At 73.0% G+C, this 54,638-nt stretch carries 57 protein-coding genes, 4 tRNA genes and 1 rRNA gene (1 of these 62 running past the window's edge); 34 read left to right on the plus strand and 28 right to left on the minus strand.

Translation table 11 applies throughout. The annotated features are described in order from the left end of the window. Positions 1–2 precede the first annotated feature (2 nt). Together VEL82_02340 and VEL82_02345 are read right to left on the minus strand one after the other, a co-directional pair. Positions 3–106, minus strand: a tRNA-Met gene (locus tag VEL82_02340). Between the two features lie 34 nt (positions 107–140). After that, complete coding sequence (locus tag VEL82_02345) at positions 141–857, minus strand: 30S ribosomal protein S3ae (GenBank protein HXW66708.1); 717 nt, start codon at positions 855–857, stop codon at positions 141–143. A gap of 121 nt (positions 858–978) precedes the next feature. On the opposite strand from VEL82_02345, the gene VEL82_02350 reads away from it, so the two are divergent. The 3 genes from VEL82_02350 (at position 979) to VEL82_02360 (ending at position 4,800) form a co-directional block, all read left to right on the plus strand. Then, positions 979–2,514: a sigma 54-interacting transcriptional regulator gene (locus VEL82_02350; GenBank protein ID HXW66709.1), complete on the plus strand. Its 1,536-nt coding sequence runs from the start codon at positions 979–981 to the stop codon at positions 2,512–2,514. A 133-nt stretch (positions 2,515–2,647) separates the two neighbouring features. Then, entirely contained in the window at positions 2,648–4,303 is a 1,656-nt protein-coding gene (locus VEL82_02355; protein ID HXW66710.1) for a hypothetical protein, read from the plus strand. Between the two features lie 56 nt (positions 4,304–4,359). Continuing rightward, positions 4,360–4,800 (plus strand): hypothetical protein, encoded by a 441-nt coding sequence (locus tag VEL82_02360; protein HXW66711.1) that lies wholly within the window; start codon positions 4,360–4,362, stop codon positions 4,798–4,800. A gap of 36 nt (positions 4,801–4,836) precedes the next feature. Here the strand turns inward: VEL82_02360 and VEL82_02365 are convergent, their stop codons facing one another. Genes VEL82_02365 through VEL82_02390 form a run of 6 tightly spaced genes read right to left on the minus strand, consistent with a single transcriptional unit; the run spans position 4,837 to position 12,268 of the window. Next, the gene (locus VEL82_02365) at positions 4,837–5,760 is read right to left on the minus strand and encodes a site-specific DNA-methyltransferase (GenBank protein HXW66712.1); all 924 of its coding nucleotides are present in this window, start codon (positions 5,758–5,760) and stop codon (positions 4,837–4,839) included. Between the two features lie 31 nt (positions 5,761–5,791). Next, a complete protein-coding gene (locus VEL82_02370; protein ID HXW66713.1) occupies positions 5,792–7,555 on the minus strand; it encodes a type II/IV secretion system ATPase subunit in 1,764 nt (587 codons plus the stop codon). Between the two features lie 12 nt (positions 7,556–7,567). Then, positions 7,568–8,551, minus strand: a complete 984-nt coding sequence (locus VEL82_02375; GenBank protein HXW66714.1) for a type II secretion system F family protein — start codon at positions 8,549–8,551, stop codon at positions 7,568–7,570. Further along, complete coding sequence (locus VEL82_02380) at positions 8,552–9,508, minus strand: type II secretion system F family protein (GenBank protein HXW66715.1); 957 nt, start codon at positions 9,506–9,508, stop codon at positions 8,552–8,554. Beyond that, positions 9,508–11,166 (minus strand): type II/IV secretion system ATPase subunit, encoded by a 1,659-nt coding sequence (locus VEL82_02385; GenBank protein ID HXW66716.1) that lies wholly within the window; start codon positions 11,164–11,166, stop codon positions 9,508–9,510. Before VEL82_02385 ends, VEL82_02380 begins: the two co-directional genes overlap by 1 nt. 4 nt (positions 11,167–11,170) lie before the next feature. Next, a complete protein-coding gene (locus VEL82_02390; GenBank protein ID HXW66717.1) occupies positions 11,171–12,268 on the minus strand; it encodes a hypothetical protein in 1,098 nt (365 codons plus the stop codon). A gap of 141 nt (positions 12,269–12,409) precedes the next feature. Here VEL82_02390 and VEL82_02395 point away from each other — a divergent pair, with 141 nt between their 5' ends. Both VEL82_02395 and VEL82_02400 read left to right on the plus strand, forming a co-directional pair. Continuing rightward, positions 12,410–12,898, plus strand: coding sequence for an ACT domain-containing protein (locus tag VEL82_02395; GenBank protein HXW66718.1), 489 nt, complete (start codon positions 12,410–12,412; stop codon positions 12,896–12,898). A 55-nt stretch (positions 12,899–12,953) separates the two neighbouring features. Beyond that, a tRNA-Gly gene (locus VEL82_02400) sits at positions 12,954–13,025 on the plus strand. A gap of 13 nt (positions 13,026–13,038) precedes the next feature. Here the strand turns inward: VEL82_02400 and VEL82_02405 are convergent. Next, positions 13,039–13,407 (minus strand): VOC family protein, encoded by a 369-nt coding sequence (locus VEL82_02405; protein ID HXW66719.1) that lies wholly within the window; start codon positions 13,405–13,407, stop codon positions 13,039–13,041. Between the two features lie 151 nt (positions 13,408–13,558). Beyond that, positions 13,559–13,665, minus strand: a tRNA-Tyr gene (locus VEL82_02410). Positions 13,666–13,728: 63 nt separating this feature from the next. Between VEL82_02410 and VEL82_02415 the strand changes: the two genes are divergently transcribed. Beyond that, positions 13,729–14,301, plus strand: a complete 573-nt coding sequence (locus tag VEL82_02415) for a histidine phosphatase family protein (GenBank protein ID HXW66720.1) — start codon at positions 13,729–13,731, stop codon at positions 14,299–14,301. Here the strand turns inward: VEL82_02415 and VEL82_02420 are convergent. Beyond that, a complete protein-coding gene (locus VEL82_02420; GenBank protein HXW66721.1) occupies positions 14,270–14,899 on the minus strand; it encodes an adenylate kinase in 630 nt (209 codons plus the stop codon). The genes VEL82_02415 and VEL82_02420 overlap by 32 nt on opposite strands. A gap of 32 nt (positions 14,900–14,931) precedes the next feature. Beyond that, complete coding sequence (pyrH, locus tag VEL82_02425) at positions 14,932–15,657, minus strand: UMP kinase (protein ID HXW66722.1); 726 nt, start codon at positions 15,655–15,657, stop codon at positions 14,932–14,934. 83 nt (positions 15,658–15,740) lie between these two features. Between pyrH and rpiA the strand changes: the two genes are divergently transcribed. The 3 genes from rpiA to VEL82_02440 all read left to right on the plus strand — a co-directional run bounded on the left by rpiA (position 15,741) and on the right by VEL82_02440 (position 18,165). Next, on the plus strand, positions 15,741–16,448 hold the full coding sequence (rpiA, locus tag VEL82_02430) for a ribose-5-phosphate isomerase RpiA (GenBank protein ID HXW66723.1): 708 nt from the start codon (positions 15,741–15,743) through the stop codon (positions 16,446–16,448). A 77-nt stretch (positions 16,449–16,525) separates the two neighbouring features. Further along, positions 16,526–17,308: an enoyl-CoA hydratase/isomerase family protein gene (locus tag VEL82_02435; GenBank protein HXW66724.1), complete on the plus strand. Its 783-nt coding sequence runs from the start codon at positions 16,526–16,528 to the stop codon at positions 17,306–17,308. Positions 17,309–17,328: 20 nt separating this feature from the next. After that, entirely contained in the window at positions 17,329–18,165 is an 837-nt protein-coding gene (locus VEL82_02440; protein ID HXW66725.1) for a Phenylacetic acid catabolic protein, read from the plus strand. On the opposite strand, the gene mvaD is transcribed toward VEL82_02440, so the two are convergent. Further along, positions 18,107–19,183 (minus strand): diphosphomevalonate decarboxylase, encoded by a 1,077-nt coding sequence (gene mvaD / locus VEL82_02445; protein ID HXW66726.1) that lies wholly within the window; start codon positions 19,181–19,183, stop codon positions 18,107–18,109. The two genes, VEL82_02440 and mvaD, sit on opposite strands and share 59 nt — an antisense overlap. A 91-nt stretch (positions 19,184–19,274) precedes the next feature. Between mvaD and VEL82_02450 the strand changes: the two genes are divergently transcribed. Further along, a complete protein-coding gene (locus tag VEL82_02450) occupies positions 19,275–19,718 on the plus strand; it encodes a PaaI family thioesterase (protein ID HXW66727.1) in 444 nt (147 codons plus the stop codon). On the opposite strand, the gene VEL82_02455 is transcribed toward VEL82_02450, so the two are convergent. After that, positions 19,715–22,144 carry a M1 family metallopeptidase gene (locus VEL82_02455; protein HXW66728.1) on the minus strand — a complete coding sequence of 810 codons (2,430 nt, stop codon included), beginning with the start codon at positions 22,142–22,144 and terminating at the stop codon, positions 19,715–19,717. The genes VEL82_02450 and VEL82_02455 overlap by 4 nt on opposite strands. Before the next feature lie 123 nt (positions 22,145–22,267). On the opposite strand from VEL82_02455, the gene rrf reads away from it, so the two are divergent. Further along, positions 22,268–22,389 (plus strand): 5S ribosomal RNA (gene rrf / locus VEL82_02460). Here rrf and VEL82_02465 read toward each other — a convergent pair. From VEL82_02465 to VEL82_02475, 3 genes are read right to left on the minus strand one after another with little or no spacing between them, the layout of a single operon-like run. Further along, the gene (locus tag VEL82_02465; protein ID HXW66729.1) at positions 22,384–22,956 is read right to left on the minus strand and encodes a DUF1697 domain-containing protein; all 573 of its coding nucleotides are present in this window, start codon (positions 22,954–22,956) and stop codon (positions 22,384–22,386) included. The two genes, rrf and VEL82_02465, sit on opposite strands and share 6 nt — an antisense overlap. A gap of 45 nt (positions 22,957–23,001) precedes the next feature. Further along, positions 23,002–24,177, minus strand: a complete 1,176-nt coding sequence (locus VEL82_02470; protein ID HXW66730.1) for a glycosyltransferase family 2 protein — start codon at positions 24,175–24,177, stop codon at positions 23,002–23,004. After that, complete coding sequence (locus VEL82_02475; protein ID HXW66731.1) at positions 24,174–25,025, minus strand: hypothetical protein; 852 nt, start codon at positions 25,023–25,025, stop codon at positions 24,174–24,176. The genes VEL82_02470 and VEL82_02475 overlap by 4 nt, the downstream gene beginning before the upstream one ends. 192 nt (positions 25,026–25,217) lie before the next feature. Here VEL82_02475 and VEL82_02480 point away from each other — a divergent pair, with 192 nt between their 5' ends. The 7 genes from VEL82_02480 to mtnP are packed head-to-tail and all read left to right on the plus strand — an operon-like array spanning position 25,218 to position 30,392. Next, positions 25,218–26,135, plus strand: a complete 918-nt coding sequence (locus tag VEL82_02480) for a deoxyribonuclease IV (protein ID HXW66732.1) — start codon at positions 25,218–25,220, stop codon at positions 26,133–26,135. Positions 26,136–26,160: 25 nt separating this feature from the next. Beyond that, complete coding sequence (locus VEL82_02485; GenBank protein HXW66733.1) at positions 26,161–27,015, plus strand: transketolase; 855 nt, start codon at positions 26,161–26,163, stop codon at positions 27,013–27,015. After that, entirely contained in the window at positions 27,012–27,965 is a 954-nt protein-coding gene (locus VEL82_02490; GenBank protein HXW66734.1) for a transketolase C-terminal domain-containing protein, read from the plus strand. The genes VEL82_02485 and VEL82_02490 overlap by 4 nt, the downstream gene beginning before the upstream one ends. Positions 27,966–27,992: 27 nt before the next feature. Beyond that, positions 27,993–28,640, plus strand: coding sequence for a fructose-6-phosphate aldolase (gene fsa / locus VEL82_02495; protein HXW66735.1), 648 nt, complete (start codon positions 27,993–27,995; stop codon positions 28,638–28,640). Positions 28,641–28,688: 48 nt separating this feature from the next. After that, positions 28,689–28,973, plus strand: a complete 285-nt coding sequence (locus VEL82_02500; protein HXW66736.1) for a DUF357 domain-containing protein — start codon at positions 28,689–28,691, stop codon at positions 28,971–28,973. Next, positions 28,945–29,601 (plus strand): hypothetical protein, encoded by a 657-nt coding sequence (locus VEL82_02505; GenBank protein HXW66737.1) that lies wholly within the window; start codon positions 28,945–28,947, stop codon positions 29,599–29,601. The genes VEL82_02500 and VEL82_02505 overlap by 29 nt, the downstream gene beginning before the upstream one ends. Beyond that, positions 29,598–30,392: an S-methyl-5'-thioadenosine phosphorylase gene (gene mtnP, locus VEL82_02510; GenBank protein ID HXW66738.1), complete on the plus strand. Its 795-nt coding sequence runs from the start codon at positions 29,598–29,600 to the stop codon at positions 30,390–30,392. The genes VEL82_02505 and mtnP overlap by 4 nt, the downstream gene beginning before the upstream one ends. Here mtnP and VEL82_02515 read toward each other — a convergent pair. Further along, positions 30,389–30,607, minus strand: a complete 219-nt coding sequence (locus tag VEL82_02515) for a DNA-directed RNA polymerase subunit K (protein ID HXW66739.1) — start codon at positions 30,605–30,607, stop codon at positions 30,389–30,391. The two genes, mtnP and VEL82_02515, sit on opposite strands and share 4 nt — an antisense overlap. Positions 30,608–30,757: 150 nt before the next feature. On the opposite strand from VEL82_02515, the gene VEL82_02520 reads away from it, so the two are divergent. Continuing rightward, positions 30,758–31,816, plus strand: coding sequence for an NAD-binding protein (locus tag VEL82_02520; GenBank protein ID HXW66740.1), 1,059 nt, complete (start codon positions 30,758–30,760; stop codon positions 31,814–31,816). Between the two features lie 31 nt (positions 31,817–31,847). Here VEL82_02520 and VEL82_02525 read toward each other — a convergent pair whose 3' ends face one another. Beyond that, positions 31,848–32,255, minus strand: a complete 408-nt coding sequence (locus tag VEL82_02525; GenBank protein HXW66741.1) for a nuclear transport factor 2 family protein — start codon at positions 32,253–32,255, stop codon at positions 31,848–31,850. A 67-nt stretch (positions 32,256–32,322) separates the two neighbouring features. Then, positions 32,323–33,042: a class I SAM-dependent methyltransferase gene (locus VEL82_02530; GenBank protein ID HXW66742.1), complete on the minus strand. Its 720-nt coding sequence runs from the start codon at positions 33,040–33,042 to the stop codon at positions 32,323–32,325. A 126-nt stretch (positions 33,043–33,168) separates the two neighbouring features. Between VEL82_02530 and VEL82_02535 the strand changes: the two genes are divergently transcribed. Together VEL82_02535 and VEL82_02540 are read left to right on the plus strand one after the other, a co-directional pair. Then, positions 33,169–33,882, plus strand: a complete 714-nt coding sequence (locus VEL82_02535; GenBank protein ID HXW66743.1) for an ABC transporter ATP-binding protein — start codon at positions 33,169–33,171, stop codon at positions 33,880–33,882. 6 nt (positions 33,883–33,888) lie between these two features. Beyond that, the gene (locus VEL82_02540; protein ID HXW66744.1) at positions 33,889–36,855 is read left to right on the plus strand and encodes an FtsX-like permease family protein; all 2,967 of its coding nucleotides are present in this window, start codon (positions 33,889–33,891) and stop codon (positions 36,853–36,855) included. Between the two features lie 13 nt (positions 36,856–36,868). Here VEL82_02540 and VEL82_02545 read toward each other — a convergent pair whose 3' ends face one another. Both VEL82_02545 and VEL82_02550 read right to left on the minus strand, forming a co-directional pair. After that, positions 36,869–37,741 (minus strand): alpha/beta hydrolase, encoded by an 873-nt coding sequence (locus VEL82_02545; protein HXW66745.1) that lies wholly within the window; start codon positions 37,739–37,741, stop codon positions 36,869–36,871. A 112-nt stretch (positions 37,742–37,853) separates the two neighbouring features. Next, positions 37,854–37,927 (minus strand) — tRNA-Gly (locus VEL82_02550). Positions 37,928–38,068: 141 nt separating this feature from the next. On the opposite strand from VEL82_02550, the gene VEL82_02555 reads away from it, so the two are divergent. The 9 genes from VEL82_02555 to VEL82_02595 all read left to right on the plus strand — a co-directional run bounded on the left by VEL82_02555 (position 38,069) and on the right by VEL82_02595 (position 45,447). Next, positions 38,069–38,845 carry a tRNA (adenine-N1)-methyltransferase gene (locus VEL82_02555; GenBank protein HXW66746.1) on the plus strand — a complete coding sequence of 259 codons (777 nt, stop codon included), beginning with the start codon at positions 38,069–38,071 and terminating at the stop codon, positions 38,843–38,845. After that, positions 38,842–39,627 carry a hypothetical protein gene (locus VEL82_02560; GenBank protein ID HXW66747.1) on the plus strand — a complete coding sequence of 262 codons (786 nt, stop codon included), beginning with the start codon at positions 38,842–38,844 and terminating at the stop codon, positions 39,625–39,627. The genes VEL82_02555 and VEL82_02560 overlap by 4 nt, the downstream gene beginning before the upstream one ends. A gap of 56 nt (positions 39,628–39,683) precedes the next feature. Beyond that, on the plus strand, positions 39,684–40,106 hold the full coding sequence (locus VEL82_02565; GenBank protein ID HXW66748.1) for a DUF3198 domain-containing protein: 423 nt from the start codon (positions 39,684–39,686) through the stop codon (positions 40,104–40,106). 56 nt (positions 40,107–40,162) lie between these two features. Next, positions 40,163–41,062, plus strand: a complete 900-nt coding sequence (locus VEL82_02570; protein ID HXW66749.1) for a hypothetical protein — start codon at positions 40,163–40,165, stop codon at positions 41,060–41,062. A 51-nt stretch (positions 41,063–41,113) separates the two neighbouring features. Continuing rightward, entirely contained in the window at positions 41,114–42,025 is a 912-nt protein-coding gene (locus tag VEL82_02575; GenBank protein ID HXW66750.1) for a DUF4129 domain-containing protein, read from the plus strand. Then, complete coding sequence (locus tag VEL82_02580) at positions 42,022–42,423, plus strand: hypothetical protein (GenBank protein ID HXW66751.1); 402 nt, start codon at positions 42,022–42,024, stop codon at positions 42,421–42,423. The genes VEL82_02575 and VEL82_02580 overlap by 4 nt, the downstream gene beginning before the upstream one ends. Then, positions 42,420–43,718, plus strand: a complete 1,299-nt coding sequence (locus tag VEL82_02585; protein ID HXW66752.1) for a DUF58 domain-containing protein — start codon at positions 42,420–42,422, stop codon at positions 43,716–43,718. The genes VEL82_02580 and VEL82_02585 overlap by 4 nt, the downstream gene beginning before the upstream one ends. Further along, positions 43,715–44,242 carry a hypothetical protein gene (locus tag VEL82_02590; GenBank protein ID HXW66753.1) on the plus strand — a complete coding sequence of 176 codons (528 nt, stop codon included), beginning with the start codon at positions 43,715–43,717 and terminating at the stop codon, positions 44,240–44,242. Before VEL82_02585 ends, VEL82_02590 begins: the two co-directional genes overlap by 4 nt. Before the next feature lie 254 nt (positions 44,243–44,496). After that, a complete protein-coding gene (locus VEL82_02595) occupies positions 44,497–45,447 on the plus strand; it encodes a MoxR family ATPase (GenBank protein ID HXW66754.1) in 951 nt (316 codons plus the stop codon). Positions 45,448–45,492: 45 nt separating this feature from the next. On the opposite strand, the gene VEL82_02600 is transcribed toward VEL82_02595, so the two are convergent. Next, positions 45,493–46,158 (minus strand): DUF981 family protein, encoded by a 666-nt coding sequence (locus VEL82_02600; GenBank protein HXW66755.1) that lies wholly within the window; start codon positions 46,156–46,158, stop codon positions 45,493–45,495. 213 nt (positions 46,159–46,371) lie between these two features. Here VEL82_02600 and VEL82_02605 point away from each other — a divergent pair, with 213 nt between their 5' ends. Together VEL82_02605 and VEL82_02610 are read left to right on the plus strand one after the other, a co-directional pair. After that, entirely contained in the window at positions 46,372–47,322 is a 951-nt protein-coding gene (locus tag VEL82_02605) for an NAD(P)-dependent oxidoreductase (GenBank protein HXW66756.1), read from the plus strand. Continuing rightward, entirely contained in the window at positions 47,319–48,455 is a 1,137-nt protein-coding gene (locus VEL82_02610) for an alanine--glyoxylate aminotransferase family protein (GenBank protein HXW66757.1), read from the plus strand. Before VEL82_02605 ends, VEL82_02610 begins: the two co-directional genes overlap by 4 nt. A gap of 7 nt (positions 48,456–48,462) precedes the next feature. On the opposite strand, the gene VEL82_02615 is transcribed toward VEL82_02610, so the two are convergent. Continuing rightward, positions 48,463–48,921, minus strand: a complete 459-nt coding sequence (locus VEL82_02615; GenBank protein HXW66758.1) for an archease — start codon at positions 48,919–48,921, stop codon at positions 48,463–48,465. Between the two features lie 45 nt (positions 48,922–48,966). Between VEL82_02615 and VEL82_02620 the strand changes: the two genes are divergently transcribed. After that, a complete protein-coding gene (locus tag VEL82_02620) occupies positions 48,967–49,758 on the plus strand; it encodes a glycosyltransferase (protein ID HXW66759.1) in 792 nt (263 codons plus the stop codon). A gap of 5 nt (positions 49,759–49,763) precedes the next feature. Here VEL82_02620 and VEL82_02625 read toward each other — a convergent pair whose 3' ends face one another. Next, positions 49,764–49,916: a 50S ribosomal protein L40e gene (locus VEL82_02625; protein HXW66760.1), complete on the minus strand. Its 153-nt coding sequence runs from the start codon at positions 49,914–49,916 to the stop codon at positions 49,764–49,766. Between the two features lie 51 nt (positions 49,917–49,967). Between VEL82_02625 and VEL82_02630 the strand changes: the two genes are divergently transcribed. Continuing rightward, a complete protein-coding gene (locus tag VEL82_02630) occupies positions 49,968–50,603 on the plus strand; it encodes a TIGR00296 family protein (GenBank protein ID HXW66761.1) in 636 nt (211 codons plus the stop codon). On the opposite strand, the gene ileS is transcribed toward VEL82_02630, so the two are convergent. The 3 genes in view from ileS to VEL82_02645 are tightly spaced (at most 52 nt apart) and all read right to left on the minus strand, a layout consistent with a single transcriptional unit that may run on beyond the window. Further along, entirely contained in the window at positions 50,604–53,564 is a 2,961-nt protein-coding gene (ileS, locus tag VEL82_02635) for an isoleucine--tRNA ligase (GenBank protein HXW66762.1), read from the minus strand. It lies immediately after the preceding gene. A gap of 52 nt (positions 53,565–53,616) precedes the next feature. Continuing rightward, positions 53,617–54,420 (minus strand): hypothetical protein, encoded by an 804-nt coding sequence (locus tag VEL82_02640; protein ID HXW66763.1) that lies wholly within the window; start codon positions 54,418–54,420, stop codon positions 53,617–53,619. Between the two features lie 6 nt (positions 54,421–54,426). Continuing rightward, positions 54,427–54,638, minus strand: the final stretch of a protein-coding gene (locus VEL82_02645; protein ID HXW66764.1) for a CoA-binding protein. 223 nt of this gene lie beyond the right edge of the window; the window shows 212 of its 435 coding nt (coding positions 224–435); the start codon falls outside the window, past its right edge — the gene reads right to left on this strand; its stop codon occupies positions 54,427–54,429.

Below are 54,638 nucleotides of genomic sequence, written 5' to 3' on the forward strand. Positions count from 1 at the left end.
AGTGTCGGAGGGGGGATTTGAACCCCCGACCCCAGGATCTCTCCCGGGCGGCGCGTCGCGCCTCCCGCTATGAGTCCCGTGCTCTACCGGGCTGAGCCACTCCGACAGGGAACGGACGCGCCATATCGCGCCCTTCCGCGCTAGGCGGTGCCCGCGTCCACGCCCGCCGAGGGCACGGAGAGCTCCGGGGGCGCGGGCGCCTCGGCGGGGCTCGCCGGCTCCGCCGACGGGACGTCGTCCGAGATCGTGCCGAGCACCTCCGAGCGCCGGATCTCGATCTTCTTGAGCGGATAGAGGGTCTTGAGACCGTGCGCGAGCACCTTCGACAGCTCGCCCTGCAGCATCTCGCGCACGAACTCTGGGCTCGTGCGGCGCGCGGCCTCCTCGGTGAGGATCGTGACGATCTGATGACGCAGCTCGGCGCGCAGGCGCGTCTGGAGGCGCTGCTCGCCCACGGCGACCGGCTTCAACACGAAGCCGACGCCGTCCTTCGTCGTGACGCGGAAGGAGGTGTCGATCTTCGAGCGCTTGCGCCGCGCGAGCCGGCGCACGAAGTCCGAGGTGAGCTCGTGTCCGATGAACCGCGCCTCGGCGACGCCGTCGCCGCCCAGTCGCTCGATCCGGAAGCGGAGCTTCACGTGGGCCTTCGCGGCGTCCGCCGCTCCGGAGAGTTCCGGCAGGGTGGTCTCGAGCGTCCGGCCGACCACCTGCTCGGGCTCGGTCGCGACGGTCTCGCCGAGCTCGACGTGCTGGAAGATCCCGGGCGCGCGGACCTTGAACCAGTGTTTCGAGCGCCACTTGTCCTTGACCGTGCGCGCCAGCGCCGGCTTCTTGGCCGGCGTCTCCTTTTCCGCCATCGACCGCGCGGCCGCCGAGCGGGGTTCGCTACTTAACCGTGTCGCGCCGCGCCGAGGAGAAATTCCGCCCGCCGGGGGGCCGCGCGGCAAACTACATAACCCGAACCCAGTTGCGCGCGCCGTGGCGACCCCGGGCCTCTCTCCTCCGTCGCCGGGGACGCACGCGAGCGCCCAGCAGCTGCAGCATGCCCGCGCCAGCGTCGAGAGCCCGGGCGAGCGGTTCCGGCGCGAGATCCTGCGTCGCCTCGATGAATTTCGCCAGCAGGGGCTCGACCGGAGCGAGGCGATCCGCGAGCTGTTCCCCCGCACCGTGCTGCCCGCGGGCACCTACGACGACCTGATCACCGCGCTCGTCTCGGGCGCCCACGTCCTGTTCTTCGGTCCCTCGGGCGCGGGGAAGACGAGCCTCGCCCGGGACCTGTGGGGGATCTTCCCGAAGGAGGTGTGGGCGATCGACGGCTGCCCGGTCCTCGACCACCCGCTCAGCGTGGTCGATGCCGCGGTCGCCGCGCGCTACCCCCCGTGCCCGATCTGCGAGCGACGGTTCGCACCGGGAGGCGATCCCGCCCAGTTCCGCCCGGCGGCCGTCGACCCGGCCAAGGTCCCGGCCACGTACGTGACGCTGCGCGAGGGCTTCGGCTACGCCCGGCTCCAGGGCTCGAGCGAGGTGTTCCCGGACCACCTGACGGGCAACATCAACCTGCGCAAGCTCGAGGAGGTCGGGGACCCGATGAGCCCGCTCGTGCTCGAGCCGGGCAAGCTGCTCCAGGCCAACCGTGGCTTCCTGCTCGTCGACGAGATCGGCAAGCTGCCGCTCGGGACGCAGAACGTGCTCCTGCAGGCCTTGCAGGAGGGCACCGTGACGCCCGCGAAGTCGCGCGAGAGCTTCCCGGGGCTGTTCGTCGCGGTCTGCACGTCGAACCTCTCGGACCTCGACAACATCAACGACCCGCTCTCCGACCGCCTGACCAGCCTGCACGTCGGCTACAACGACCGCCACACGGACAACGTCCGGATCGTGGCGCTCGCCCGGGCCGACGAGCCGACCGGCTACCTGCCCGAGATCCTCGTCGACGCGGGGGTCCGGGTGATCGAGGCCTGGCGCCTGCGCATGAGCGAGGACAACCCGGACATCGGCGAGGTGGGATCGAACCGTACCCTGATCGACGTCGCGCAGCGGACCGCGGCGACCGCGCTGCTCGCGGGCCGGCCGCTCGCGACGAACGCCGACCTCAGGTCCGGCCTCGTGCACGCGATGCGCGGGCGCATCCGGGCGCGGAGCGGCGACTCGTTCCGCCAGAACGAGCGACGGGTCGGCGAGTTCATCGACCAGTATCTCGCCCCCGCGCTCAAGCGCAGCGCCGGCGTCTACTGGTGTCGCTTCTACCGCGGGGTCCTCCACGAGAACGGCGCGGACGCCCAGGCGCTGATCGGCGAGGGCCGTCGCCTCAAGGACGACGCCGAGATGCGCGGCCAGCTCGCCGCCGACGGGCCCCTGTTCCCGAAGTTCCGCCCGTTCGTCCGGTACGTCGCCGACCGCGAGCGTCCGCCGGCCTCCCTCGTGCCGAGCGACGTCGCCGTGCACGCCTTCCGTCTGCTCGAGGAGCACTCGCTCTTCACCTGCACGGACGAGGACGACGACGACGCCCCCCTCTAGCGACGCGATCGAGCTGCCCGACTGCTCCGCGTTCACCGACGACGTCCGCTCCGAGGACCTGCTCGACGCGATCGACCGCTCGCGCCTCATCCGGGCGCTCGCCGAGGAAGGCGTCGCCGGCGCCCAGCGGCTCGTGCGCGAGAATGCCGAGAGCGACCAGGAGCTCAAGTCCCGCCTCGCCCGCCTGCGCGAGCGCTTGGCGCAGCAGGCGCGGCGGCGCGTCGCGCGCCTCGTCGGCGACTACGACCGCCGCCTCGACGAGCTCGACGTGCGCTCGCAGCGCAGCGACGACGAGGTCGCCCGACGGATCGCGGAGCTCGAGGGTCGACTGAAGGCGGCGCGGTCGATCGATTGGTCCCGGCTGCCCGCGGACCTCTTCGACGAGGTCCAGACAGCCCTCCTTCTCCCGTCGGCGTCGTGGAACCAGCCCCCGCCGCGGCCCGGGATCTGGGCGAGGATCCGGGCCGCGTTCGCCCGCCTCGCCGCCTGGTTCGCCCGCCTGTTCGGCCGGGGTCGGACGGTCGCGCCGGCCCGCACCGAGCGACGGGTTCCGATCGCGATCGCGACCTCGGAGGGCCGCGCGCTCGGCGCCTCCGAGCTCGGGGAGGCGCTCGCGCACCTCTCCGGGCCCCAGAAGGAGGAGCTGAGCGGCGCGGTCAGCCGACACCTGGCGCAGGAGGAACGCGAACTGGCGCGCGCGGCCGAGGCGAAGCGCCGGGAGGCCGAGCGCCAGCGCCGGCAGCTCGAGGAAGAGCGACGCGAGGCGGCCCGCCGGGCGGAGGCCGAGACGGAGGCGCGGATCCGGGCGGCCGAGGAGGGGCGGGTCGAGCGGGAGCTCAAGGAGCGGGGGTTCGTCGCCGAGCGCGGAGGCGAGCTCGCGGTCACCTACGGCCTCGTGGAGCGCTTCGCGCGGCTCCTCCTCGAGGAGGAGAGCCACCGGCTCCCGGGCGACGTGCGGCTGAGCCTGCGCGGCGGCGCGTCGACCGGGGTCTACGAGAAGGCGCGGCTGTTGCGCGCCGAGGAGGTCGCCCACATCGACCTGCCGAGCTCGCTGCTCGCCGCCCGGCTCGCGGGCCAGCGCCACATCGACGAGTCCACGAGCTACGTCTTCCGGGAGGTGACGAGCGAGCGGGTCCACGTCGTCCTCGCCTTCGACCGCTCGGGCAGCATGGAGGAAGGCGGCAAGCTCGAGGCCGCGAAGAAGGCGCTGCTCGCGCTCTACGTGGCGATCCGGCGGCGCTACCCGGACGCGACCGTGGACGTGTTCGCGTTCGACAACGAGGTCCGGGTGCTCGACCTGGTCGAGCTGTGGGAGTGCGGGGCGGGGGCGTTCACCAACACGGCCGAGGCGCTGCGGGCGGCCCACCTGCTCCTGCAGGCCTCGCGCGCGAGCCGGCGCGAGCTGTACCTGATCACCGACGGGCTGCCCGAAGCGTACACCGACGAGAGCGGCCGGGTCCGCTCGGGGCAGCTCGACGTCGCGATGGAGCACGCCCTCCAGCGCGCCCGGGAGCTATCGACCGTCGCCGCGCTGCGCTCGACGATGATCCTGTTGAAGAGCGAGCACCCGGAGTACGAAACGGCCGCCCGCGCGATCGCGCGGACGATGGGCGGCGAGCTGCTCGTCACGGACCCTGCCCGCCTCGGGGTCGAGCTCCTCGTGCGCTGGGCGCACGGGGTCGAGGTCGAGCGCCGGGTCGCCGCGCCCGCCCCGCCGGCCCCCCCGGCCGCGGCTCCCCCGGCGGGCACCAGGCGCCGTCGCCGCGCCGACCGGCGCATGGGCGGCTGACCCCCTCTGCGCGTGGCGCTCAAAGTTTATCTCCCGACCGGACCGATGCTGCGCCGGTGGACCCCATGTCGGACGGCCGGGACGAGGCCCAGTTCCGCCAGCACCTCGCCGAGATGCGACGCGCGGCGGGCGGGCTCGGACGAGACTTCGCGAGCGAGTTCAGCGAGCTGGACCGGAAGATCGAGCGCTTCGGACATGCGACCTCGCGGGATGCCCGTGACCTCGCGGCCGACATCCAGGAGGACTTCGCGAACCTCGGCCGCCGCATGGATGCCGAGATGCGGGCGCTGCCCCAGCACATCGCGAACGCCGGGATCGCGATCGGCGCCGGCGCCTCGCGCGCGGGCGCCGCGACGCGCGACGCGTTCGTGAGCGCCGGGAAGGCGGCCAAGACCGGGACGAAGAACGCCCTCGCGGCGGCCGCGGGCGTACGCCGCACGCCGATGCGCGAGTGGTCGCCGCCGTCGAGCGACGACAGCGCCCCGCGCGACGGGTAGGCGCGCCGGCTCGATCCGGGGGCGCGGATCGCCCCGCTAGGTGCGCCGGGGCGCGCTCGCCCGCGCGGTCCCCGGCGCCGAATCGCGCCGGGCCGTCCGCTCGGCGCGGACCCGACGCAGCGCCTCCTGCAGGTAGTCGCGATCGACGTCGAACCCGACGAAGCCGACGCCCAGCCGCGCCGCGGCGACCGCCGAGGCGCCGATGCCGACGAACGGGTCGACCGCCCGACGGACCCGGCCGATGCCGTGGAGCTGGAGGCACCAGGCGGGCAGCTCGACCGGGAACGTCGCGGGATGGGGTCGGTCCCGCGCGCGCTCGCGGATCGTGGGGTACGGCAGGAACCAGGTGTTCCCCCGGCAGCGCAGGTCCCCGCGCGACGCGCGCCATCGCTCCACGTTCGACTTGTCCGCGAACGGAACGCCGATCGCGAGCCGATCGATCGGGACGTCGCCGCGGCGGGTGAACTGGAAGATGTACTCGTGGGCCCCGTGCAGGTAGCGGGCGGAGAGGAGCGGCTTGTAGTGTCCCAGGGCGAGGTCGCGCCGAACGCCGCTATCCCGACCCGCGCTCGCCCGGTCGATCGCGATCGACTTCACCCAGTGGATCACGTTCTGCAGGCGAAAGCGCTCGGCGACCGCCCGGGCGACGTCCCACGGCAGCCACGGATCGCTCGGGCGCCCCCCAACGTTCAGGAAGAAGGAGCCCGCGTCCGATAGGACCCGGTCCACCGCGGCCGAGACCGCGCGCAGCCAGTCGATGTACTCCGCCCGGGGCCGGTCGTCGGCGTAGCGACCGTACGGGGCGCCGACGTTGTAGGGGGGGCTCGTGACCACGACGTCCGCGCCGCCGGCCGGGATCCGCCGGGCGAGGCCGCGCACGGCGTCCTCGTTCCACAGCTCGATCGCGCGGCCCCGATCGAGCGCGACGCGCGCGAACGGGACGGAGGACGGGCGCGCCATCGCCGGCGACGAGGCCGGCCCGGCTAAACGCTTATCGCGCGGGCACCGGCGGAGCGGTGGGGGCCGGGGTGCGCCCCTTCGCGAGCTCGGCGCGGGCTTCGGCGAGCGCCTTGTCCGGCTCCTTGTAGTAGAAGGCGACGACGCGCCCGACGTCCCGGTGCGTGAACGGCTTCAGGCGGGTCGCCTGGCTGTCGCGGAAGACGAGGTACTCGAGCAGCTCGACGCGGTTGCGCACCTCGCGCTCCATCTCCTTCATCGAGAGGTTCTTCATCAGCGCGACCCGCTCGTAGACGTAGGAGTGGCCGCTGTAGAGGAACGTGTCGTCCGCCGGGTTCCAGGAGTAGACCGAGTTCGTGATCAGCTCGTTCGTCTCGGGATCGAGCCCGACGATCTCGGTGAGCGACTGCACGCGGCGGGTCATCTTCGTCCCGACCTTGACCTGGCGCTGCAGCAGGACCAGGCTCAGCGCGCTCACGAGCGAGCGGGGCAGCGAGATCGGCGGGTTCTCCATGCGGTGGACCATCGCGCTCACGCTCTCGGCGTGGAAGGTCGTGTAGCAGGTCTTCCCCGTCGCCATCGCCTGGAAGACGATGAACGCCTCGGCCCCGCGGACCTCCCCGACCATGAGGTACTGGGGGCGCTGGCGCAGCGCCGCGGCGAGGAGGTCGAACATGTCGATCTCGCCCGGGGCCTTGCCGCTCGTGATGTTCTTCGCGCCGAAGCCGGCGCGCGTGAGCGACGGCACCCAGTTCTCGTGCGGCAGGTTGAGCTCGCGGGTGTCCTCGATGCTGACGATCTTCATCTGGGGCGGGATGAACAGCAGCGTCGCGTTGAGCGTGGTGGTCTTGCCGCTCGCGGTCCCGCCGCAGACCATCATCGACTGGCCGTTCTCGATAGCGATCCAGAGGTAGGCCATCATCTCCGGGCTCATCGTCTTGAACTTCAGCAGGTCGACCGGCGTGAACGGGTTGTCGCGGAACCGCCGGATCGTGAACGAGCTGCCGCGCTTGGTCACGTGCGTGCCCAGCGTCGCCTGCAGCCGGGAGCCGTCGGGGACGGTCGCGTCCAGGATCGGGCTCGCGACGCTGATGTGCTTGCCCGAGCGCTGGGCGAGCCAGACGACGTAGTCGTCGAGCTCCTTGGCCTCCTTGAACCGGAGGTTCGAGCGGATCGAGCCGTACTTGCGGTGGTAGATGTAGAGCGGGATCCCGACCCCGTCGCAGGAGATGTCCTCGACCTCGGTGTCGGTCATCGGGACGTCGACGATCCCGTAGCCGATGAAGTCCCGTTCCAGGTAGTACAGGATCCGGCCCTTCGTCGTCGGGCCCGGCCCGAGCTCCCACTGCTGGAGCTTGTTGTCGACCATCTTGCGCAGCTCCCGGCGCTTGGTCTCGGGGTCGATCTCGGGCAGGGGCTCGAACTCGTCGATCAGGACCGTGCGCAGGCGCTCGGTGAGGTCCCGCTCGATCGGCGAGAGCGGCGGCTCGATGACCTCGTAGAGGTACTCGCTGCGGACGTTGTGGTAGGTGATGCGCACGTAGGAGAAGCCCGGGCGGATCGGCGCGAGGTCGAGCTCCTTCAGCGCGGGATCGTTGAGCGGGGGGACCGGCGTGACCTCGCCCACGCTGCCCTGGCCGCTGACGCCGAGCCGGGCGAGCTTGACGGGCCGTGGCTCGCTCGAGCCCTTGCGCAACGACGCCCCCAGGCGCAGCCAGCTCGACGAGCTAGCGCGCTTGCGGCCGGTCCCGCCGTCCGTCGCCTCGGTCGCGGTGTCGTCCTCGACCTCGCCCGCCATCGTTGACCTCGTTCAGCCCACGTTGAGGATCGGCACGACGAAGCGCATCAGGGCCCAGCCGACCGCGAGCATCACGGTGGCGTGCTGCATGCCCTCGGAGATGCGGCCGTTGTAGAGAACGCCCGCCATGATCCCGTCGCCGACCGCGTGCACGATCACCGCGACCATGAACGCGAGGAACAGCACGGGCACGAGCGTGAAGCTGAGGCTGATCGCGCCGGCGCCCGAGAGGCTCGAGGTCGAGACCGCCTGGCCCGCCGTGATCATCTGCGGCAGGAAGACCGCCGCCATGATGTAGATCGTGACGAGGAAGACGAAGAACGCGATGTAGATCACCGTCACGTAGGTGAGCATCGAGATCTGGCGCGCCTGGGCCGCGAGCTGGCTCTCGCGGGTGTCGTGGGCGACCATCGTCAGCACGTCCGCGACGTTCCCGCCGGCCTCGTTGGCCCGCGTGACGATCGAGACGACCCGCTGGACGAGCGGGGTCGGCACGCGCTCCTCGAAGAGCCGCAGCGCGGTCGCGACCGGCACGCCCCACTCGAGCTGGCTGGCCATCTTCTTGATCTCGTCGGTGAGCAGGCCGTAGCGCCCGCCGCTCGCCACGACGATCGCGTCCGGCAGCGTCATCCCGAAGCGGCCGGCTTCCGCGACGTCGCGCAGGAAGTCGGGCAGGCGCTCCTCGATCTTGGAGATGCGGCGCATCTTGGCGCTCATCGCGAAGCCGTAGGGCGCGAGCAGGGCGAGCAGGCCGAGGACGAGGAAATCGATCGCCGGGTTGGCCCCGGCCCCCTCGCCGGGCCGGAAGATGATCGTGAGCGTCCCGACGTAGTTGAGCGCCGCCAGCACCCACATCACGATCGCGACGCCGGTGCCCGCGTAGAGGAGCAGCATCTCGCGGCTGAGCGCGGTCTCCTCCGCGGCCGACGCCTCGACCCCGGTGAGCGCCTTCATCCGCCGCACGCTCGCGGTGCCCGTCGCCGCCTGCGTCGCCATCTACACCATCTCCTGCGCCAGCGTGTACATGAAGAAGATGAACCCGAACTGCGAGAGCGGGATCATCGCGCCCACGATCCCCCACAGGACGTCGATCATGAACGTCCCGCCGCCGCCGATCACCGCGAAGATCGCGATGATGATGACGAGGAAGAGCGGGAAGGCGACCACGACCGTCACGAACGTCTCGGCGAGCAGGCCCATCGTCTCGACGCGCTGCAGCTGCGCGAGCTTGTTCTCGCGCTCGTACTGCTCGGCCTTCAACAGGAAGTACGGCTTGAGCTGGCCGCCGCTGGTCGCCGTCGTGACGACGCCCTGCAGGAAGTCCTGGAAGCGCTTGGAGGGACTGCGCTGCGCGCCGTTGCGGATCGCGGTCAGGATGTCGACGCCGAGCAGCTCGGTGTCGCGCGTGATCCAGGCCGCCTCCTCGGCGACCTCGCCGTAGATCTTCTGCCGGCCGAGCTCCTTGAAGATCTGGTCGACGTTCACGTCGGCCGACGCCATCGCGCTGACGAAGCTCATCGCGGGGCTGATCTTCTGGTCGATCTTGCGCCCCCGGGCCTTCGCCGTCGAGCCCGGCGTGCTCGGCATCGCGAAGAACGTGCCGATCGGGGCGAGGAGCGGCAGCGCGATGCCGATGAGCAGCGCGAAGATCAGCTGGCCCGAGAGGTAGAAGAGGAAGCCGACGGCGACGCCGACCACGATCGCGACCGCGGCGACCACGACCGTCGTCGCGTAGACGGTCGCCATGTACTCGTCGGCGCGGATGCGCATGTGCGCCTTGACCAGGTTCTCCTCGAGCGTCGGGTCCGGCGGGTGGGCGAGCACCCGGTTGCGGAAGGTGCGCCAGGCCCAGCGCTGGAACGGCGAGAGCGTCGAGTGCGCCGGCTGCTCGCCCCGCTTGAGGCGCACCGTCCGCGCGGCGGCCTCCGGCGCGTCGGCGTCCCGGGCGGCCACTAGCTCGCCTCCTCCGCGGCCGGCGGCGCCCCGGCCGAGACCCGCTGGAGGACCTCGTTCGGGTCGCGGTAGTACTGCGCGATCGTCCTCCAGAGCTGACGGTAGTCGGTGATCTGGTTCTGGACGAGGTAGCGGATCACCGCGGTCCGCCGCTGGAACTCGGCATCCATCTCGTCCGGCGTGTAGTTCTTGAGTTCCATGATCTTGTCAAAGAGGAACGAGTGGCCCTTGAACACGAAGCCGTCGGTGGACGGGTCCCACTCGTAGACGGTGTTGGTGATCAGCTCGTTCGTCTCGGGCTCGAAGCCGACGATCTCGAGCACCTGCTTGAGCCGACGGACGACGCCCTTGTCGGTACGCGTCTGGATCTGGATGATGACGTTGTTGAGCGCGCTCAGCAGGATGCGGGGCGTGTTGATCGGCGGGTTCTCGAGGCGGTTGACCATCGACTTCACGCTGTCGGCGTGCATCGTCGAGTAGGTCGTGTGGCCCGTGGCCATCGCCTGGAACATCGTGTAGGTCTCCTTGCCGCGGACCTCGCCGACGATGATGTAGTTCGGGCGCTGGCGCAGGGCCGCGCGCACGAGGTCGAACATGTCGACCTCCCCCGCGGCCTTGCCGTCCGGGCCCCGGTCGCCCGTCCCGCTGCGGGTCGCGCCGGGGATCCAGTTCTCGTGCGGCAGGTTGACCTCGCGGGTGTCCTCGATGCTGACGATCTTCGCCGTCGGCGGGATGAACAGCGCGACCGCGTTGAGGGTGCTCGTCTTGCCGGCGGCCGGGCCGCCGCAGATGATCACCGACTCCCCCTGCTCAGCCGCGAGCCAGAAGTAGGCGACCATCTCCTCGTTCGCGCTGCCCATGAGGACGAGGTCGACCGGGGTGAACGGCCGTTCCTTGAACCGCCGGATCGTGAAGCTCGCGCCGCGCGTGGTGACCTCGCGCGCGTACGTCGCCTGGACGCGGTGGCCCTCGGGCGTCGTGCCGTCGAGGATCGGCGCGCTCACGCTGACCGCCTTCGAGCAGCGCTGCCCGAGCATGACGATGAACGAGTTCGTGGACTCCTCGTCGGGGAAGACGACGTTCGTCTTCACCGACTCGTACTTCGAGTGGAAGATGAACAGCGGCACGTCCACGCCGTCGCAGGAGATGTCCTCGACCTCGGGGTCGCGGATCAGCGCGTCGACCGGCCCGTAGCCGACGAAGTCGCGCAGGACGTAGTAGATGATGCGCTCGGTCGAGATCGGGCTCAGCGAGATGCCGCGGCTGGCGAAGTACGCCTCCGCCTCCCCGCGCAGGTAGGCGCGCTTGTCGGCGCCCGAGAGGTTGTTGACCTCGCTCCCGAGGATCATCGCCAGCGTCGCCTTCACGTGCTCGACCAGCTCCTTTTCGCGGGGCGTCAGCTGCGGCTCGATGACCTCGTAGAGGTACTCCTTCGAGCGGTCGTTGTAGCTCACGCGGGAGTAGGAGTACGGCGGGTTCACCGCGCTGATCTCGAGCTCCTTCATCGACGGCTCGGCCAGCGGCGGCATCGCCGTGATGAACGTCCCCGGCACGTCGGTCGGGGTCTCGAGCGGCCGCGCGCCGCCCGCGAGCGGCGGGGCCTCCGCACCGGTCCCGCCGGCGCGGGGGATCTTGACCCGGACGGAATCGCTCGCCACGGCGCTAGGCACCTCCGACCCCGATCCCCATCTGGACGCCGGCCTGATAGAAGACCGCGTAGTTGACGTTGGTCACGGTCAGGATCAGGACCGTCGTCCCCCCGTTGGCGAGGTTGCAACCGGTCCCCTGGGTCGTGTAGTTGCCGACCGCCGTCCCGGGGTAGGCGGGGGCCCACGGCTTGCCCGAGACGGTCCAGGAGTACTGGGCGTGGTCGCCGAGCGGCAGCCCGCTCTGGTTCCAGACCAGGTTGTTGAGCATCGAGCCCCAGGCGCACGGGTTCTGGGTCCCGATCTCGAAGGTGTAGGTGAAGCGCGCGTAGGTGAAGGTGGTCCGGCTGTAGCCGTTGGAGACGATCTGGTTGGAGTAGCGCAGGTGGCTGTAGATCTCCTGCGAGCCCGTTCCGATGACGCTCGTCGAGTTGCCGTAGAGCTGCAGCAGGCTGTCCCAGACGGTGATGTTGCCGGCGATGTTGGTGACGTTCAGGGGCGGCGGGACCGCCATCACCTCGTGGCCCCCGCCCTGGCTCTGGATCACCGCGTCGTCCTCGAAGAAGAACGTCTGCGGCGAGTAGTAGCGGTTCGGCAGCGCGAACTCGAGCACGCCGGTCGGGATCTCGGCGTAGTACGGGCCCGATCCGCCCGGGCCGCTCGAGAGCGTGATGTTGGAGAAGACGCAGTAGTTGGGCGTCTCGGGCTGCCCGACCGGGATCGTGGCGTTCGCGCTCGTCGCGGTGGCGAACCCCTTCGGGCAGATCTGCGGCAGGAACGTCAGCGTGCCCTGCGTCGGCTGGGCGAGGAGCGGCACGGAGTCGGAGCTGATCTGGACGGGCAGCCCGTAGGTCTGCGGCGCCCCGAGGACGTACTGGGAGTCGATCGAGGACTTGAGCAGCCCGAAGCTCGCCGCGGCGTTCGCCGTGAACTGCGCCTCGTTGTCGCTCATCCAGAGCGGCACGTACTGGGTGAGGAAGATGCCGAAGAGCGCGAAGAAGACCAGGAGGGCGAGCAGGGTGCCGATCACCGCGACGACGCCGCGGCGGCTCTCCCGCAGCCGGCGGGCCCGACGGAATCTCCGCCGAGCGGTCGCGCTGCTCGCTCCCCCCATTCGACGAACCGGCCGGTGCCCGAAGGCCCGGGCATCGGGAATTTAGCCCGGTCCGACTATAAATATATGCCCGAACGCGAGCGCGCGCACGAGCGCGTAGGCCGTCGAACCTTTACGCGCGCGTCCCTTCTCGGGACCCGGATGGCGCTCCGCGAGATCTCGCTGACCCTGACCAACCGGCCGGGGGCGCTCGCGGGGGTCGCCCGGATGCTCGCCGCGGAACGGATCAACCTCGCCGCCGTGAGCGTCGACTCGACCGCGGGGCGCGGGCGGGTCCGCCTGATCGTCAGCGCGCCGGAGCGCGCGCTCGAGCTGCTCCAGCGGGCCGGCTTCGAGCCGGAGGTCCGAGAGATGATCGCGGTCCGGCTCGAGGACCGCGCCGGCAGCTTCCTCAAGGTCCTCGAGGTGCTCGCCCGGGCCCGCGTGAACCTGGTGAGCGCGGCGATCCTGGTCGCCCGCGAGGGGAACCAGCCGCTCGTCGCGCTCGGGACGAGCAATCCGGCCCGGGCCCGCACCATACTGGCGCGGGCGGGCTTCGCGAGCGAGATCGCGGAGGGCGTCGTGTCGAACTCCGATCTCCTCGCCGGCGCGGCGAGCGTGCCGGACGAATCGGTCGGCCTTCTGCTGTAGGGCCCGGGCCCGCCCCGACAAACCGTAAGAGCGCCGCGTCCTCCGAGGGGGTCGCGCGGTTGTGGTCTAGTGGTTAGGACGGTAGCTTCCCAAGCTACCTACTCGGGTTCGAATCCCGACAACCGCATCGGGCCGCCGGTCTACCCCGGGCCGAACCAGAACAGGTTCCCATCGGGATCGACGAACTTCGCCTGCCAGCCCCAGGGCAGCTTCTTCGGCGGCATCGGGAAGCGGACGCCCTGGCGCTTCATGCGGGCGCACACCTTGCGGAACGGCTCGTTCGTGAGCAGCAGGATCCCCGTGTTGCCGACCTCGGATCGCGGCGGCTTCTTCCCCGGCCCGGCGACCTCGCACAGGTGCAGCTGGAAGCGGCCGGAACGGTCGCCGACCGTGGTCCAATGCTCGGGCGCGTCTTCGATGACCTTCCAGCCGAGGACCCTGGCATACCACTTCGCGGATCGGCGCCGGTCCTTCACCGCCACCGCCACGGACACGCCCCGGGTCGACATCGCCGTCCCCTCCCGCGCGGGGAGACCCCCCGGCGATTTAGGTGTGCCGGGCACCCATCCGGGGAGGGGGGCGCCCGCGCCGGGGCGGGGGCGGCCCAGTGCGCCGCGGCAGGGACTCCCGGTCGATCGTGGCGGTCGGCCGGTCCCAAGGTCCCGGCTGCCTGACTCGAACAGGCGACCTGAGGATCTCCGCGGGGGCCGCCGGAGGTCCGGCAGTCTCGCCTACAGTCCCCCGCTCTACCACTGAGCTAAGCCGGGACGGCCCGAGGAGCGGTCGTCCCGCTATAAACTTGCTGCGCTGCGAGGACGCGGGGCGCGCCGATGCGGACGCTCGAGCACCGGCGGCACAGCCGCCGGGACCCGGCCGGCATCCACCTCAACGCCGCGGGGATCGCGCTCGCCCGGCGGGTCGCTCGCGATCTGCCGGCCTTTTCCCGCGTGCTGACCTCCCCGAAGCCGCGGGCCGTCGAGACCGCGGAGGCGATGGGCCTGTCCGTCGACGGTCGGCTGCCGGCGCTCGGCGAGATGCCGGACGACGTGGGGCCCGCGGTCGAGGAGATGGGACCGACGGGCTTCGCCTCGTACGTCGAGTTCGTGGAGAGGAGCGAGGCGATGCGCGCGTACGCCGAAGGCCAGGCCGATGCGTGGCGGCGCGAGCTCGAGCGGGTGCCCGAGGGCGGCGCCATGCTCCTGATCTCGCACGGCGGCATCATCGAGTTCGGGGCGGCCGCCGCGGTGCCGGGGCTCGCGCGCGGCTGGGGCCCCCCGCTCGGCTACCTCGAAGGGATCCGCCTCGACTGGGACGGAGCGCGCTGGACGGGGGGCGAGATCGTCCGCGTCGGGCCCGCTCGGGCGCCCGCGGCTAGGGGAGGAGCGCGCGCAGGCGCGCCGTGACGTCCTCGGGGCGGCCGCGGGCATCGAGCGTGCGGAGGAGCCCGCGCTCGCGGTAGTAGAGGAGGAGCGGCGCCGTCTGTTCCGCGTACACCTTCAGTCGCGTCTGCACCGCCGCCGGCAGGTCGTCGGGGCGCTGGACGAGCTCGGCGCCCTCCCGATCGCACCGGCCCGGCACGCGGGGAGGCTGGGAGACGACGTTGTAGACCGACTGGCACGTCGGGCAGACCCGGCGTCCGCTCAGGCGCTCGACCAGCTCCGGGAACGGCAGGTCGAAGGCGATCACCGCGTCCAGGCGCGCGAAATCGGCGAGCTCCGTCGCCTGAGCAACGTTGCGGGGGAACCCGTCGAGGAGGAAGCCGGCGCGGGCGTCGGGCTGGGCGAGCCGTTCCCGCAGTACCCCGAGGACGATCGCGTCCGGGACCAGCGCGCCCGCGTCCATGTGACGCTGCGCATCGCGCCCGACCGGAGTTTGAGCGGCGACCGCGGCGCGCAGCATGTCACCGGTGGACAGGTGCGGGAGTCCGAGCTCCCGCCCGAGGATCGCGGCCTGCGTGCCCTTGCCGGCGCCGGGCGGTCCGAGGAAGACGACCTGCGCCATCGGCGGACCCGAGGGGCGCTCGGGTAAAGGGATTACGACGCGCGGCCCGCGTCCTCGACGCGCGAGCCGACGAAGGCGCGACCGCGCAGCGCGGCCTCGAGGTTGCCCAGATCGCGGCCGTCGACGATCCACAGCGGGATGTTCGCCCGCGCGAGCGTGTCGGCGCCGAGGCGGTCGAAGAGGAAGTTCTGCCCGGCCGCGCCCGACGTCGCGGCGTGCACGCGCTCGCGGAACTCGGGCCAGGAGAGCCGGTCGATCCGGGTCGCCGTCCGATCCTGGCGCGGGTCCCGCTCGTAGAGGCCGTCGACGTCGGTGGCGTTGACCAGGCGGGAGGCCCTCAGGCGGGCGGCCACGAGGGCCGCGACGCCGTCGGTCGTGTGGCCGGGCTCCGTGCCGCCCAGGATCACGGGCGACGCCCGGGCGAGCTCGTGGACGGCCTGGGCGATCGACGCGGGCGGGTGCGCAGGCGTCGGGGGTCCGATGCACGCGGCGAGGAGCCGCGCGTGCAGGCGCGTGACCTCGATCCCGATCTCGTCGAGCTCGACCTCGGTGAGCCCGAGCTCCCGGCCGAGGCCGATGTACACGCGCGCGGTCCGCCCCCCGCCGGTCGTCGCGACGATGGGGAACTCGGCGCCCAGCCGCCGCAAGAGGCCGGCGAGCGCGGTCTGGTACTCCCGGTCGCCGTGGCCGGTGAAGAGAACGGACCCGCCGATCGAGACGACGACCGGTCGCGCGGCGACCGGGGAGCGGGACGGCATCGGCGAGGGGAGGGGGACCGCGGCTTAGGCGTGTCGGCCGATCGGCCCGTGGGGTTGAATAACCGGGCCCGCTGCGGAGGAGCGTGCCCGACGACGCGGAGGCCGCGAAGATCGCCGCCGCGCGGCGGGGTATCGATCTCGTCCGGCCCGGGATGCGCCTCGCCCTCGGGACCGGATCCACGGCCGCCCACGCCGTTCGGGCGCTCGCCGCGCGGTTCCCTCCCGCGCGGATCGACTGCGTCGCGAGCTCGCGGGCGACGGAGGAACTCGCCCGGTCGCTCGGGCTCGGCGTGCGGCCCCTTGGTGACGACGACCGCTTCGACCTGATGATCGACGGCGCGGACGAGGTCAGCCCGGCGGGCGACCTGACGAAGGGCGGGGGCGGCGCGCTCCTGCGCGAGAAGCTGCTCGCGGGCCTGTCGAAGGAGCTCGTCATCCTCGTCGACCCGTCGAAGCTCGTCGTCCACCTGGGCGATCGGGTCCCGATCCCCGTGGAGGTCGTGCCGTTCGCCCGGGGGGCGGTCGCCCAACGCCTCGCGTCGGACGGCTACCGGGTGTCCGCCCGGCGGGGTCGGGACGGCCGGCCCTTCCTTACCGACAACGGCAACGAGATCCTCGACGTCGCACCCGCGCGCCCGATCGACGATCCGGCCGCGACCGCGCGGGCGCTCCGGGCGCCGGTGGGGGTCGTCGAGACCGGGCTGTTCGTCGGCTTCGCGCCGCGCGTGCTCGTCGGCCACCCCGACGGGCGGGTCGAGGAACGACGCGCCGGCGGACCGGCGCGCGCCTAGCGGCGCCCGGCGTCGGCGTTATCCGCCGGAGCGAATGGCGTGGAACGGCGCCGCTCCGCGGGGGCGGGCCGGGGACCATGAAGGGCAAGTTCGTCCAGACCCGGATCGACGATCACGTCGGCTACATCGAGATCGGCAAGCCGAAGGCCAACACCTACGACCTCGAGATGATGCGCGAGCTCGACGCCGCGATCGACGAGTTCCGCTTCGACGAGAGCGCCCGGGTGATCGTGCTCGCGAGCACCCTCCCCGGCTTCTTCAGCGCGGGGGCGGACATCCAGATGCTCAAGCAGAGCACGCCGGATTACAAGGCGATGTTCTGCCTGTTCTGCCAGGAGACCCTGAACAAGCTCGCGGCGACCCCGAAGCTCGTGATCGCCGCCCTCAACGGCCACACGGTCGGCGGCGGGCTCGAGATCGCGCTCGCCTGCGACCTGCGGATGATGGCGAAGGACGGGGGCCAGATCGGACTTCCCGAGGTGACGCTGGGGGTGCTGCCCGGGACCGGCGGTACGCAGCGCCTGCCGCGTCTCATCGGAACGGCCCGGGCGCTCGATTTGATGGTGACGGGCAGGCGCATCTCGCCGGACGAGGCGCTCGCGATCGGCCTCGTGAACTACGTCTATCCGAAGGAGTCGTTCGCCGGCGACGTGCAGGCCTACGCGCGCACGCTCGCCCACGGCCCGTCCCGCGCGGTCAGCCTGATCAAGCGCTCGGTCGCCGAAGGCATCGAGATGCCGCTCGGCGCGGGGCTCGCCCTCGAGCGCGAGCTGCAGAACCGGCTGTTCGTCACCGAGGACGCGAAGGAGGGCCTGAGCGCGTTCACGGAGAAGCGGAGCCCCACCTTTAAGGGACGCTGAACCCTCTAGCGCTCGCGATCATGTCCGGCCCGAACCCCGCCCCCCCGCCCGCCGCCCGCGCCGGCGCCGGAAGCCTGAAGGACGGGGGCACGGTCGTGCCGGTCCGCGAGATCCTCTGGGGCGGTTCCACGGGCGTGCGCAAGTTCGAGAGCGCCGAAGAGCTCGACCACGACATGGCCAAGCTCATCGTCAAGCTGATGGTCGTTCAGGCGGACACCGAGTTCGCCTCGATCCAGCAGCACCGTCCGTGGCTCGACGCCGCGCCGACCCTGGAGGACCGCTGGATCGAGGCGCGGATCGTCGCGGACGAGGCGCGCCACGGGCTCCAGGCGTGTCGGATCCTCCGGGACTTCGGCGAGGCCGGGCAGCGGTACATCGACGAGCTGCTCGCCAAGCGCGAGGGCGAGCACAAGCTCGACGCGTTCAACATGAAGTTCGACGCCTGGTCGGACGTCGGCGCCTTCACCTGCTTCGTCGACCGGGTCGGCGTCTATCAGCTGCGCGCGTTCCAGGAGTGCTCGTACGGGCCGCTCGCCCGCGCGATGCCGCTGATGCTCAGCGAGGAGCAGCTGCACCTCAACTTCGGGGCCAGCGTGCTCCGCCGGATGGTCCAGGACGGCCCGCGCTACGCCGGCTCGAAGGAGGAGGCGCAGGCCGCCGTGGCGAAGTGGTACCCGCGCGCGCTCGACATGTTCGGCCACTCGAACTCCGAGACGAGCCGCCGCGCCATCGAGTGGGGGCTCAAGCGCTGGACGAACGAGGAGGCCCGGGCGCGCTACATCCAGGAGGTCAGCGCGCTCACCCGCTCGATCGGGCTCGAGCTCCCCGCGCCCGACTTCGACCGCCGCGTGCTCTGAGCGCTCGGTCATCGCCGACCCGTCGGGCCCCCGGACCGGCTCGCAGCTCCAGCGTCCGCTCGACGCCCGGGACCTCGCCGAAGGAGCGGCGCAGCCGGTCCACGTGGCGACGGAGCGTGAAGACGTGGACGTGGGCGCCGGCGTCGTGCGTGTAGGCGCCGATCGGGCGGCCGGCGGCCCGGTTCTCGTCCTGGACGCGCGCGAGGACCGCGCGCGAGGTCGCCGTGAGGTAGTCGAGGCTCGGGCGCGTCGTCTCGCAGACCCAGCGGAAGCTGTCGCACTCCTGCATCACGAGCGGGAAGAGCCGCTCCGCGTCGCGCGCCCCGATCGCCGAGCGGATCCGAGCGATCCGGCCCGGCAGCTCGCGCTGGCGCTCGCCGAAGTAGGGGCTCGTCGCGACCGTCGCCTGCATCGCGTCCTGCGAGCGGACCGCCTTGGTCGGAGCCCCGCGGACCAGCACGACGACGTCGCGCAGCTCCGGCCAGTGCGTCGGTCCGAAGAGCGAGCGAGCGTAGCAGTCCTGTCCATCGGCCCGGGCACCGGCCCGCCACTCGACGAACCCGCCGAAGATCGAGCGGGACGCGCTCCCCGAGCCGAAGCGGGCGAGCCGCCCGAGGGACCGGTCGCTGAGCGTTAGGCCCGCCGCGCGCGTCGCGGCGCCCGCGAGCGCGGCGAACCCGCTCGCGCTCGAAGCGAGGCCGCTCGCCGTCGGGAAGTTGTTCTCGGAGCTGACGACGGCATGCGCGCTCGTGCCGGCGAGGGAGCGGACCCGGTCGAGGAACTTCACCACCGCCTCGCGGGGTCCGCCCCCGGCCGGGCGGCCGTTGATCTCCACCTCGTCCGCCTCGAGGCTCGGCTCGAAGGCGACGCGCGTGCGGGAGCGCAACCGGTCGAGGCTCACCGAGATCGACGAGTTGTACGGGAGCGCGAGCGCTCGGTCCCGCACGCCCCAGTACTTCACCAGCGCGATGTTCGGCGGCGCCTCGAACGTCGCCGCGCCCGGACGCGCGCGCGCCATCGGCCGTCGCACGGCCGCGCGCAGTACTTATCCGCGCCGACCCGCTGGGCGCGCCGTGCGGCGTCCGGCGAGGGCCCCCGAGCCGCGGCCGGTGCCCCCCGCGCCGGATCTGCTGCGCGCGGCCCGCCACGGCTTCCATGCGGTCGTCGGCTTCCGCATCGACCCGCGCCATAGCCGACGCGGCGTCGTCACCGTCACGGGCCGCGTCGAGCCCCGGCACCTCAACATCAACGGCGTCGTCCACGGCGGCGTCTACGCGACGATCCTCGACACGGCGATGGGCGCCGCCGTCGTCTCCCTGCTCGGCCCGGGCGAGACCACGGCGACCACGAGCCTCTACGTCGAGTTCCTTCGGGCGGCCCGGGAGGGCGAGACCCTGAGCGCCCGCGGCGAGGTGCTGCGGCGGGGCCGGCACATCGCGTTCGCCGAGGGCAACCTCGTCGGGGACGACGGCCAGCGCTTCAGTCAGGCCCGCGGTACCTGGTACATCTGGTCGCCCGAAGCCCCCCGCCCCCCGGCGGGGCCCGCCCGCTAGCGGCCGAGCGCGCGGAACACCGGGACCGCCCGCTCCAGGATCTCCAGGCGCTCGAGGCCGATCCCGAGGCCGCGGGCACCCTCGGGGAACGGATGGGCCGCGAAGAACCCCCGGACCTCCTCGGCGCGGCCGAGCCCGAGCATCGGGACGGTGAACTCGAGCGCCGGCGACAACAGGCCCGAGCCCCGCAGGAGCTCGTCGACGCGCCCGAGGTGCTCCGCGAGCCACGGCCACAGGACCGGGCGGCCGACCGGGTTCGCGGCGGCGTTGCGCAGCACGAGGTGGAGGAGGCCCCGGTTCACGGCGCCCGAGGCGAGCCGGTCGAGCGACGCGCGCACGAGGTCCGGCTCGCTCGACCAGACGAGCGCCTGCTCGATCGATGCGCGCTCGTCCTCGGAGGTGTCCCGCTCGAGCGCGCGTCGCAGCTCCTGGTAGCCCGGAGCCCCCTCGACGCGCGCGCGGGCCGCGGCGACGGCCGGCTTGAGGTCCGGGTCGAGGCGGTCCCACTCGACGAAGCGCTCGGAGAGCTCGCGCGCGAAGCCGAGGTCGATCCGCATGCGGCCGAAGGAGATGCGCTCGCGCAGGATCCCGGCGCTGTCGGCCTCCCCCGGTCGCCGGTGGGGGCCGAGCCGGGCGAACTGGCTCGAAAAGAACCACCGCGCGAGGTCCTGGACCGGCGCCGAGTCCGGGAAGAACAGCGACAGCGGGCCCAGCGTGCCGGCGAGCACGTCGACGACGAGCCGATCCGGCGACTCGCCCAGCGTGCGGACCGCGCGCTCATAGCTCGCCCAGTCGACGTCCCCCGAGAGCACGAAGGCGCCCAGGTCCTCGAGGAAGGTCCACCGGTCGGCCGGCGGCCGGCCGGGGAGCGCGGCGAGCAGGCGCTCGAACAGCACGGGGTCATAGAGCACTCGGTAGAACCCGACGGCCCCCGGGTTGAGGTGGACCACCGAGTCCGCGGGCACCGGGATCTGGCGCGTGGGCGTGTCGAAGCGGACCCGATCGCGCTTGCCGTCGACCTCGACCACGAGCGGGATCGGCCAGGGCGGCGCCTCGACCGGGCCGTGGTAGCCAAAGCGGCGCTGGGCGATCGCGAGGCCGTGCGCCGACCGATGGGCGGTGATCAGCGGGAGCCCCGGCCGGTCGAGCCACGGGTCCATGAGCGGCCCGATCGGCTCGCCGCTCTCCTCCGAGAGCGCGGCCCACAGGTCGCTCGTGCGCGCGTTGGCGTAGCGGAACCGCTCGAGGTAGCGCGCGACGCCGCGCCGGAAGACGTCCTCGCCGAGGTACGACTCGAGCATCGCGATCAGCGTCGCGCCCTTGCCGTAGCTGATCTCGTCGAAGATCTGGGCGATCTCCTCCGGCCGCTCGACGACCGCGCGCACCGGGTGCGTCGCGTTGAGCGAGTCCGCGTCGAGCGCCGCCCCGGTGCCCGCGACGCGCAGGAAGAAGTCCGAGCCGGTGTCGAGGCCCGGCTCGAGCCGCTCGGAGATCTTGGTCTCGAGGAACGAGGCGAGGCTCTCGCTCAGCCAGATGTCGGTCCAGCTGGACATCGTCACGAGGTTGCCGAACCACATGTGCGCGACCTCGTGGGCGATCGTCTCGAGCACGTCCCGGCGGGCGAACGAGCGGGTCGACGCGTCGAGGAGGAGCCGCGTGTCCCGGAACGTGATCGCGCCCCAGTTCTCCATCGCGCCGAAGCTCGTCTCCGAGATGCAGACGAGGTCGAGCTTGGGCAGCGGGTAGGGGATGCCGTAGTACGACTCGTAGGCGGCGAGGACGCGGGGGGTGGTCGACAGCCCGTAGCGGCCCATCTCCGCCTGGCCGGGGGGGGCGAAGACCCGGAAGCGGACCCGCCCGCTCGTGTCCTCGAGCAGGTCAAACCGGCCGATCCCGAGGTAGAAGAGGTACGTCGCCATCGACGGCGTCGGGTAGAAGGTCCACTCGCGCCGGCCCTCGACCGTGCGGGTCGAGCGTTCCATCGTGTTCGAGACGACGAGCAGCTCGGGTTCGGTGCGCACCTTCAGCAGGATCCGGCTCTTGCGGTCCGGCCGGTCGAGGCAGGGGAAGATCCGTCGCGCGCCGATCGGCTCGCACTGGGTCGTCAGCACGTACCGATCGCCCTGGCGCGAGCGGTAGAGGCCGAGGAGGCCGGTCTCGAGGACCCGGCCCCGGAAGCTCACCCGGACCGGGCCGGCCCCGAGCGCCGGGAGCTCGAGCCGGTGGGCGCCCGCGTCGCGCCGGAAGTCCACCGACGCCCCCCCGCTCCGCACCTCCGTGATCTCGATCCCGTCGGCGTCGAGGGCGAACGGGGCCGCGCCGTCCGGCAGATCGAACTCGACCGCCCCGTTCCAGGCGAGTCCCGCGAAGTCGACGTCGAGGTCGAGGCGGTACTCGGGAACGAAGGGGGGTTCCCCCGAATCCAACTTGTTCCACCTACCCCGAGAGAGCTAGGACGACCGGTCGGTCGAGATGAACCTTTGGACCGCGCGCGTCGCGGCGCCGCCTCCGTGCCAAGGTTAAATATCGCGCATCGGTCGCACCCTTCGGCTGACGGCCAAAGCGGCGGGGAAACACCCGGTCCCATTCCGAACCCGGCAGTTAAGCCCGCTGGCGTTCCGCGCGGTACTGAAGTGCGCGAGCCTACGGGAAACGCGGAAAGCTGTCAGCCTCCCTCTCCGGTCGAGGAAGACGCGTCCGGAGCTCCTGCCATCGCCTCGAGCCGGCGCAGCGTGTTCCAGTTGCGCGCCGTCCCCCGGACGCCGAGGCCCGTCTCGATGCGCTCGAGCGTGAGGTGCGAGCGCCCGATCCCCGCGGGGTACGTCACGTAGGCGTGAGCCCCGATCGCCCCCAGCGCCTCCGGACCGGCGAGGCTCGCGGCGAACCGGGCCGCGACCGCCGCGGGAGGCGCCGACTTGAGGAAGACGACCAAGAGGTGGGACGGATCGCGCGCGGCGAACTCCGCAAACGGGTTCCGGGCGCGGATCCCGGGGAGCTCTTCCGCGCCGCGCACCACGACCGGCGCATCGAGGCCGAGGCCCGCACGGCACGCCGCCTCGAGCCGGGACTCGAGCTCGCGGGGCGCGAGGGCGTCCGCGCGGAAGACGAGGTTGCCGGTGCGAAGGAGCGAGCGGACGTCGGCGAAGCCGCAGCGCGTGGCGACCGCGCGCAGCTGCGCCATGTCGAGAAGACGGCCGCCGACGTTGACCGCCCGCCAGAGCGCGACGAAGGTGGGCATCGGTCCTCGCGCGCTCCCCCGCCGCGGCCCCGATCCGCCGGCGCGCTAGGCGCCCCGGCTCGCCCGGGGGCGCTCGGCCGCCGCCGCGACCCCGGGGGCCTCGACGCTCGCCGGGCGGTCCTTCGCGACGAAGTCGCCGAGCGACGGTCGCGTGGCGAGCGCGTACCACGGTGCGAGGATGTCGATGAGCGCGCCGACGAGGGCGTGCGCCAGGAAGCGGCCGCGCGAGATCGAGCGGGGCAGGTACTCGCGGTGGAGCCGGTACCCCTCGAGGTAGCCGGTCGCCATCGAGACCCACACGAACCCCGTGAAGATCCCCGTGACGATGAGCAGCGGGCCGTAGCGGAACTGTAGGCTCAACGCGAGGACCAGGGTCGACGGCAGCGCGCTGAACCAGGTGAGGGCGGAGTAGAGCAGCGTGAGCCGACGGCGGGCCGGCAGCTCGCGCGAGCGATGGAGCGCGAAGAGGATCCCGTGGACCCAGCGGCGGCGCTGGCGGAGTTGGTCGGCCAGCGAGAACGCCCCCTTCTCGTAGGCGAAGCCCTTGAGCACCCCGAAGACGGCGCCGAAGCGGGCGCGCGCCCGGATCTCGAACGTGAGGTCCTCGGCGGGCGCGTAGCCGACCGCGTCCCATCCGACCTCGTCCTCGACGTCCGAGCGGATGAGGATGTGCGAGCCGTGGAAGCCGGCGGTCGGGTTGGCGGGCAGGGTCATCGAGTCGAGGACGCGAAAGTCATCGTAGGTGCGCGTCAGCTCCTGGATGTGGCTCGGGGTCCCGGCCCAGTCGATCGGGTAGAGGATCACGCCGACGCCGACCTTTAGCCGGTCCTGCTGGACGAAGTCGGAGATCCCGAGGAGGGTATCCTGGCCGACGCACGTCTCCTCGTCCTGGTGGTACACCCAGGTGGCCGGGCCCGAGAGGCCCAGCGCCTGGCGGCGCTCGACGGCGAACTGGAGCGCGCGGGCCTTGCCCGACGTGCCGAGCGGCGTCGCGTAGCTACGGGGCACGACCAGGATCCGCACGCCGTCGCGGCGCAGCGCCTCATAGACGGCCGGGGACGTCGCGTAGCCCTCGGGCTCGACGACCAGCCACACCTCGATCCGGTAGGCGAGCCGGGCCGTGTGGCGCGCCCAGTAGAGGACGGAGCGGGCGCTCTCCTCGAGCGCGCCGACGTTCTTCCCGATCGCGGTGATCTGGAAGAGGACCGTGGTCGACCTCACGGCTCCCCCGTCGCCACGTTGAGGTGGTTGCGGCGCAGGACCCGCTGGGTCGCGAGGAACGACACGACGAAGAACGGCACGGGGACGAGCCAGACGCCCGGGAGCGCCGCCAGCCAGATCGGCGGGGTCGGTTCGCGTGCGATGATCGACAGCGCCACGAGAACGCCGCTGATGCCGGCCGCGATGGCGACCGTCCAGGCCACGATCGCCCGGCGGCGCGCCTTCAGGTCGTCGATCGTCCGATTGTAGCGCTCGGCGGTGAAATTACCGTACTGCGCGGCGGTCGGAGCGCGGACGCTCGCGGGCCCGCGGCGCGCGTCGGTCGCGCTCGCGGCAAGACCCGGCGAGTCCGCCGGGTCCGGCGTCGGGCCACGGTGGAGGAAATCGATCTCGCGCGCGGCCTTTCCGAGCTCCGCCTCGAGCCGTTCGGCGGCCTGGTGGAGGTCGTGCCAGCGCTCGTCCATCTCCCGCAAGCCCTCGCCGATCTCGCTCACCGAGGCGCTTGCGTAGTCGATCCGCTGGGCGAGGTACGGGCTCACGTCCCCCGCCGGAGTCGTCCCGGCCGCCGAGCCGGGCGCGGGCGTTCGGCCGCCGTCCTGCGCCGTCGGAACCGGTGCGGTGGGCGAGGCCTTCCCCGTGGCGCCGGGGCCCCGTCGGGGTCGAAGCTCCTCGTCCATCTCGGCGATCTGCGCGAGGACCTCGCTCGGGTCCGCCCAGGCGATCGCGTCGGGGGCGCTCGCAGGCGGTGCCTCGTCGATGGGGGGCTCCGCGCGACGTGGGGGAGCGCGCGTGCGAGACGCCTTCTCCGTCGTCACCATCACGTCCCGCGCCGGTTCGATGCCGTTCATCGGAAGCGGAGGTCCCGGAACCTCCTCGTCGGCCCGATGCCCGTGCACTTGAGCATTCTCGCGGTTTGGGGAACTTAATACTTTGCGCGGTTCCGCCGCGGGGCCGTCGTCGCGGCGGCCCCGGCGAGACGATCGACCGCGGCCGCCGAGCCGGGGCGATAGCCTAATCGTCCGCGCCCGGTCGCACCGCCGATGTACCTCGGGGCCCACATCGGCATCGCCGAGGGGCTTCCCGAGGCCGTGCGCGAGCTCCGACGGATCGGGGGCGAGTCGCTCCAAATCTTCTCCAAGAGCCCTCAGATGTGGAGCGGGCCGCCGCTCTCGCCCGACGCGGCGACGGCATTCCGGGGGGCGGTCGTCGCCGAGGGAATCCGCGCCACCGCGGTCCACCACGGCTACCTCATCAACCTCGCGAGCCCGAAATCCGCGACGCTCAAGCGATCGCGCCGCGCGTTCTGGGACGAGATCGGCCGGGCGGAGATGCTCGGGGTGAACGGCCTGATCTTCCACCCCGGCGCCCATCTCGGCTCGGGGATCGACGCGGGCCTCGCGACGATCGCCGAGAGCCTCGCCGACGCCGTCGCGCGGCTCCCCGACGTGCGCGTTCACCTGCTCCTCGAGAACGCGGCGGGCCAGGGGACCGCGCTCTGCTCGACGCTCGAAGAGCTGGCGCGCGTCCTCGCCGCCGTGGACGCACCGGGCCGGCTCGGGGTGACGCTGGACACCTGCCACCTCTTCGCCGCGGGCAACGACTTCCGGGACGAGGCCGGCTACGGTCGCCTGCGCGATCGGATCGACGCGACGATCGGCCGGACGGCGGTGCGGGCATTCCACCTCAACGACGCGAAGTCGCCGTTGGGCTCGCATCTCGACCGCCACGAGAACATCGGCCGCGGGGAGATCGGGGTCGAGGGGTTCCGTCAGCTCGTCAACGACCCGGCGTGGGCCGAGGTCCCGGGATATCTCGAGACCCCGCTCGACGGCGACGACTACGCACGCTACGCCGCCGACCTCGCGACCCTGCGCTCCCTCCTCGCCGGCGCCGCGCGACCCGCGACGGCGCGCCCCCGGGGGCGGCGTCGCTCGACGAGTTCCTCAACCGTCAAATAGCTCGCCCCTCCTCGCGCGGCCGCGCATGGGGGAGGACGTTCCGGCGACCCTTCTGGAGACCCTCCAATCGACCGCGCTCGAGATCCGCCGCGACATCATCCGGATGACGTACGCCGCGGGGAGCGGTCACCCCGGCGGAAGCCTCTCGGTCACGGACCTGCTGACGGCGCTCGTCTTCCACGAGCTGCGGATCGACCCCGCCCATCCGGACGACCCGGACCGCGACCGCCTGGTGCTCTCGAAGGGGCACGCCGCCCCGGCGCTCTATGCGGCCCTCAGCCTTCGCGGCTACCTGCCGCGGGAAGAGCTCCTGACCCTGCGCCGGCTCGGGAGCCGGCTCCAGGGTCACGTCGACCGGACGAAGCTGCCGGCGATCGAGGTCGCGACCGGTTGCCTCGGGCAGGGGGTCGGGATGGCGGTCGGGATGGCGCTCGGCGCGCGGCTCGACAACCGACCGAGCCGGGTCTACGCCGTCCTGGGGGACGGCGAGTGCCAGGCCGGTCCGACCTGGGAGGCGCTGATGGCCGGCGGCCACTACCGTCTCGGGAACCTCTGCGTGATCCTCGACCGCAACGGCTACGAGACCGACGGGTCGACCGAGGCGATCCTCGGCATCGAGCCGATCGCCGACAAGTTCCGGGCCTTCCGCTATCGCACGGTCGAGATCGACGGCCACGACTTCCGCCAGATCCTCGGCGCGCTGGCGGACGCGCGGCGATACAGCGAGGGCCCGACCGCGATCGTCGCGCGGACGGTCAAGGGCAAAGGCGTCTCGTTCATGGAGAACACCCACACCTGGCACGGCAAGGCGCCCAACCAGGCCGAGGCGGAGCGGGCGCTCTCGGAGCTCGGGGTCGTCGCGCCGCAGGTGCGCCGATGAGCGGCGCCGCCAAGCCTGAGAGCCTGCGCGACGCCTACGGCAGGGCGCTCGTCGAGCTCGGCGAGCGCGATCCGAGGCTCGTCGTCTTCGATGCCGACCTCTCCGGCTCGACGCGCACGATGCTCTTCGGCCAGAAGTTTCCCGAGCGCTTCTACAACGTCGGCGTGATGGAGCCAACGATGATGAGCATGGCCGCCGGCATAAGCCTCGGCGGCCGGACGGTCTATGCGAGCACCTTCGCGGTGTTCGCCGCCGGCCAGGCCTACAACTTCGTGCGCCAGTCGATCTGCTACAACCGGGCGAACGTCAAGATCGTCGCCACCCACGGCGGCCTCCTCGTTGGCGCCGACGGCGGGACCCATCAGATCGTCGAGGACATCGGCCTCATGCGCGGCCTCCCCGGCATGACCGTGATCGTGCCCGCGGACGCGCCGACCAGCCGGGCCGCGACGTTCGCGGTCGCCGAGCGGGACGGACCAGCGTACGTACGTCTGACCCGGGAGAACCTGCCGACCGTCACCGACGGGACGTTCGCGATCGGACGCGCGGCCGAGCTGCGCGCGGGGACCGACCTCACGATCGTGGCGGTGGGCGCCCTGGTCGCGCGCGGGCTCGAGGTCGCCGCCGAGCTCGCCCAGGTCGGCGTCTCGACCCGCGTGCTCGACTTCGCCTCCGTCAAGCCGTTCGACGAGCCGGCGCTCCTGCGCGCCGCGCGCGACACCGGCGCGATCCTGGTCCTCGAGGAGCACACGGTCCTCACGGGCGTCGGGGCGCTCGTCGCCGCGACGACGTCGGAGAACTACCCGGTCCCGGTCCGCCGCGTCGGGGTCCCCGACGTCTTCGGGGAGTCCGGGGAGCCCTGGGCGCTGCTCGACCGCTACGGCATGTCCCGCGAGCGCATCCGGGACGAGGCGTGGGAGCTCCTCCGGCTGCGGGGCAAGGTACAATGAGAGGGAGCGCCTGACGGCCGGCGGACGATGCAGCTGTTCCTCGACACGGCGAGCGTGACCGAGATCCGGACGATGTGGGAGATCGGGATCCTGGACGGGGTCACCACGAACCCGAGCCTCGTCGCGAAGGAGGGCCGCCGGTTCGAGGACGTGCTGCGCGAGGTCTGCGCGCTCGGCGTCCCGAGCGTCTCGGCCGAGGTCGTGGCCACCGACACGGACGGCATGCTCCGGGAGGGCCGCCACCTGCGGACGATCCACCCGTCGATCTACGTGAAGGTGCCGATGACGCCGGCGGGCCTGCGCGCGACCAAGGTCCTCTCGAGCGAGGGGACGCGGGTCAACATGACCCTCGTCTTCAGCGCGAACCAGGCGCTGCTGGCGGCCAAGGTCGGCGCGGCCTACGTCAGCCCGTTCATCGGGCGGCTCGACGACCAGGGCCAGGTCGGCATGGACCTGATCCGGGAGATCGTCACCATCTACCGCAACTACGCGTTCGGGACGAAGGTCCTGGTCGCGAGCGTCCGGCATCCGATCCACGTCCTCGAGGCGGCGAAGATCGGCGCCGACATCGCGACGATGCCCTATTCCGTCATGGAAAAGCTCGTCCAGCATCCGCTGACCGACCTCGGGCTCGCGCGCTTCCTCAAGGACTGGGAGAAGGTGCCGAAGGGCTGAGGGGCGGGCCCCCACGGATTATACGGCCCGCGCCCTTGCCCGGCGCCGGTGTCGGACCCGTCGCTCCTCGAGAAGTACCTCCGGCTCACGCGCGAGGCCCTCGAGCGGGTCTCGGCCGCCCCCCCGGCCCGGTCGTTCCTGCGCGGGGCCTCCGACGACGTCCTGCAGATGGCGCGCGCCTACCTGTCCGACGCGGAGCACTTCTCGGCGGCCGGCGACGCCGACCGCGCCCTCGCGGCCGCGAGCTACGCCCACGGCTGGCTCGACGCCGGGGTGCGCCTCGGCCTCCTGGACGGAGGTGACGATGACCGACGGTTCACCCTCTTCCGGTAGCGAGGCCCCGGCGCGGTCGACCGGCGTTCCGGAGCCGGTCCTCGCCACGATCGAGGCGCACCTGCGCCAGCGCGAGCTGCGCCGCGAGGACCTCTACGAACGGGCGCGGCGCCTGCGCCGGCTGGCCCAGGGCACGATGGTGCGCCTCCACGCGAACGGGGCCGCGAGCGTCGAGCTGAGCGAGGTCCGCCGCGGCATGGCCGACCTCGCCGACTGGCTGCACCGCGAGGGCCGGGGCGACGAGCCCCTCGCGCTCGACGCCTTCCAGGAGGCGGTCGAGGCGGTGCTCCTCGGCTCGATCGCGGCAGGACAGACGCTGCCGGGCCCCAGCGAGCTCGGCGTCGATCCCGAGCCCTACCTGCTCGGGCTCGGCGACGTCGTCGGGGAGGTGCGCCGCCGCGTGCTGGACCGCCTCGGCCGCGACGACGTCGCCGGCGCGGAGGCGGACCTCGCCCTGATGGAGCGGCTCACGCGCTCGCTGCTGCGCTTCGACACGACCCGCGCGATCGTCCCGCTCAAGCCGAAGCAGGACACCGCGCGCGCGCTGCTCGAGCGGACGCGGGGCGAGGTCGTCATGGCCCGCTTCCTCGCCCGCGCCCGTCCGTCGGACGGCGCGGGGGCGCCGTGAGCGTCGCGCCCCGGGGCACGATCGCCGTCATCGGCGGCTCCGGGATCCGCGGGATCTTCGGGGACGGGCCCACGACGACCCACCGCCTCGCCACCCCGTGGGGCGCCCCCAGCGATGCGATCGAGGAGGGGATGATCGGCGGTCTGCGCGTCCTCTTCCTCGCCCGCCACGGCCCCGATCACACGATCCCTCCGCACCGCGTGAACTACCGCGCGAACGTCGACGCCCTGCGGGCCCTCGGCGCCGACGCGATCCTCGCGATCAACAGCGTCGGCTCGCTGTCGGAGGCGCTCCCGCCCGGAACGTTCGTGCTGCCGAGCCAGTTCGTCGACTTCACGAGGTCGCGGCCGACCACGTTCTTCGAGGGGGGCCGGGTCTTCCACGTCTCGCTCGCCGACCCGTTCTGCCCGGACCTCGGCGCGGCCGCCGTCCGCGCCGGCGAGGAGGTCGGGGTGCCGTTCGCCTCGGGCAAGACCTACGTGTGCGTCGAGGGCCCGCGCTTCAGCACGCGGGCGGAGTCGTCGTTCTTCCGCACGCTCGCCGACGTGATCGGCATGACGCTCGTCCCCGAGGTCACGCTCGCGCGGGAGCGGGCGATCTGCTACGTCTGCCTGGCGATGGTCACCGACTTCGACGTCTGGGCGGAGCGTCCGGTCGCCGCCCAGGAGATCGTGGCGGTGATGCGCCGCAACGCCGAGAGGATGGGACGCCTCCTCGCCCGGCTGCTGCCCGAGACCGCGCACGCGCCGACGTGCCGGTGCGCCCGATCGCTCGATGACGCCGCGATCTAGCTCGAGCGCGGTCCGCGCCGCACGGTGATCGGGATCCGGTCGGCCGCGAACTCGAGCTCGGCGATCTCGACCGGATCGACGAGGGTCGGGGCGACGTCGATGAGGATCGGCGCCCCGAGCGAGATCTGCAGGGCACGGGCTCCGAGGATGCGCGCGCGCTCGAAGCGAGTGAACTCGGCCGCGGCGAGGGGAGCCGGTACCGGTTGCTCGGGCAAGGGTCCACTCCCCGAAATCGCGGGAACCACCGACGCGCTCAGGGGCTCGGCCACTCGGGGCACCGTATTTACGCCTTGCGGCGCGCGCGCACGCGCCCGCGACCTCGCGCGGCCGCAAAGCATTAGGCGGCCGGGCGGGCTGCGCCGCCGGTGCCGTCGCTACGGTTCGCCTACGCCGCCCGGCTCCTGCGGCGACTGTGGAAGTTCCTGGCGGCGTACGTCGCCGTCTTCGTCGGGGCCGCGCTCGGCTTCTACCTGCTCGAGGGCTACCAGCCGGGCCAGCTGCTGACCTCGTTCTACTGGGCGATGGTCACGCTCTCCACGATCGGCTACGGCGACGTCGTCCCGACGAACGCCGACGCCCGCCTCTTCACGATCGGGGTCGCGGCGATCGAGGTGTTCCTCGGCGCCTACCTCGTCTCGATCGTGATCGCGACGGTGTCGGAGGAGTCGCAGCACCGCGTGCTCGGCACGTTCGGCACCGACTTCGCCGACCACATCATCGTCCTCGGCTACTCGGCGGTGGGTCGCGCCGCGATCCGCGAGCTCCTCGCCCAGGGCGAGAAGGTGGCGGTCGTCGCGGAGAGCTCGGCCGACGTCACGACGCTCCGCTCGCTCGCGAGCGACAAGCAGCTGTTCGCGACCTTCGGGGCGCCCGGGGACGTGGACATCCTCAAGCGGGTCAACGTCGCCGGGGCGCACTCGGTCGTCGTGGCGACCGGCGACGACACGACCACGCTCATCGCCGCGCTGAACGCTCGGGCGCTGAACCCGCGCATCCGCATCGTGGTCTCGGTCGGCCGTCCCGAGCTCAAGCAGACGCTCAAGGCGGCCGGGGTCACCTACGTCGCCTCGCCGAGCGAGATGGCGGGCCGGCTGTGCGCCGACGCGGCGTTCCGCCCCGAGGTCGCGAACATGGTCGAGGACCTGACGACGACCGAGTACGGGGCCGACATGGAGGAGTTCGTCCTGAGCGAGCGGACCCCGATCTCGACCCAGGGTCTCGCCGAGGCCGAGGCGCTCGTGCGGCGGGCCTCGGACTGCCTCGTCATCGGCTACGCCCGTGCGACGGCGGACGGGGAGTTCACGACCGTGCTGAACCCGCCGAGCAGCTTCCGCTTCCAGCCGGGCGACGCGCTGATCGTCGTCGGGACGATCCCGAACCTGCACCGGCTCCAGCGCTGGATCGGCGTGCCGCAGGGCCGGTAGGCGCCGGGCGGCCCGGTCCGGGCGCGTCGGCTCAGGCGGGCGCCGCGGCCCGCCCCTTGACGATCGGTCCCCGGTCGAGGAACGACTGCCACTGGACGATCTGCCGGTCCCGGACGACCGCGCGCCAGGCCGCGGGCACGCGCCAGCGGTTCTCGGCCGGCAGCTGCTCGCCGACGGCGGTGGTCCCGCTCGCGGTGCCGAACATCGCGACGACCCGTCCGTTCTGGAACCACTCCTTGACCCCGAGGTGGTAGTCGGGGCACTCGCGGAAGCGGGCGCGCCATGCCTCCGCGATCCGCTCCCGGCCCCGGACCTCCTGGCCGTCGGCGTCGACGAGCAGGTGGTCGTCGGAGAGCAGGGCGAGCAGGCTCTCGACGTCGTGGCGGTTGATCTCGTTCACGAACTTGAGGGCGATGCGGGCCGTGTCGGACTCGACCACCGCCGTCCCCCCCACCCCCGACGCGGCCCGGCGAGCCTGTGCCGCGCAGAGGGGACATCGCGTTCGGCTAGATTCTACTTTCCCGCGTCCCCGCCGAGGGCGGCGCGAGCGCGCTCGCGCGGGCGCCGGGCCCCGCGGGGCCTCCCGCGTCCTTTTGGGCGAGGAACAGGGCTTGGCGGCCGCGACCGGCGTCGACGAGCTCGCGCCGAAGGACGCGGAAGCCCGCGTCCTCGAGCCAGGCGGCGTACGTCGTCGCGTCGGCCTGGCTCCAGTACATCGGCGCATTCGAGCCCAGCCAGCCCTCCTCGATGCCCGTCCAGGCGGTCGCGCCGGTCGTGACGAGGAAGAGGCCCTCCTCCTCGAGCCACCGGTGGACCTTGGCGAGGAGGCGGGGCTGCTCGTCGACGGGGACGTGGACGAGCGCGTAGAGGCAGACGACGCCGCCGAACGTCCCGGTCGGCAGCACGACCTCGGTCATGTCCGCGCGCAGGAACCGCGCGCCCGGGACGAGCCGACGGGCCCGGGCGATCTGCACGTCCGAGATGTCGACGCCCGTGACGCGGAAGCGCTCCGAGAGCAGCTGGGCGTCCGGCACCCCGCAGCCACAGCCCAGGTCGAGCACCGCGGCGCCCCGGCGGAGCCGGCGGACGAGCGGCTCGAGCCAGTCGCGGTGCATCCGAAGCGTGTGGCCGAACGCGTCGCTCGGCGCGCCCGAGGGCCAGTAGGTCCTCGAGACGACGTTGAACCCGGTCCGCACGATCGTCTTCGGGTCGCGGCTCGGGGCCATCGCATGCGGATGAGTGCGCATACCATATGGACCCCTCGCCTCCCCGGGTCCCCCATCGCGAGCCGGGGGCGAGGCCGGGCCAGTTTCATGAAGAGCACGGGCTACGGGGCACCGGACGGTGACCCCATGCCGGACGCGCCGATCGCACCCGCGCCCCCGGAGCCGGACGGGCCCGTGGTCATCGGCAAGGACGTCTGGAAGGTCTACGGGAGCGGCGAGACCGAGGTGGTCGCGCTGCGGGCGATCAACATCTCGATCCCCCGCGGCAAGATGCTCGCCGTCATGGGCCCGAGCGGCTCGGGCAAGACGACCTTCCTCAACTGCTTCTCGGGGCTCGACGACGTGAGCCGGGGCCAGATCACCCTGGAGGGCGTCGACCTCCAGTCGATGGACGACCGGACGAAGAGCGAGTATCGCGCGCGCCGGGTGGGGTTCGTCTTCCAGTCGTACAACCTCCTCCCCGTGCTCACCGCGACCGAGAACGTCGAGATGCCCCTGTTGATCGCGGGCGTCCCCGGTCGGGAGGCGCGCGAGCGCGCCCGCACGATCCTGGGCGAGCTCGGCCTCGGCGAGCGGCTCGACCGCCGTCCCGCCGAGCTATCGGGCGGGCAGCAGCAGCGCGTCTCGCTCGCGCGGGCGCTCGTCGGACGGCCGGCGATCGTCTGGGCGGACGAGCCGACCGGCAACCTCGACGAGGAGGACTCCCACCAGGTCACGCGGCTCCTGCGGGAGCTCAACCAGACCCACCACCAGACGATCGTCATCGTGACCCACGACCCGTCGGTCGCGAGCGCGTGCGACCGCACCGTGCGGATGCGCGACGGGCGCCTCGAGTCGTAGGGGCCGATGGCGCTCGCTCCGGTCGTGGGCTTGCTCGTCCTCGTGCTGCTCGCGATCGTCGCGATCGCGATCGGCCTCGCGCTACGCCACCGGCTCGCCTTCCGCATCGGGATGCGCAACGTCGCGCGGGCGCGGGGCCGGACCGTCCTGCTCGTGCTGGGCCTCCTCGTGGCGACCACGATCGTCTCGGGCAGCCTCGTGGTCGGCGACACGGTCACGCAGGTCACGGTCCATTACACGGTCCTCGCCGTCGGCTATAACGACGAGATCGTCGGCAACCAGTCGCCGTCCGGGGCCTACGTGCCGTTCCCCTACTCCGTCTACTCGGACGTGGCCCTTGCGACCGCGGGCAACCCCGACATCGCCGGCATGGCGCCGGAGATCGTCAGCTCGGTCTCGGTCTTCGATCGGACCTCCGGCGTCCCGCAGACCAACCTCAACCTCATCGGCGTGAACGCGAACCAGAGCACCCAGCTCGGCGACTACGTGGCCGACAACGGCTCGGTCGTGATCGGCCCGGCGCCCGGCGAGGTCCTCCTCGACGATCTCGCCGCGTCGGAGATGAACGCCTCGACCGGCGACACGGTCGTCCTCTACGGGGCGAGCGGCACGCCGATCCCGTCGGTCGTCCAGGCCGTCGTGCAGGACAACCTGCGGGGCGCCTTCCCGACCGGCGGCCTCGGCAACTTCGGGAGCGTCTTCACCGACCTATCGACCGCGCAGCGCCTGGAGAACCTGTCCGGGGCCATCAACTTCCTCTCGGTCACGAACGTCGGCGACCAGGCGAACCGCCTCGCCCTCGCGCCGACGGTCAGCGCCACGCTCAACACGACGCTCGCGACGATCCCCGCGGCCGCGGGGCTCGCCGTCACCCAGCTGCTCGTCGACTCGCTGGCGAGCGCGAACGCGTCGGGGAGCAGCCTCGTGACCCTGTTCCTCGTCCTCGGGCTGTTCTCGATCGTCGCGGGCGCGCTATTGATCGTCGGGATCTTCGTCCTGCTCGCCGAGGAGCGCAAGGGCGAGATGGGGGTGCTGCGGGCGATCGGCCTGAAGGGCCGCGAGCTCGTGTACGCGTTCTTCTTCGAGGGGATCGCCTACGCGGCCGGCAGCGCGCTCGCCGGCGCGCTCCTCGGGGTCGGGGTCGGCTACGGGCTCGTCTACGCCTTCAGCGTGCTGTACCGGATCCCCGGCCTGCCCCCGAACGCGATCCTCCAGTCGTTCACGTTCACGACCGGCTCCCTGCTCGAGGCCTACGTCATCGGCTTCGTGCTCACACTCGTCACGGTCGTGATCGCGAGCCGCCGGGCGAGCCGCCTCAACATCGTCCGCGCGATCCGCGACCTCCCCGAGCCACCACCGACCGTGCGCACGTACACCTACCTCGCCTACCTCGGCGCCGCGCTGTTCGCCCTCGGCGCCCTGCTCTACGCCACCACCCACGCCGGCACGGGCGACGAGTCGTACCCGATCCTCGGGGGCGCGATGGCGATCGCCGGGCTCGCGCTCGTCGCCTCGCGCTTCGTGCGCAACCGTCTCGCCTTCTCGCTCGCGGGGGCGGCGCTCCTCGTCTGGGCCGGCGACAGTTCGCTCCACGTCGCGCTCCTCGGCGCCTCGCACGGCGGGGGGATCTTCGTGTTGTTCACCGTCGGGGTGATCCTGGTCGCCGGCGCCCTCCTGCTGTTCGCGTTCAACGCCTCCGCGCTCGCGGCCGGCCTCCTGCGCCTCGCGGGCGGGCGCGCCCGCCGGGCGCCGGTCGCCCAGATCGCGCTGTCGTATCCCACCCGCCGCACCTCCCGCACGACGATCAGCCTCGCGATCTTCGCGCTCGTGGTGTTCGTCCTCGTGACGATCGCGACCGCGGGGGCGACCGTCGACGCGAGCCTCGGCAACACGCTCGAGGCGCAGTCCGGCGGCTACACGTTCGTCGCGTACTCCTCCGTCCCGGTCCCCGACCTGCCCGGGCTCGTCGCCAACAACTCGAGCGTCGCGCCGTTCTTCGACGAGGTCGTACCGCTCGCCTACGCGGGCCTCTACGTGAACGTCAGCGGGTTCGCCGGCAATCCCTACTCGGACTCGGTCTACTCCGCGCCGGCGTCGGCACCGGCGTCCTCGAACTTCTACAGCACCAACCACTACACGTTCACCGCGACCGAGGGCGGTATCTCCGCCGCCCAGGTGATGTCGGAGCTCGCCTCCGTGCCCGACGTCGCGATCGTCGACCAGAGCTACTCGCCGATCGCCAACAACCTCGGCGGCGGCTCGACCGCCGCGCACCCGAAGGTGGACGTCGGCGGCACGCTCGGGCTGTCGAACCCCGCGAACGGGAACCGCACGACCGTCACCGTGATCGGGGTCATGACCCAGTCGCTCGTCACCGGGGTCTTCGTGAGCCCCCCGACCGCGGCCGCGCTCGGCATCCGCGCGCCCCAGCTGTTCTTCCTCTCGCTGACGGCCGGCCAGTCGGCGGTCCGGGCCGCCCAGCTCGCCAAGGCGGCGTTCTTCCCGTACGGGCTCGTCGTGCTGAACATCGCCGCGATCCTCGCCTCCTCGATCGCCCCGACCGAGGGGATCATCGGCCTCCTCCAGGTGTTCGTCGGGCTCGGCCTCGCGGTCGGGATCGCCGCGCTCGGCATCGTCGCGCTGCGCGCGGTCGTCGAGCGACGCCGCGAGATCGGGATGCTGCGGGCGAACGGCTTCACCCGCGCGATGGTCCTGCGCGCCTTCTTCCTGGAGTACTCGTTCGTGACCCTCGTCGGCATCGCGATCGGGACCGCCCTCGGCCTGCTGGTCGTATGGAACCTGACGCAGGGCCCCTCCGCGAGCGCGGCCGGGGCCACCGTCTTCGCGATCCCGCTGGTCAACCTCGCGCTGATCCTCGGGGCCGCCTTCGGCCTCTCCATGGCCGCGGTCGCCCAGCCGTCGCTGCGGGCCGCGCGACTGCCGCCGGCGGAGGCGGTGCGCCCCACCGAGTGAGCGCGGGCGACGCCTAGCCGCCGGTGACGTCCTCGAGGAACTCGCGGATCGTCCCGAGGAACTCCTTGGGCTGCTCCAGGATCATGCGGTGGCTGCTGTGCTGCAGCACGCGCAGGTGCGCCGGCTCGATCCGCTCGGCCATCTCGACCGACGGATTGAGGAAGGTGTCGTAGCGGCCGACGACGACCAGGGTCGGCACCTCGATCTTCGAGTAGTAGCGACGGCCGTCCCACCGCGAGAGCGTGCCGTCGACCGCGAACTCGTCGCCCGAGCGGGTCATCATCGTGCGGTACACGTCGGTCGCGAGGCGCGTCGCCTTCCAGTCCTTGCTCGTCCCCTTGAAGAAGCGGGTCTGGAACGGCCCGAACACCTCCTCGACCAGGCGCTGGTACTCGCTCGAGTCGAACGCGCGCGCCCGGGTCAGCTCGCGCAGGAGCGCCCGCTGCTTCCGCGAGGCGACGGCGAGCGCGGTCCGGTTCGACTGGCGCACCTCCTCGGCACTGCCGGCGGTCGCGCAGAGCAGGAGCGAGGTGAGGTGGCGCTCGTAGCGGTGCGCGTACTCGAGGGCCACGAACCCGCCGGCCGAGTAGCCGAGCAGGTGGAGCTCGGTGATCCGCAGCGCCTTGCGGATCGCCTCGACGTCCTCGGCCATCGCGGCGAGCGTGTACTCCCGACGGGACCCCGGCCGCCAGCTGTGGCCCACGCCCCGCGGATTGAACAGGATCACCCGCAGGTGGGCGTTCGCGAGCCGCAAGAGGCCGCGCAGGTAGTGGTAGGTGAGGCCGGGACCGCCGGGGTGGACGACGAGGGTCGCCGGCCCCTTCCCCCGGGAGACGTACTCGAAGAAACGGCCGTTCGGGGTGCGGATCGTGCGAACGCGGGCCATCGCCCCGGTATCGCACCCCGCTCTCAAACGTTTCCGTACGGGCCCGCGCCGATCGCACCCGCGCTCGAGCCCCGCGCCGGAGGAGTTCGGGCCGAACCGGCGAGGAGAAGGGTGCGGGCACCGGGATTTGAACCCGGGTTATAGGCTTGGCAAGCCTATGTGATAACCAGACTACACTATGCCCGCATCCGCGCGCCCGAGCGCGCGCGCGCTCGGACAATCGTCCGCGAGATAAAGACCACCGCTCCGGCGGCGGTCGCGGGCGCTCGAAGCCGCCGGGTTATTACCGCGTCGGGGACCTGCCGACCTCTGGAGGGTGGGGCGGCCGTGGTCGAGGTCTGGCGGGAGGGCGAGGTCGTCGCGCTCAAGGCGCGCGGGGCCCCCGCGCTGCTCGTCCCGCTCGCCCGCGGGTCGGTCCGGATCGGGGACCGAGGGGTGATCGACCTGTCGGAGCAGCTCGGCGCGGCGCCCGGGGCGGCGATCACCTGGCTCGGCACCCCGTACCGCGTGCTCCGCCCGTCGCTCTCCGACCTGTTCGCCGGCCTCGCCCGTCGGGCCCAGATCGTCACGCCCAAGGACGTCCCGCAGCTGCTCTACCTCGCCGGGGTCGCGCCGGGATCGCGCGTCGCGGAGGCCGGATCCGGGAGCGGCGCGCTCACGCTCGCGCTCGCCTTCGCGGTGGGTCCGAGCGGCCACGTCGCCTCGTTCGACCGACGCGCGGATTTCCTCGAGGCCGCGCGCGCGAACGTCGCCCGGGCCGGCCTCTCCGGGCGCGTGACGTTCACCGAGCGGGACGTCGTGCAGGACGGATTCGACGTGCGGGAGGTCGACAGCGTGCTGCTCGACCTCGCCACGCCGTGGGACGTCCTCGCCTCGGCGCACGGGGCCCTCGCGGTCGGCGGCTTCGTCGCGACGTACTCCCCGACGTACAACCAGCTCGAGCGTACCGTCCAGCGCCTGCGCGCGCTCGGCTTTGACGAGGTCCGGGCGCTCGAGCTGATCGAGCGGGGCATCCAGGTCGGCGAGGGCGGCACCCGGCCCGACTTCGAGATGCTCGGGCACACGGGGTTCCTCGCCGTCGGGCGGAAGGTCGACGAGCGGTGACCGACCTGCCGCTCACCTTCGGCGCGATCGTCGGCATCCTGCTGTCGGCCGGCTTCGTCTACGTGGAGGTCGGCCGGTTCGCGACGCCCCAGGTGGCCGAGACGCTCTTCGACGAGCGCCGGGAGGTGTTCGGCTACACCGCCGGGCTGTTCGTCGGGGTCCCGCTCGCCATCGCCTTCCTCTTCTTCTTCGACTCGATGGCCAACGGGGCGATCCCGGGGGCGCTGCTGTTCCTCGCCCTGCTCGTCGGCGGGACCGAGGTCGCCCAGTGGGCGCTCCTGCGGACCCGCTACTGGGGGGAAGGCGAGAGCGGGCCGTTCTACGCGCTCGGCTACCGCGCGGGGATCGGCGGGATCTTCGGACTGACGATCGTCGCGCAGTACTTCAGCGGACCTGCGGTCTCGGCAGCCGGGATCGCGGTCGTCGTCGCCGAGTCGGCGGCGGTCGTCGGCCTCGAGGTCACGGGCGCGCTGCTCTCCCTGCCGCCGTCGGAGACGGCCGGCCGCCGGGGCGGTGGCCCGCTCCCGGGCGCCGTCTTCGCGGCCGTCGGGTTCTTCCTGATCGGTCTCGGCCCGCTCGCCGACCCGTCGACGCTCTCGGGGCAGGAGGTCGCCGTCGCCGGGGTCCTCGTCGCGCTGTTCGGCTCGCTGCTCGTCTACCGTCGACTGCGGCCGATGCTCGCCACGATCCCGGCGCCGAGCAGCGGTCCGCGCGTCGTGGCCCCTCGGCCGCCCGGCGCCTATGGTCGCACGGACCGCTCGAAGGGGGGCGCCCGCCCGTAGGGCGCCGCGATCGCCGTCAGCAGGTTGATAAGCCAAGCCGCCTCCCGCCGGGCCGCATGAGCCCGGCCTCGGACCCGTCGTTCGGCCGCCGCCTGCGCCGCGGGCTGCGCACGTACCGGGCGGCGATCTCGATCTTCATCCTCGGGGTCGGGATCGTGCTCACGATCCTCGCGCTCGGATTCTTCACGCCGCTCAGCGGCTGGGGCCCGTTCCCGACGATCAACGCCGCCACGAGCACCCCCGGCGCGAATTACAACCTCGTTTTCATCGTGATCGGCCCGATCGTCGTCATCGCCGGAGCCTACCTCGTCGGCGCCTACTTCGTCGCGCGCGCCAAGTTCGAGCACCTCATGGTCACCAAGAGCAAGGCAGAGTTCCTCCGCAACATCCCCGAGCTCGAGGACCTGCTCTGGGAGCTCACGCCGGCGGACGAGCAGCGCTACGAGGAGAAGAAGGCGGAGCTGCGGGTGCGCCGCTAGCCCCGGGGCCGGCGGCCGCGGCCGAGGTTAAGTAGAGCCTCCCGGTCCACGGGCGCGTGGCGGGCGCCGGGGTCAGCGAGAAGGTCGAGGGGTTCCGCTTCCGCCGCCTCGATAAGCCCGAGGAGTTCCGCCAGGTCGCCGAGGTCGAGCGGTCGATCGGCGGGGCCGACGGGGGCGGCCACGCGCCCTCGGTGCCCCTGCTACGGGCGATCCAGGACAACGGGGGCCTCGCCATCGGCGCCTTTGCGGACATCTACCTCGCCGGCGTCTGCGCGTCGATCCTCGGCTGGGACGGGACGACGCTCTACCACTACTCGCTGCTGACGGCGGTGCGCCCCGAGTACCAGAACCACCGGCTCGGCCTCGGCCTCAAGCTCGCCCAGCGGGACGAGGTGCTGCGCCTCGGCCTCCACGAGGTCCGCTGGGTGTTCGACCCGCTGCAGAGCCGCGGCGCCCACCTCCAGGTGCGCCGGCTCGGCGCCCGGCCCGACCGCTACTATCCGCACTACTACGGCCAGCTGTCCGACGCCGCCAACCAGGGCCTCGAGACCGACCGGATGCGCGCCGTCTGGGCGCTCGATTCCCCCGACGTCGAGCGCCGCCTCGCCGCCGGACCCCGGCCGCCCGAGGACGACCAGCGCCGCTGGTCGAGCGCCGCGGCGATCGTCGAGACCGAGCCGGGCGAGAGCGGGATCCGCCTCCCGACGGCCGTGAGCGAGCCGAGCGGCCCGCTCGCGCACCTGGAGATCCCGTTCGATCTCGCGCTCGTCCGCCAGCACGAGCCGGCGGGGCTGCGCCGCTGGCGCCACGCGGTCCGCGACGCCTTCCGGCTCGCCGCCGACCTCGGCTACGTGGTCGACGATTTCGTGGTGGTCGCCCCGGAGCACGAGCGCCGCAGCTTCTACCTGCTCGCGCGGGCGCCGGCGGCGCCCGGAGCCTCGGCGAGCGCGACCTGAGGCCGGGAAGGGTATAAGGCGGGCCGACCCGGTCGTCCGGCGGGCGGTTCCATGTCGAACGCGCGGCCGCGCTCGCGAGGCAGCCCCACGATCCTGTTCCTCGTGCTCGTCGCCCTCGCCTTCGGCGCGGCGGCCAGCGTCGTCGCCGGCGCCGCGGTGGCCCCCCCGTTCCGCTCGTCGAGCACCCCCGCGGACGTGCTGCCGACCTGGTTCTTCGACCTGCTCGTGCTCGCGATCTTCGGTAGCGGCATCGGCTTCTTCGTCTACCTGCGCCTGTCGCGCGGGGCCGCGGTCGTGCCCACGCAGTGGGTCGCGAGCATCGCGATCGCGCTCCTGGTCGGGGTCGCCTTCGTCTTCCTCGCGCAGCTGTTCGCCGGTTCGGCCGCGGTCGGGTCCGGGACCCCGGGCCACTCCACCGGACCCGGGCTCAACCTGACCGGCGGCAACGCGACGGGCAACGGGACGCTCGCCGGCGGCGGCACCTCGGCGCCCTCCTTCCACCTTCCCCTGCCACCGTGGCTACTGTTCGTCGCGCTCAGCGCGCTCGTCGTTGGTCTCGCGCTCGTCGCGACCACCCCCCTGTGGTCCGCCGTCGTCGGGCGCGCCCGTTCCTCCGCGACGCGTCGGATCCCGGGGGCCGAGCGGGACCGGGTGCGGGGAGCGCTCGCCTCGGCGGCGGAGGCGCTGGACGCGGGCGGGGATCCGCGGGCCACGATCGAGGCGCTCTACGGGGCGATCCTCGCCCGGGTCGGGACGATGGCCATCGGTCTCGAGGGAGCGACCCCGGAGGAGATCCGCGCCGAGCACCTGATCCGGCTCGGCGTGCGCCCGGCCGCCGCGGAGACCCTCACGCGGCTGTTCGAGGAGGCGCGCTACTCGACCCATCCGCTCGGCCCGGGCGAGGTGGACCGCGCCGCCCGGGCGATCCGGGAGGCGAGCGAGGACCTCGATCGCGCGCCATGAACTGGCCGTTCGGCTGGGAGCTGCCGGCGCTGATCGTCGGCGCCACGATCGTCGCGCTGCTCGCCGGTCCGAACCTCGCGATCGCCGTCCCGGCGGCGGCGCTCGCGGTCCTCGCGGCCGGACTTCTGTTCGCCGGCGCCTTCTTCGAGCGCGGCGCCGGGTCCCGGGGGCCCGAGCCGCCGGCGCTCCCCGTCCAACCCCGTTTCCCCAACGGGATCGCGGGTAGCCGGCTCGTCCGGGCCGAGGTCCTCAGGCGGCTCGAGGGGCTCGAGCGCGCGGGAGCCCTCACCGGGCCATCGACCCCGCCGGAGGAGCAGGAGCGGCTGCTGCGCCTGCCGCCGGAGGAGTTCCGCCGCCACGTGCGCGAGCGGCTCGACCGTCTCGAGGCGGGCGGATGAGCGGCCGAGCCGCGGACGAGCCTCCCGTGCGCTGGCGCGCGCTTGCGTTCCTGCTCTTCTCCAGCGGCATCGCGTCGATCGCGGCCGGAGTGCTGCTGACGGCCCCGGCGCTCCTGTTCCTCGGGCTTCCGCTGCTCTTCGGCCCCATCGCCGCGACGCTCTACGGGCCGCGATCGGTCCCCCGGGCCCGTCTCGAATGGCGCTCGGAGGGGACCGGAGCTACCGTCGATATCCTCGGGCGGTTCGTGCCGGAACCGCCGACGCGGACGGCGGACCTCGATCTCGAGTGCTCGCTGCCCTCGGGGCTGAGCGAGCGGGCCCCGCCCCGGATCGAGCGGACCCCGGAGGAGATCCGCTTCGCGCTCTCCGGGCGGGCGCCCCACCCGCTCGTCGTCCCCGTGCCGCCGCCCCGCCTCGCCTGGAGCGATCCGGCCGGGCTGGTGGCCCGCCCGGTGCACGGGCCGTCGCCACCGCTCGTCGTCGAACGGTACCCGCCCGAGCTCTGGCATCTCGGCGCCGTCCGCCTGGAGCGCACGATCCCGTGGCCCGGCGAGACGCCTTCGCGCCGGCTGGGCGCGAGCGGCGAGTTCGCCGGCATCCGGGAGGCCCGCCCGACCGACCCGGCCCGCCGCATCAACTGGCGCGCGAGCGCCCGGGCCGGCCGCCTCCTCGCGAACGAGTACGAGCTCGACCGCACCGGCGACGTGCTGCTCCTGCTCGACGCGCGCCCGACCCCGCTCGGCCGGGCGCTCGACACGCACCTGCTCGCGCTGTCGGTAGCGGCGGCGGAGGGGATCGCGCAGTCGTTCCTGCGCGAGAAGGCCCGGGTCGGGCTGGGCGTCTTCGGCGAGTTCCTCGACGCGGTCCCGCTCGCCGGGGGTCGCCGGCAGGCGCTGCGGATCCGCCAGACCCTAGTGCGCGCGCGCGTCGCCGAGGTCGCCGGCATCCCCGAGCGCTGCGCGGTCTCGCTCGGACGCCAGTTCCCTCCCGGCGTGACGACCGTCCTCTTCTCGAGCCTCGCGGTCGAGGACGCCGATGCGCTCGTCGCGCACCTCGGACGTCGAGGGTTCCCGGCCCTCGTGCTCAGCCCCTCGCCGCTCCCGCTCCAGGACGGCACCGGCACCGCCTCGCGGCCCGACGCCGAGCTGGTCCGGCGTCTCGCTCGGCTCGAGCGGCGCGAGCGGCTCGCGCGGATCTGGGCGTTCGCGCCGGTCGTGGACTGGGAGGAGTTCTGGAGCCTGAGCGGCCTGGTCGCGCTGCTCCGCCGGCCGGTGCGACGGGGGCGGCCCAGGTGACCGGCCCCGGGGTCGGCCCCCACTGGCGGACCTGGATCGGTCCGAGCGCCCTGGTCCTCGCGGGGGCGGCCCTCCTGCTCGCCGTGGAGAGCGGCCTTCCCACGCTCCCGGCGGTCGTGCTCGGGCTGGCCGGCGTGTCCGCGGGGCTCGCGCTGCGGGCCCGCCGGGCATCGATCGAACATCAGCTCGCCCCGGTGCCGGTCCTCGCCATGTTCGGGCTCCTCGCCGCCACGGCGCCGCTCGGCCCGCTGCCCGAGATCGCCGCCGGCGCGGCCGGCGTATCCGTCCTCCTCTGGCTCGCGGACGACCCCGCGCGGCCGGTCGGAGGCATCGGTCGGGGGGCCATCGGCTGGGCGCTACCGGGCCTCGCGGTGGCGCTCGCCTGGCTCGGAGCCGCGGTCCTCCCCGGCGGCGCCCTGCCGCTCGGGACCGCGGCCGTGCTGCTCGCCGGCGCGCTCCTCGCGATCGCCTACTTCGTCCGTCGGCCCGAGGCGCTCGCGGGCGACGGCACGCAAGCGATTTAGCCCGCCCGTCGCTCCGCGAGACGGCGCGGCCCCGCGCCGCGCCCGGGTACCGTCGAAGGGTCCCTCTCGACTCAACGCGGACGGGTCGTCCGCCGAGGATGACGTGAGGACAACCCCGGTGTCCGACACCCCGGTCCGGGTCAGACCGCCGAGAGGGCCTTGGCCTGCGATGACGCGGATCGTTAGGGCCGGGGCACAGGCCGCCGGCGGAGGGATATAGGGAGCCCGGCGCTCGGGGCTCCGAGGCGAGCGCGCTGAAGGTCGCGGAGGCGAAGGGCGTCGCGGACGCGGTCCGCCGCGCGGTCGCGACCGCCGTCGTCGGCCGCGCCGCCGTGCTCGACCAGGTCCTGACCGGCCTCGTCGCCGACGGGCACCTGCTGATCGAGGACCTGCCCGGCCTCGGCAAGACGCTGGTCGCCCGCTCGTTCGCCTCCGCGCTCGGACTCGGCTTCCAGCGCATCCAGTTCACGGCCGACCTCCTGCCGCACGACATCACCGGCGGCGACGTCCTGGACCCGCGGCAGGGGGCCCTCGTCTTCCGGCCGGGGCCGATCTTCACGAACGTGCTGCTCGCCGACGAGATCAACCGGGCGCCGCCGAAGGTCCAGTCCGCGCTGCTCGAAGCGATGCAGGAGTACCAGGTCACGAGCGAGCGGACCACCTACCCGATCCCGAAGCCGTTCCTCGTGCTGGCGACCGAGAACCCGCTCGAGCTCGAGGGGACCTACCCGCTGCCCGAGGCCCAGGTCGACCGCTTCCTGATGCGCCTCGCCGTCGGCTACCCGACGACCGACGAGGAGCTCGGGATCCTGGAGCGGCGGCGGGCGCGCAAGGAGGACGCGGTGAGCGTCGCGGCCGCGACCACGCTCGAGCAGTTCCGGGACCTGCAGCGGACCGCGGAGGACGTGGAGCTCGAGGGCTCGCTGGCCGGCTACATCGTCGAGCTCGTCCGCGCCACGCGCGCCGACGTGCGCGCCGAGATCGGCGCGTCGCCCCGGGGCTCGCTCGCGCTGCAGAAGCTCTCCCGGGCGCGGGCGCTGCTCGACGGCCGGGACTTCGTCCTGCCCGACGACGTCAAGGCGCTTGCCGTTCCCGCGCTCGCGCACCGGGTCCTCGTCAAGCCCGAGCCATGGGTCCGTGGCGTCCGGGGACCGGACATCGTGCGCACCGCCCTGGAGCGCACCGCGGTCCCGAAGGTCCGCTAGGCGGCGGGGACGCCTCGCGCCGGGGACCGTCGCGCGCCGGACGGCTCAGGGCGGGTTCGCGAGGTGGGCCCAGGCGGCCGTGAACCCGTAGACGACCGCGGCGATGCCGGCGAGCACGACCGCGACCAGGAACAGCACGACGAGCACCCGCCAGAGCCACGGGTAGCGCGGGTTCTCCTCGGACGGGAGCGGCGACGACCGCGGGTTAGTGGGTCCGGTGACGAACCAGTCAACGAACAGCGTCGCGGGGTACGCGAGGATCGCGGCGCCGCCGAAGCCGAGGTAGAGCAGGAACGTCTCGAGCGGGTCGAGGGTGAGTCCGATCTCGTAGGCCCGCGCGCCGTAGTAGATGATCCCCGAGCCGGCGACCGCGGCGACGATGCCGACGAAGTGGGTCGGCAGTCCCCAGCGGACCGAGATGCCGAAGCCGATCAGGACGATCGAGAGCAGGAACAGCGGGTCGAAGAAGAACAGGTCGTAGGCACCGAAGGCGACCGGGATCGGCCAGGTGAGCTCGCCCCAGAGCGCCACGAGCCCGATCCCGGCGCCGACGAGCGCGAGGAGCACGGCGCCGGCCTGCAGGTGGCTCACGGCGCGCTCGTGGTCCTTGCGCCGGTACTGCACGAACACCGTGAACCCGGTGTAGAAGACGATCACCGTCACGAGCACCAGCAGGTCGAGGATCAGGGTCAGGTCGTCGACAAACGCCATCGTGGTTCTCCGGACCGACGCTTCGGTCGCTTCGGCCGGTGGTTCGTCGTCGGACTACTAGTGCGCTTGGTGGAGCGCAGTTGACCTCGGCGGCCCGGTCGCCCGGCGGCCGGGGGTCCCGGCGCCGTCGGGGGACGCGACGGGGCGCCGACGGACGACCGGTCCGCTCGAACGAGCCAAACCGTTTTCCGTGCTGCCGGGGTCGGGCGCCCGATGGCGGAGCTCCCGATCGTCGTCGTCGCCGATCCCATCGACCGCACGGCGCTCGAACGCCTGCGCGCCGGCCCCTGCCGGGTGCGGGACGCGAGCGCGGACCCTGCGTCGCTGCGGGCCCACCTCGCGGACGCCTGGGGGCTCGTGGTGCGCAGCCGCACGAAGGTGACGGCCGACCTGCTCGGCGCGGCGCCCCGGCTCGCGCTGGTCGCCCGGGCCGGTGTCGGCGTCGACAACATCGACATGTCGGCCGCGGGCGCGCGCGGCATCCGGGTCGTCAACGCTCCGGCCGCGGCGACCGCGAGCGTCGCGGAGCTCACGGTCGCCCTCTACCTCCTCCTCCTGCGGGGCCTCTACCCCGCGATCGCCGCGACCAAGGGTGGCCGCTGGGAGCGGGGCGGCCACGGCCGCGAGCTGGCCGGAAAGACCGTCGGGTTCGTCGGCTACGGCCGCATCGCGCGCGAGGTCGCGCGTCGCATCGGGGCGTTCGGCGCGAGCGCGATCGCCTTCGACCCGTTCGTGGCGACGGCGCCGGACCGAACGGAGATGCTGGCGCTCGACGCGCTGCTCGCCCGAGCGGACGTCGTGAGCCTCCACGCCGCCCTCACCGACTCGAACCGCCACCTGATCGACGCCGCGGCGCTGGCCAAAATGCGCCCCGGCAGCTACCTGGTGAACGTCGCCCGGGGGCCCCTCGTCGACGAGCGCGCGCTTCTCGCGGCGCTGCGCGAGGGCCGGCTCGCGGGGGCGGCCCTCGACGTCTTCGAGGTCGAGCCGCCGACGGACCGAGAGCTGCTCGAGCGACCGGACGTGATCGCGACGCCGCACCTCGGGGCGATGACGACGGAGGGGCAGGCGCGCGCCGGGGCGGAGATCGTCGACGAGGTGCTGCGCGCGGCGCGCGGTGAGCCGCTGTCGAACCTCGTCGCGATGCCCGGAGGGCCCGCATGACGTTCGACCCCGAGACCACGACGTTCCTGATCGCCGGGCCGGTGCGCATCCACCCCCGCGTGCTGCGCGCGATGTCGATGCCCTCGCTCAACCATCGGGGCGACTACTTCCACGGCATCGTCGGCGAAATCCGCGAGCTGATGCCGGTGCTGTTCGGCGCGAAGGGCCATCAGCTGGTCCTCTCCGGCAGCGGGACCGCCGGGCTCGAGGCGATGTACGCCGCGCTCGTCCCGAAGGACCGGCGCGCGCTGGTGCTGACCAACGGCAACTTCGGCGAGCGCTCCGAGGCGATCGTGCGCCGCTACGCGGGCGCGGTCAGCGTCCTCAGCGCCCCGTGGGGCCAGTCGATCCCGGCCGACGCGGTCCGGGCCGAGCTCGAGAAGGGGGACGTCGGCGCCGTCTGCGTCGTCCACAACGAGACGAGCGTGGGGCTGGCGAACGACCTCGCCGCGCTCGCACCCGCCGTGCGCGCCTCCGGCGCGCTGTTCCTGGTGGACGGGATCAGCGCCGTCGCCGGGATCCCCGTCGAGCTCGAGGCCTGGGGGATCGACGCGATCGTCGCGGGCAGCCAGAAGGGACTCGCCGCGCCCGCCGGGCTCGCGCTCCTGCACCTGTCGGATCGCGCGGTCGCGGCGCTGCACCCGGGCACCTACTACCTCGACCTCGCCGCCCACCTCAAATCGCTCGAGAAGAACGACACCCCCTGGACCCCCGCGGTACCGCTGTTCCTCGCGCTCCGCGAGGCGCTCATCCTCCTGCGCGAGGAAGGGCTCGAGCGCCGGCTCGCCCGGACCCACCGGCTCGCCGAAGCGTCCCGCGCCGCGGTCGACGCGCTGGGCCTCGAGCTGTTCCCCGAGCGCCGCCATGCCTCCGACACCGTGACCGCGGTGCGCAACCCCGAGGGACTCGGGGACCCGCAGCTCCGCAAGGTCCTCGAGCGGGAGTACAACATCCTCGTCCAGGGGGGCCAGGGCACCCTGACCGGCAAGATCTTCCGGATCGGCCACATGGGGATCGCGGACTGGCCGGACCTGCTCGTCACGTTCGCGGCGCTCGAGCGGATCCTCGGCAAGGCCGGGCGCCTCCCGCGCCCCGGCGCGGCGCTGGCCGCGGTCGTCGAGCGGATGCCCTGACCGCCGGCTAGATGTCCACGATCACGCGCGCCCGTCCCCGCTCGAGGTCGAGCACGAGGCCGTGGAACGTGACCGCCTTGACCTCGGTCCGGGCCGGGTGGCGAGCGGGATCGAACGCTTCGCCCCGCACGCTCGCGATGATCGCGGTCGGCGGCCGGCCGATCGGCCGCGCGTGGATCTCGCGGACCACGAACCGGTCGCGCGCCTCGAGCATCAGGAGCTCGGAGAGGTAGGCGACCACCAGCGCGGGCGGGTCGCTCGCCGAGGCGCTGACCGCGCGCTCCTCGGTCGGGCGCACGCGTCCGACCTCCGTGATCAGCGAGAACAGGCCCAGCCCGAGGGCCTCGAACAGCTCGGCGTCGGTCGGCCCCGTGGCCCAGATGCCGACGTCCGCGGTCGTGGGAAAGCGACCCCAGCGCCGGGCGCGCGCCCGGGGCCCGGCGGTGCGCGACGTGCCGGAGGGCAGGGAGTGAGGCGTTTAAGCAGCCGGCCGGTCCTATCGTCGGCTCCCGTGCGCGTCACCCTCGTCGTCCCCACGCTCAACGAAGCGGCCTCGATCGGCCACGTCCTGCGATCGTTCCGGGCGGCGAGCGAGGAGGCCGGCCGGACGCTGTTCGCCGGGCAGGCGGTCGCCTGGGAGACGATCGTGGTCGACGGCGCCTCCTCGGACGGCACGGCGGCGATCGCCGCCGGGGAGGGCGCCCGGGTCCTGATCGAGCGCCGCCGGGGCTACGGCCGCGCCTACCGCACGGGCTTCGCGGCGGCCAGCGGCGACATCCTCGCGACCGCCGACGGCGACGGGACGTACCCGGTCGAGACGGTCCCCGCGCTCGTCCAGAAGCTCGTGCACGAGCGGCTCGACTTCCTCTCGGGCAACCGGATGGCCTACCTCGACCGGCGCGCGATGACGACCGAGCACCGGATCGGGAACCGGGTCCTCAACGTCTTCCTGGGGCTCGCCTACCACCGGTACCTGCGCGAGCTGCCCGGCGGCCGGCTCGCGGACAGCCAGAGCGGCTTCTGGGTGTTCCGCCGCGAGATCCTCGAGCGGGTCCACCTGGGGCAGGACGGGATGGCGTTCAGCGAGGAGCTGAAGATCGAGGCGATCCTGCGGGGGCTGCGGGTCGCGGAGGTCCCGATCCGCTACGGCGAGCGCTGGGGGCGCCCGAAGCTGTCGAGCTGGCGGGACGGCTACCGGAACCTGGTCTTCCTCGCGACGAAGCGGTTCCAGGTGGCGCGGGAGGCGCAGCGAGGGAGCCCCGTACCGTTCGCCTCGGAGCGGGAGCCGACCCCGCCACCCTGAGCGGTCTACTGCGTCTTGCCCGAGCGCTCGCGGGACTTGACCCGAAGTCCCTTGTAGCCGCACTTGCGGCACTGGACCGCGCGAGGTGGGTTCCGGGCGGAGCAGTTCATGCAGATCTTCTTGTTGAGCAGGCGCTCGACCGCCTCGGGGAACGGCATGGGCTCGCGCGGACGCCGCTCCGTCTATAAAGCCTCGGTGGCGGCGTCCTCTTGGCCGCGCCGCTCCTGACCTGCGGTATGCTCTCGCTCGAGGACGGCCGCTGGGCGATCGAGCTCGCCCGGGGCTCGATCGCCGCGCGTCTCGGCCGCGCGCCGAGCGCGGGTCGACGGATCGGGGACCGCGTCCCCCCGACGTTCCGTGAGCCGCGGGGGGCGTTCGTCACGCTCAAGCGCCACCCCTCCGGCGAGCTGCGCGGCTGCATCGGGTATCCGCTGCCGGTCCTGCCGCTCGCGGCGGCGATCGGGCAGGCCGCGGTCGCCGCGGCGACCGAGGATCCCCGCTTCTCCCCGGTACGGGCTGATGAGCTCGACCGGCTCACGCTCGAGGTCTCGGTCCTGTCGGTCCCGGTGCCGGTGCGGGGCCGCACGCCGGCCGAGATCGTCGCCGCGATCCGAGTTGGCCGGGATGGGCTCATCGTCGAGGGGGACGGGACGAGCGGCCTATTGCTGCCGCAGGTCGCCGCCGAGATGGGCTGGTCGGCGGAGGAGCTGCTCGACGGGACCTGCGAGAAGGCGGGGCTCGACCCCGGCGCGTGGCGACGTCCCGGCCCGCTCGTCCGCAGCTTCGAGGCGGAGATCTTCGCGGAGCGGACGCCGGCCGGCGCGGTCGAGCGCGTTGGAGAGTAGCTACGGGGCCCGCCGGACGAGCCGGGCCGAGAAGCCGACGCCGTCGACGTCGAACGAGCGGACCTCGGGTCCGGCGGGCAGCGGCTCGCGCGTGATCTCGAGCGGATCGGCGAGCAGGTCCTTCTCGAGCGCCTCCCGACGGGCGGCGATCGCCTCGTAGAGGGGCGCGGGCGCGCTCACCGTGATCGCGATCGGCTCCAGGTAGCGGAGCCCGAGCTCCTTGCGCGACTGCTGCAGCCGCCGGGCGACCTCCCGCGCGAGGCCCTCGGAGAGCAGCTCGGGGGTGGGCCGCCGCGGCAACGCCGCCACGACGCGTCCGTCCTGCTCCCGCACGACCCAGTCCGTCTCGGGAAAGGCGTCGCCCTCGCCGCGCGGCCTCCGGCGCACCGCGCGCACGTTCAGCTCCTCCGCGAGCAGCCGCGATCCCTCCTCCCCGAGGCCGGCGAGCGCGGGCGTCGGCTCGCCGACGACGACGAGCACCTCGAGCGGGATGCGGGCCCGCACCTGGGCGCGCTGGCGGAGCTCGCGGCCCACCTCGACGAGCGCGCGCACCTCGCGCATCCCCTCCTCGAGGGCGACGTCCCGGGCGGCGAGGCGCTCGGGCCAGGCGGAAAGATGGACCGAGCGCGCCGCGTCCCGGAAGCCGGCGTCGGCGACCTCCTGCTGGACCCACTCGGCCGTGAACGGAAGGAGGGGGGCCGCGATGCGGGCGATCCCTGCCAGCGCGTAGGAGAGCGTCGCGTGCGCGTCCCGGCGCTCGGGACTCTGCGCGTCGGCCCAGAAGCGGGGCCGCGAGCGACGGAGGTACCAGGTGGAGAGGTCGTCGACGAGCTCGCGCAGCGCGAGCGCGCCCGGTCGCGGATCGAAGCGATCGAGCGCGTCGTCGATCGCCTCCCGCGTCGCCTCGAGCCGGGAGAGGAGCCACCGATCGAGCGCCGACGCCGGCCGGGGCCGCTCGGCCGCCGGCGGCAGGCGGTCGGCGCGCGCGTTCTGGACGTGGAAGGCGACGACGTTGCGGAGCGTGCCGAGCGTGCGGTGGCTCGCCCGCTCGATCGCGGCGTCGCCGACGCGCATGTCCCCCGTGAAGTCCTGGACGAGGAACGTCCAGCGGACGGCGTCGCCGCCCAGCCGCTCCAGGAGCGCGAGCGGCTCGAGCACGTTGCCCTTCGACTTCGACATCTTGCGGCCGCTGTCGTCGAGCACCATCCCGTGGGTCAGGCAGACGCGGTAGGCCGGCCGGTCGAACAGCGCGGTCGCGATGACGTGCAGCGTGTAGAACCAGCCGCGGGTCTGATCAAGGCCCTCGCAGATGTAGTCGAGCGGCGCGCCCGCCTCGAACGGCCCGGAGTCGAACGGGTAGTGGAACTGCGCGAAGGGCGCCGAGCCGCTGTCGAACCAGACGTCGATCGTGTAGGGCTCCCGGCGGGCCGGCGCGCCGCAGTCGGGGCAGGCGAGCACGAGGCGGTCGACCGTGACCCGGTGGGGGTCGAACGGCTGCGGCAGCGGTCCACCCAGCCGGTCGGCGAGCTCCGAGAAGCTCCCGACGCACGTCGCGTGGCCGCCCTCGCACCGCCAGATCGGGAGCGGCGTCCCCCAGAAGCGGTTGCGCGAGAGCGCCCAGTCCTTCGCCTCGGTCAGGAAGTTCCCGAACCGGCCGTCGCGCACGTGCGACGGGATCCAGGTGATGCTCGCGTTCGCGCGCACGAGCGCCGGGGTGAACCGGCTCGTGCGCACGAACCAGGAGTCGATCGCGCGGTAGAGCAGCGCGGAGTCGCACCGCCAGCAGTACGGGTAGCTGTGGCGGAGCGATTCCGCCCGGAACACGAGGCCGCGCGCCCGCAGGTCCTCGAGGAGGGTCCGATCGGCGGCCTTGAACGCCTTGCCCGCGACGAGCGGCACCGCGCGCCCGAAGACGCCGCGCGCGTCGAGCGGGTCGAAGACGCCGACGGCCTCGCGGGCCCCGATGCGATAGTCGTCCGGACCGAAGCTCGGCGCGACGTGCACGAAGCCGGTGCCCTCCTCCGCGCTGACGAAGTCGTCGAGGACGACGCGGTAGCGGTTCGGACCAGGGCCGGGGGTATCGAACGGGGGACGGTAGGTCCGGCCCTCCAGCTCGCGACCGAGGAACCGGCGGACCACCTCGGCTCCCTCGGGAAAGTAGCGCGGGAGGGCGGCGCTCGCCAGGGCGATCTCGCCCTCGTCGGTCCGCACGACCGCGTACTCGAGGTCGGCGCGGGCCGCGACCAACAGGTTCGCGGGAAGGGTCCAGGGCGTGGTCGTCCAGACGAGGAGATCGAGCGCGTCGGACCCGCCGTCGATCGGGAAGCGGACCGTCACCGACGGGTCGGTCGTCTCGTGGTAGCCCTGCGCGACCTCGTGCGAGCTCAGCGGCGTCTCGCACCGCGGGCAGTACGGCAGCACGTAGTGACCCCGTTCGAGGAGACCGCGATCGAACAGGCTCTTGAGCGCCCACCAGACGCTCTCGATGTAGTCCGGGTCCATCGTCCGGTAGGCGTGCTCGTAGTCGAGCCAGTAGCCGAGCCGCCAGCTCATCTCCTGCCAGAGGGAGGCGACCTGGAGCGTCGAGGCCCGGCACTCGTCGCAGAACCGCTCGACCCCGAACGCCTCGATCTCCTTCACGGAGTGGATCCCGTGGCGCTTCTCGATCTCGAGCTCGACCGGCAGGCCGTGGCAGTCCCAGCCCGCCATCGAGCTGACGATCCGGTGCCCGCGCATGCGCCGGTAGCGCAGCTGGACGTCCTTGAGCGTCCGCTGGACGACGTGGCCCAGGTGCGGTGCGCCGTTCGCGGTCGGGGGTCCCTCGGTGAAGCGGAACGGCGGTCCGTCCGGGTGCTGCGCGAGGACGCGCGCGGGCACGCCCTCGACCTCCCAGAACTGGCGCACGCGCGCCTGCACGGCGGCCGGCGACGGCGCGCCGACGCCCGGTTCGTCCTCCGCCATCGCCGGCCGACGGGGCCGGGGGATAAAAACGTCCCGCGGGCGGCCGACCGCGCTACCGGGAGAGCCCGTGGGGCGGGGGGGTGCGCGAGACCGGCCCCACGTGCGCGCTCGGGTGCTGGCGGACGATCGTCCCCTCGACCGCCGTGACCTGGGCGCCCGCCCCCAGGACGATCTCGCCGGCGCGCAGGAACCCGACGTCGACCGCTTCGAGATCGGCCCGCTCGGCGTCGATCCGCTCGACGCGCACGCGCGCCGCGCCACCGAACACCTTGCGCAGCAGCTTCGGGACGAGCCCCGGTGGCGGCCCCTTGAGCTCGACCGTCGGGGCCCGGATCTCCCCGAGGGCGGAGTCGGAACGGAAGCGGCCCCTGACGGAGGTCCGCGAGACGATCTCACCGGGGATCGTCAGCCCGCCGTCGAGCTCGAGCAGACCGACGCGCGCCGACGGGACCTCGCCCACTCCGGTGAGCCGCAGGTCCCGTTCGACCGCGAGCGCCGAGCTCGCGATCAGGGTGCCGCGGACCGCGACCGAGCCCGCGTGGAACGTCCCGCTCGCGCGGAGGGTGCCGACGACCGCGAGCGCATCGTGCACGTCGAGCGCTCCGGCGACCTCGAGCGCGCCGTCGGCGCTCACGCGGTCGGCGACGAGGCGGCCTCCGATGGAGAGGAGACCGGCGAACCGGCCCTCCCCGACGTCCACGTCCCCGGTGACCTTCGCCGTGCCCGAGGTCGTCCAGCGCGCCGCCCGCACCCGCTCGCGGCGGATCGCCCCGGCGTCGCGGTAGGCACCGGTCCGGGGCCGAGCCGGTGCCGTCGGCGCGGGCGCGACCGAGGGCGTCGGAGCGGCCGCCGACATCGCGCCCTAGCCCTCCGGCGCGAGCGCGCCCAGGCCCAGGCGCCGGTGCTGCGTCATGATGCAGGCGTCCTCGATGGCGGTGCCGCCGGCCGCCCTCATGATCGCCGCGCCCTCGGGACTCTCGATGCCGAGCTGCATCCAGAGCACCGGGATCCCGCGGGCGACCGCGTCCCGGGCGATCCCCGGCACGTCCTCGCGGCGGCGGAAGACGACGGCGA

It is taken from the genome of Thermoplasmata archaeon, from assembly GCA_035622275.1.
In the GTDB taxonomy this organism is placed as follows: domain Archaea; phylum Thermoplasmatota; class Thermoplasmata; order Lutacidiplasmatales; family UBA184; genus Lutacidiplasma.

Excerpts from the sequence above, each read along its gene's own strand:
- VEL82_02545 (HXW66745.1), bottom strand. The coding sequence starts at position 37,741 with ATGGCCCGCGTTCGCACGATCCGCACCCCGAACGGCCGTTTCTTCGAG.
- VEL82_02610 (HXW66757.1), top strand. The coding sequence starts at position 47,319 with ATGACGTTCGACCCCGAGACCACGACGTTCCTGATCGCCGGGCCGGTG.
- VEL82_02565 (HXW66748.1), top strand. The coding sequence starts at position 39,684 with ATGAGCCCGGCCTCGGACCCGTCGTTCGGCCGCCGCCTGCGCCGCGGG.
- VEL82_02420 (HXW66721.1), bottom strand. The coding sequence starts at position 14,899 with ATGGCGCAGGTCGTCTTCCTCGGACCGCCCGGCGCCGGCAAGGGCACG.
- VEL82_02575 (HXW66750.1), top strand. The coding sequence starts at position 41,114 with ATGTCGAACGCGCGGCCGCGCTCGCGAGGCAGCCCCACGATCCTGTTC.
- VEL82_02375 (HXW66714.1), bottom strand. The coding sequence starts at position 8,551 with ATGGCGACGCAGGCGGCGACGGGCACCGCGAGCGTGCGGCGGATGAAG.
- VEL82_02580 (HXW66751.1), top strand. The coding sequence starts at position 42,022 with ATGAACTGGCCGTTCGGCTGGGAGCTGCCGGCGCTGATCGTCGGCGCC.
- VEL82_02405 (HXW66719.1), bottom strand. The coding sequence starts at position 13,407 with ATGTCGACCCGGGGCGTGTCCGTGGCGGTGGCGGTGAAGGACCGGCGC.
- VEL82_02480 (HXW66732.1), top strand. The coding sequence starts at position 25,218 with ATGTACCTCGGGGCCCACATCGGCATCGCCGAGGGGCTTCCCGAGGCC.
- VEL82_02395 (HXW66718.1), top strand. The coding sequence starts at position 12,410 with ATGGCGCTCCGCGAGATCTCGCTGACCCTGACCAACCGGCCGGGGGCG.
- VEL82_02415 (HXW66720.1), top strand. The coding sequence starts at position 13,729 with ATGCGGACGCTCGAGCACCGGCGGCACAGCCGCCGGGACCCGGCCGGC.
- VEL82_02585 (HXW66752.1), top strand. The coding sequence starts at position 42,420 with ATGAGCGGCCGAGCCGCGGACGAGCCTCCCGTGCGCTGGCGCGCGCTT.
- VEL82_02465 (HXW66729.1), bottom strand. The coding sequence starts at position 22,956 with ATGCCCACCTTCGTCGCGCTCTGGCGGGCGGTCAACGTCGGCGGCCGT.
- VEL82_02640 (HXW66763.1), bottom strand. The coding sequence starts at position 54,420 with ATGTCGGCGGCCGCTCCGACGCCCTCGGTCGCGCCCGCGCCGACGGCA.
- VEL82_02625 (HXW66760.1), bottom strand. The coding sequence starts at position 49,916 with ATGCCGTTCCCCGAGGCGGTCGAGCGCCTGCTCAACAAGAAGATCTGC.
- VEL82_02540 (HXW66744.1), top strand. The coding sequence starts at position 33,889 with ATGGCGCTCGCTCCGGTCGTGGGCTTGCTCGTCCTCGTGCTGCTCGCG.
- VEL82_02345 (HXW66708.1), bottom strand. The coding sequence starts at position 857 with ATGGCGGAAAAGGAGACGCCGGCCAAGAAGCCGGCGCTGGCGCGCACG.
- pyrH (HXW66722.1), bottom strand. The coding sequence starts at position 15,657 with ATGCCGTCCCGCTCCCCGGTCGCCGCGCGACCGGTCGTCGTCTCGATC.
- VEL82_02490 (HXW66734.1), top strand. The coding sequence starts at position 27,012 with ATGAGCGGCGCCGCCAAGCCTGAGAGCCTGCGCGACGCCTACGGCAGG.
- ileS (HXW66762.1), bottom strand. The coding sequence starts at position 53,564 with ATGGCGGAGGACGAACCGGGCGTCGGCGCGCCGTCGCCGGCCGCCGTG.
- VEL82_02505 (HXW66737.1), top strand. The coding sequence starts at position 28,945 with ATGACCGACGGTTCACCCTCTTCCGGTAGCGAGGCCCCGGCGCGGTCG.
- VEL82_02390 (HXW66717.1), bottom strand. The coding sequence starts at position 12,268 with ATGGGGGGAGCGAGCAGCGCGACCGCTCGGCGGAGATTCCGTCGGGCC.
- VEL82_02370 (HXW66713.1), bottom strand. The coding sequence starts at position 7,555 with ATGGCGGGCGAGGTCGAGGACGACACCGCGACCGAGGCGACGGACGGC.
- VEL82_02600 (HXW66755.1), bottom strand. The coding sequence starts at position 46,158 with ATGGCGTTTGTCGACGACCTGACCCTGATCCTCGACCTGCTGGTGCTC.
- VEL82_02365 (HXW66712.1), bottom strand. The coding sequence starts at position 5,760 with ATGGCGCGCCCGTCCTCCGTCCCGTTCGCGCGCGTCGCGCTCGATCGG.
- fsa (HXW66735.1), top strand. The coding sequence starts at position 27,993 with ATGCAGCTGTTCCTCGACACGGCGAGCGTGACCGAGATCCGGACGATG.
- VEL82_02435 (HXW66724.1), top strand. The coding sequence starts at position 16,526 with ATGAAGGGCAAGTTCGTCCAGACCCGGATCGACGATCACGTCGGCTAC.
- VEL82_02475 (HXW66731.1), bottom strand. The coding sequence starts at position 25,025 with ATGAACGGCATCGAACCGGCGCGGGACGTGATGGTGACGACGGAGAAG.
- VEL82_02535 (HXW66743.1), top strand. The coding sequence starts at position 33,169 with ATGCCGGACGCGCCGATCGCACCCGCGCCCCCGGAGCCGGACGGGCCC.
- VEL82_02530 (HXW66742.1), bottom strand. The coding sequence starts at position 33,042 with ATGGCCCCGAGCCGCGACCCGAAGACGATCGTGCGGACCGGGTTCAAC.
- mvaD (HXW66726.1), bottom strand. The coding sequence starts at position 19,183 with ATGGCGCGCGCGCGTCCGGGCGCGGCGACGTTCGAGGCGCCGCCGAAC.
- VEL82_02440 (HXW66725.1), top strand. The coding sequence starts at position 17,329 with ATGTCCGGCCCGAACCCCGCCCCCCCGCCCGCCGCCCGCGCCGGCGCC.
- VEL82_02485 (HXW66733.1), top strand. The coding sequence starts at position 26,161 with ATGGGGGAGGACGTTCCGGCGACCCTTCTGGAGACCCTCCAATCGACC.
- VEL82_02605 (HXW66756.1), top strand. The coding sequence starts at position 46,372 with ATGGCGGAGCTCCCGATCGTCGTCGTCGCCGATCCCATCGACCGCACG.